Source organism: Zoogloea sp. GW822-FHT05C07 (genome assembly GCF_058800215.1).
This window is the reverse complement of record NZ_CM179510.1, coordinates 5,278,461-5,336,131: the sequence shown is the minus strand read 5'-3', so window position 1 is coordinate 5,336,131 and position 57,671 is coordinate 5,278,461. Positions and strand designations below refer to the sequence as shown.

Here is a 57,671-nt window from a genome sequence, read left to right as displayed (position 1 = left end):
AAGCGCGACACCAGTGCCGCATGCTGAGCCTCGAAGTCACCAAGCGCTGCGAAATCGTTGTTTTGAATGCTTGTCATCAGGTGGGCGAGGGCATCGTCGGTAATCGGATCGACGCCATCATGAGCCACCGTTGCGGGTGGTGGCGTCAGCCAGGGGCTCGCCGCGATGAAGAGATGCTGCACTGCCGTTTCGAGCTGGCGCAAATCCGCTGCGCCCGCCGCCGCGTCGCCGGCCTCGTAAGCCGCTTCAAGACGTGTGGCGAGCTCCGCCACCCTCACCGCCGACAGGTTGCCGGCGCCGCCCCTGAGCTTGTGCATGCGCTGCCGGGCTGCGTCGAGATCCTGCCGGGCGAGCGCCGCACGGACTTCGTCGGCGACATTGGCGAACTCGTCACGCAGCTGCCCGAGGGAAGACAGGAACAGCGCGCGATCTCCGAGCAGACGCCGGCTGGCTGCCGCCGCGTCAATGCCCTCGATGTTGGGAAACGCGGCTGGAGTTTCCACCAGAGCCTTGGGGGCGGGGGGCTTGCCGGCCCCGATAGCCTGGCCCGCCCAGCGCCGGGCCGTCGCCACCAGGGTGTCGAGCTCGAAGGGCTTGGTGAGGAAGTCGTTCATGCCGGCCTGCATGGCCCGCTCCCGTTGGCTCGGCAGGGCGCCGGCGGTTAGCGCGACGATGGGAAGGTCCGTCAGTGCGAGCTCGACCCGGATGGCCCGCGTTGCGTCGATGCCGTTCAGTTCCGGCATCTGGACGTCCATCAGTACCAGGTCGAAGTTGCCCGGCGAAGTCTTGAGCGTATCGATGGCTGCCTGGCCGCTCTCTACAGTCTGGCAACGGGCACCTTCCAGTTCCAGCAGCCGGCGGGCGATGTCGAGATTCACGGGGCTGTCGTCCACCACCAGTACCCGCATGCCCGCCAGCCGGGGGCCTTCGCTTTCGGCGAGCTTTGCCGGCAGGTCCCGGGGGAGCGTGTCGTCTACCTCGAAGGGCACCGTGAACCAGAACTCACTCCCTTCACCCAGGTGGCTGTCGACGCCGATCTGCCCGCCCATCAGCGCCACCAGCCGGCGGCAGATCGCCAGCCCCAGGCCCGTGCCGCCGTAGCGGCGCTGGGTTGATTCGTCGGCTTGTGCGAAGGCCTCGAAGACGCGCTCCAACTGCTCCGGGGCGATGCCGATGCCCGTGTCGCGAACTGCGAAGCGCAAGGTGACCCTGCCCGCCTCTGCCGAAAGCGTTTGCACGGAGACAGCCACACGTCCCTTGGACGTAAACTTGAGCGCATTGCCGGTCAGGTTGTAGAGCACCTGGCTGACCCGCTGGGCGTCGCCGATCAGCGTGGCACCGACTTCCGGCAGTGGTGCCCACTCGAGTGCAATGCCCTTGGCCGCCGCTACCGAGGACAGCACATCGACCAGATTGCTGATTACGTTGTGCAGGACAAAGGGGCTGTGCTCCAGCTCAAAGTGGCCAGCCTCGATCTTGGACAGGTCGAGCACGTCGTTGATCTGCTCCAGCAGGCCGCGCCCGGCGGTTCGCAGATTGCGTACAAGTTGGCGCTGGTCCTCGTTCAGAGGGCTGCGTTCGAGGACCTGTACCGACCCCAGGATGGCGTTGAGGGGCGTGCGGATTTCGTGGCTCATTGTGGCCAGAAAGGCGCTCTTGGCGGCACTGGCCTGCTCGGCGGCCTCCTTGGCAGACAGCAGTTCACGCTGGCGCTCGGACAACTCCGCGGTGCGTGCCTCGACTTCCCGTGCCAGATCCTGGTTGTAGTTGATCAGGCGCTGCCGGCTGTCTTCCAGCGCCGTTTCGGCGGCCTTGCGGGCCGTGATGTCCTCGATTGCGCCGGTCACATAGCTGACGGCACCGCCGGCGTCGAGTACGGTGGATGCGGTGATGTGTACCCAGGCGATCTGTCCGTCTTTGCGGATGAAGCGCTTCTCTGCGTCGTAGAGATGTCCGCCAGCCAGCAGGCGGGCGATCCGTTCGCGGTCTGCCGGCAGATCGTCCGGATGGGTGATGTCCATGGGCCCCATGCCGTTGAGCAGTTCCTTCCGGCTGTAGCCAGTGATCTGGCAGTAGCGTTCGTTGACATCCAGATAGCGGCCACGGGCATCGAGCTGGCCAGCCCCGACCGCCATGTTCTCGAAGAAGCTGCGGAATCGCGCTTCGCTTTCCCGCAATTCCTCTTCGTGTAGCCGTCGTTCCGTGACGTCGAGCACGACACCGCTGATGCGCAGCGGTGCGTGCCCCAGCTCTTCTCGCGATGCGTGGCCGGAAGCCGCCAGCCAGTGCAGCGAACCGTCGGGCCACACGACGCGGTACTCGCAGCGGTAGACCGTGCCGTTCGAGATGGCATCGCCCAGGGCGGCTTGCATGATCTCCCGGTCCTCGGGATGAATGCGGCGGACGAAATCTTCCAGCGGTATGCTGTTGCGGGGCTCGATGCCGAACAGCTCCAGACAGCGGGCCGAAGCGACCACCATGTTGGTCCCTATTTCAAGGCTCCAGGTGCCGAGGTCGGCGCCGGCAATAGCCAGCGTCAGTGCGTTATCCCGTTCGACGACCAGTTCTTCAAGCTGCGTGCGGTGTTCGCGCAGCGCGGCTTGGCTGGCCTGCCGGCGGGTGTTCTCGCGCCACAGAAGCAAGAAAATGGCGAGTAGCGTGAGGATGCCGAAGATGCCGCCTCGGACCAGGGTCGTGAGGGCGTGGCCGGCGGTCTGCTCCTTGGCTTCCTGGCGTTGCCGGAGCAGGCGTTTTTCTTCGTCCAGGATGTCGCTGACAGCCAGCCGGATGTCGTCCATGTGGCCTTCTCGCCAGAAATCCCGCAGGGATGCCTGGCCGGCTTCGTTACCCAGTTTCTGGCGCAGGGCGATGGTGAGGTTCATGCCCGCCAGCTTTTCTGCGAGCGGGATCTCCAGTTCCTGCACCCGCTGTTGCTGGGCTGGATTGTCGACGGTGAGGCGCCGCACCTCGTTGAGGTGGGCGCGCAGATCGGCAAGCGCCGCCCGGTGTGCCGTCAGAAAATGCTCATCGCCGATGCCCGCATATCCCCGCTCGGCCGATTCTGCGGCGAGCAGGCTGGCCATGAACTGCTCCACCTCTAACATGACCTGCCAGGTGTGGTTTTCAAGACGGTCGGCTGCGTCAACACTGCGCAGGCGGTCGGTGACGATCCAGCCGACAATCAACAACGCCGCAATGGCAGTGCCTACCGCAAGCCGAGACAGCCAGCCGAAACCGCCGGAGGGAAGGCGGTCAAGGACGATGCCGAGGGCGAGCAGCACGAAACCGAGCGCCGTGTGTCCAGCCATGTCGCTGTACGGCCCGAGGCGATAGAAGGATTCGACATCGAAGAGATAGCCGAACACGGCCGTCAGTCCGAGAAAGCCTGCCAGCCCGGCGGCGTAGCGGCACAGCCGGTTGCCCAGAGGACTGCGGCCGGCTGCCAGGGCCAGGCCGCTCAGGGTCAGGCACATCGCCGATGCGGCAGACATCCGCCCCGATGTTTCGCCCGTACCGCGACGGAAATCGATGATCACGTTATCCAGCCCCAGGTCGATCGCGAAGATCTCCTGGACACCCAGGGCCAACCCGAGCAGTGCCAGTCCGAGCCCCATTCCGCGGGCAAGCTGCTGAGTGCCTGTGCGGGTAACACAGAACAGGGCGATCCCGGCCAGTATGAAACTCGCCGCGGTGTTGGCCTTCATCGACGCCAGCCCCGGGCTCAGCGAGCGCACGGTGGGGATGTCCGCATACCAACCGGCGAGAACCACGACGCCGAGGAGCGTGACGCATCCGGCAAGAATGCGGATGACGCGGGTGAGCCGGTGTGAGTCGACTGGCTCGACGAAGCTTGCGGTCTGTTGCATCGGCTCGCCCTGACGGAAGAAAACCTTATCTGGCGTACCGCCTTCCGGTTGATCCTCAGGCCGTGGAGCGCTCAGCCGTATCGACCCGCTTCGCGGAGGGCGACAGCAACACCTTGTCCACTCGGTTACGGTCCATGTCCATGACCTCGAAACGCCAGCCGGCGGCTTCGAAATGATCGGTTGGCGCAGGCACCCGGCCCAGCGCATACATCAGGAACCCGCCCAGGGTATGGAAAGAGCGTTCTTCCTCGCCAGGCAGATCGTCGGCGATGTCGAGCCCGGATTTCAGGCGTTCGATGCCCACGTCGCCATCCACCAGCCAGGAGCCGTCTTCCCGCTGCAGCATGTCCCTGTCCTCCGGCGCGTCCGGCACCGACAGCTCGCCGACGATCGCGGCCAGCACGTCGGTGAGGGTGACCAGGCCTTGCACGTCGCCGTACTCGTCGATGATGAGTGCGAACTGCAGTTTGGCCCTCCGGAAGCTCTCCAGCAACTGGGTCGTCGTCACCGATTCGGGCACGAACAGCGGTGGATGCAGCACGGATTCCACATCCGCGACCGAGATGCCGTGGCCCGGCAGCGCTTTCTTTAACAAATCCCCGGTCTGCAGCACGCCAACCACGTGTTCGAGGCCGCCGCGGCACACAACCAGGCGGGAGAACTCGGTATCGACGATACTCTGGCGGATCGTGGCCTCGTCTTCCTCCAGGTCGATGAGCGACATGTCCCGGCGCGGCGTCATGATCGACGAGATGCGCTGTTGGTCCAGGCGCAGCACGTTGGAGACGATCTCCTGCTCGCTTTCGTGAAAGACCCCGGCTTCGGCGCCTTGTTCCATCAGCACCTTGATTTCATCATCGGTGACCGGCGGTTCCTCCTTGCGGCGGGCCCCGACGATGCGCAGGATGGCCGAGCAGGAGCCGGACAGGATCACCACCAGCGGATGGGTGACGCGGGCCAGCAGCAGCATCGGCCGGGCGATCAGCGAAGCGATGCCTTCCGGTGCCAGCAGGGCCAGGCGCTTGGGCACCAGTTCGCCGACCACGACGGAGAAGTAGGTCAGGCCGATTACGGTGATGGTCAGCGCGATACCCTTGGCGTAAGGGGCGAGGAGGGGGATGCCGGCGAACATTGCGGCCAGCGGATCAGCGACTGCGGCTTCGCCGATCGCGCCGTTGAGAATGCCGACCAGCGTGATGCCGACCTGGATGGTGGACAGGAAGCTGGACGGTTCCTGATGCAGGGCAAGGGCCGCTTCGGCCCCCAGGCTGCCGTCGTCGGCGAGGTTTTGCAGGCGCGCCTTGCGGGACGACACCACGGCGATTTCGGACATGGCGAAAACGCCGTTGAGAAGAATGAGCAGCAGGACGAGGACTAAATCCATCAGGTAAGCCGCCCTGCGGGACTGCAGGCGGCTTGTGTGTTGGGACGGCCTGCATTCTAACGGGATGGCCCGCGGTTTGGGCCGTCCTGGTGCTCAGGACGGAGGCGGGCAGGCGCCGCGTGTGACTGAATTCTCTGTAACCTACGTACCGTTGGGTGCATGGTACGGACCAAGGCTGTAAGAAGGATGAAGATACTGATCGTCGAAGACGAGGCGAAGACCGGGAATTACCTCCGGCAAGGGCTGGCCGAGGCGGGCTTTTCCGTCGATCTCGTGCGGGATGGCATGGACGGCGTGCATGCCGGCCTGACCGACGACTATGACCTAGTCGTGCTGGACGTGATGCTGCCCGGTCTCGACGGCTGGCATGTGCTGCAGACCCTGCGCCGCGCTGGCAAGGAGATGCCGGTGCTGTTCTTGACCGCGCGGGACAGCGTGGACGACCGGGTCAAGGGACTGGAGCTGGGCGCCGACGACTATCTGGTCAAGCCCTTCGCCTTCTCCGAATTGCTGGCCCGCGTGCGCACGTTGTTGCGGCGGGGCGTCCGCAGCAAGGAGGCCGATGTGCTGCAGGTGGCCGATCTGGAACTGGACTTGCTGCGCCGCCGGGTGTCCCGTGCCGGCCGGCGCATCGACCTGACCGCCAAGGAGTTTGCGCTGCTCGAACTGCTGCTGCGCCGTCGCGGCGAAGTCCTGCCCCGTTCGCTGATCGCCTCCCAGGTGTGGGACATGAACTTCGACAGTGACACCAATGTGATCGAGGTGGCGGTGCGACGCCTGCGCGCCAAGATCGACGACGATTTCGAGCCCAAGCTGATCCGCACCGTGCGCGGCATGGGTTACGTGCTGGAACAACAGGACGCACCGTGATCCGCCGCCATTCGCTGACCTTCCGGCTGACGCTGCTGTTCGCGCTGGCGTCTACCGCGGTGCTGCTGGTGCTGGGCTTCATCGTCAAGGCTTCCGTCGAGCAGCATTTCCAGGAGCAGGACATGACGCTGCTGGAAGGCAAGCTGGAACTGATCCGCCATGCGCTGGAAAGGGTGCACAGCGCCGATGACCTGGACACGCTGGTGCAGCAAATGGACGATGCGCTGATCGGCCACCACGGGCTGGCCGTCGCGGTGACCGGCACCGACGGCCGCACGCTGTTCGCGACCCGCGACAGTCCGTTTCCGCAGGCGCTGCTGGAACGGGTCGGCAAGCCGGACGCCGGTCAGCCTTTCATGTGGGAGACGGCGGACGGGGTGCCGTTCCGTGGCATCGTCGGCACGCTGCCCAGCGGCATCGCGGGTGCGCAGCCGGAGGTCGTGGCGGTGGCCACGGACATCTCCCATCACCGGCATTTCATGGACGGCTTCCTGCACAGCCTGTGGCTGGTGGTGCTCGGCGGCAGTATCGTGACGGGGCTGCTCGGCTGGGTTGCGGCCCGCCGTGGCCTGGCGCCGCTGCGGGGAATGGGCGCGCTCGCCGCCCAGGTCAGCGCCCGCAGCCTGGACCGGCGCTTGTCGGCGGAGGCCGTGCCCGTCGAGCTGGCGGAACTGGCCGGTTCCCTCAATGCGATGCTGGGCCGGCTGGAGGAGTCCTTCCGGCGCCTGTCGGACTTTTCGTCCGACCTGGCCCACGAACTGCGCACGCCGGTCAGCAACCTGATGACTCAGACCCAGGTGGCCCTGAGCCGGACGCGCACGGCCGACGAGTATCGTGAGGTGCTGGAGTCCAACGCCGAGGAGTTCGAGCGTCTATCGCGGATGATCGGCGACATGCTGTTCCTGGCCAAGGCGGACAACGGTCTGATCGTGCCGGCCCACGAGACCTTCGAGCTGGCCGACGAGGTGGCGGCCTTGTTCGAGTTCTACGGGGCCGTTGCCGACGAACGACACGTGGTGCTACGCCTGCAGGGCAGGGGAACGGCGGGAGGGGACCGCCTGATGCTGCGCCGGGCGCTCGGCAACCTGCTGTCCAACGCGCTGCGCCACACGCCGGACGGCGGGCGCGTGGACGTGAAGATCGCGGCGGAGTCCGGAATGACCCGGCTGGCCGTCGAGAACAGCGGCGAGCCGATCCCGGCCGAGCACCTGCTACGCCTGTTCGACCGTTTTTACCGGGTCGATGCATCCCGACACAATGCCGGGGATGGCGCCGGCCTCGGCCTGGCGATCACGCGTTCGATCATCCAGGCTCACGGCGGAGAGATCCGCGTGCACAGTGCGGCCCAGGGGACTGTCTTCGAGTTCACCCTTCCGCTTGCCTGAGCAGGCCTTCCCGGCGCCGCAAGCGGCTGCGTATTCAAGTCAAAAAGAAAACCTCCGGCAGCACCGGAGGTTTTCTTTTCTTGCTGGCTCAATCAGTGCGCATCCGCAGTATTTATGCTGTGCTGCAGCATCGCACCTGAAATTCATCCGGCATGGCCCGAGTCCTGATGACAGGATTGTGAAAGGTCAAATTAAAAAAATGATATCCGCCGGAAAAGAATTCTGACAAAATCGCGGCCGAAAATTCTATCAGGCCGGCCGGGGAAGGAACAACGTCATTATTTTGAAATGCTTATGATCAAAACCTGAATAGGGCCGACTTTTATGTGGCATGCGCCACATTGGTGCATGTGATTTGTCGCTTTTCGACATCGCGACGTTCGGACTTATTCGCGTCAATGGTCGTGGAGTGACGCATGGTAGCGGCTCTTGTGCGGCGTAAACGCCTATGCCGGCTTACGCAACAATAAGCATTTCGTAATAGTCTTAATTTCCCCTGTTTCATGTGTGATGTCCGCCGCCGGATTGAGAGCGAGCGGTTGCCGAAATAACCGGACGTGCGAGCCGTTCCGTCATGGACCGGCATCTATTCGGACCGAAACGTGCGCAGGGCGCGATTGAGCCCGCCGCCAGAAAGCTGTCCCGATGAAATCATGCGCATGCCGGTTGTGGCTTTTTACACCCGGTTCCTGAGCACTCGAGAACTGCTGCATTTCTTCAAAAAATGCAAAATCCATAATCAAGTTTGTATTTGAACTCTGGAAGAGGAATTGAACATGCTCGGCGCACAGGACGATCGGCCGGATAGCGGAGAGACCGCATCCGAACCCTATTCGCTCACCGAATTGCAGCACGCCTATTGGGTTGGGGAGCAGGAGGTTTACCGGTTTCATACCGTGCCTTTCCTGTATCTCTGCTATTTCAGCGCGGAACTCGATATCCCGCGGCTCGAGGCCGCCCTTGGCACGGTGCTGCGCGCCACGCCGGAGCTGTCCATCGAGTTTCTGCCGGATGCCAGCCAACGCATGGTGGAGCCGCCGGCCGGTGCGATTTCCTTATCGGTGACCGACTGGCGGGATCGTCCGCCCATCAGTGCACTCGAGCTGCAGGAATTCAACAAGCGGCAGATGGAAGAAAAGCTGGAGCTGCTCGGCAAGCACGTCCAGCTGACGGCTTTTCTCGACCGCGTGGCGGAAGGCTATTACCTCAATTTCGCGTTTCGCCTGATTTCCTTCGACGCCTATTCGGTCCGTCTTTTCTTCGACGCCCTGGCCCGGGTGTACAACGGGACAGGGTTGCCGACGCATCCGCGCGCGCCGTTCCCGGAGTTCATCGAGAAGCGCCGCAACGTGAAGGAAAGCGCGGCCTTCGAGCGCTCCTTCAAGTACTGGCAGGACCGTGTCGAGTCCCTGCGCCATGCACCCGAACTGCCGGTGGTAGAGCATGAGCGCATGCCCGAGCGGTCGAGCTTCAAGCGCGTGCGCTTCCTGCTCCCGCCGGAGCGCGTCGCGCACATCAACGCGCAGGCACGCCGGCTGGGCGTTAGTCTGAGCGCGGTGTTCTGCACCGCCTACGCGGACGTCCTGCGCCTGTGGTCGCGCAATCCGTCCTTCGCCATCAACATGCTGATGAGCCACCGGCCGTCGAACGATCCACGCTACCAGCGCGCCTACGGCAATTTCGGCAGCACGCTGCTGCTGGAGGCGGCGGACACACGCGGCAGTTTCCTGGAGCGGGCCAAGGCGCTGCAGATGCAGCTGGCGCGGGACATCCGCCATGCGCGGGTGGCCGGGGTGGACGTGATCCAGGCCATGGGCCGTGTCGGGGCGGGCCTGCCGGTGATGCCGGTGGTGTTCGCCAGCTCGCTGGGGCTCGACATGCCCGAGGACATCCTGCTGCCGAGCGCGGCAGGCTGGGCCAGCTGTGGGGGTGGGCTGCACACGCCGCAGGTGTGGCTCGACTGCCAGGTCTACATGTACGGCGACGAGCTGGTGATGAACTGGGACTACGTCGAAGGCCTGTTCCTGCCCGGCGTCGTCGAGGAGATGTTCGAGACCTTCCAGCGCCACGTCGAGGCCATCATGGCGGCGGAGGTGCCGGAGGAGGCGATGCTGCTGCCGCAGTTGCCGGCAGCAGCACTGCAGGCCCGGGAGACGGCCAACCGTACCGACAAGTTGCTGCCGACCGGGCGCCTGCAGGATTTCTTCGCCGAGGCCTGTACGCGCCACGGCGACCGGCCGGCGATCATCGCCACGGACCGGACCGTCGCATACAAGGACCTGTGGTGCTGGACCACCAATCTGGCGGCACGGCTGCGCGGCGCAGGCGTCGGCCCCAACGACCTGGTGGCGATCGTGTCGCGGCGCAGCTGGCGTCAGGTGGCGGCGACGATGGCGGTGGTGCAGTCCGGCGGTGCCTACCTGCCGATCACCGCCGACCAGCCGGTGGCGCGCAAGGAGTGGCTGATCGCCCGTCCCGGCGTGAAGGTCGTGCTGGTCGAACGCGATCTGGCGGACGGTCTCAAGGTGCCGGCCGGCGTGACGGCGATGCTGCTCGATGAAGTGTTGCCCGATGTGGTGCCAGAGGCTGTCGCCATTGAGTCCGTGCAGCGCGAAGAGGATCTGGCCTACGTGATCTTCACCTCCGGCTCGACCGGGCAGCCGAAGGGCGTCGCCATTGATCACCGGGGCGCCGTGAATACCATCCAGGACGTCATCGACCGCTTCGGCCTCGGTTGTGAAGACCGCCTGATCGGCCTGTCCAGCTTCAACTTCGACCTGTCGGTGTACGACATCTTCGGCGGTCTCGGTGTCGGCGCGGCGCTGGTGCTGCCGCCCCACAGCGAGACGCCCGCGCCGGACGAATGGGCTGCGGCGGTGCGCACCCATGGCGTGACCGTCTGGAACACCGTGCCGGCGTCCCTGGAGATGCTGATCGAGTTCCTCGGGCCGTTGGCCACGAGCGAGCTGCAGTCGCTGCGCCTGGTGATGCTGAGCGGCGACTGGATTCCGGTGACGCTGCCCGAGCGCCTCAAGCACACCGTGCCGGGCGCGACGCTGATCAGCCTGGGCGGCGCGACGGAGGCGTCGATCTGGTCCAACTATTTCCCGGTCGATGGCGTGCCGGCCAACTGGAAGAGCATTCCCTACGGCTGGCCGCTGGCCAACCAGAGCTTCCACGTGCTGAACCGCGACCTGCAGCCGGCGCCGGACTGGGTGCCGGGCGACCTGTACATCGGTGGCATCGGCCTGGCGCGGGAGTATTACGACGACCCGTTGCGTACCGCCGAGAGCTTCATCAATCATCCGCGGACCGGCGAGCGCCTGTACCGCACCGGCGACGTGGGCCGCTACCATGAGGACGGCTGCCTGGAATTCCTCGGCCGCCTGGATGGCCAGGTGAAGATCCGCGGCTTCCGCATCGAACTGGAGGAGATCGATGCGACGCTGGTGCGCTGTCCGGGCATCCGCGCCGCGGCGACGGTGGTTGTCCGCAAGGGCAGCGACAGCCGCTTGGTGGCCTTCTACCAGCCCGCGAGCCCGCGCCTGCCGCCGGCCGACGAGATCCGCGCCCACCTGGCCGCCAGCCTGTCCCCGTACATGGTGCCGTCCCAGTTCATGGGGCTGGATGCGCTGCCGGTGACGGCCAACGGCAAGGTCGATCGCAAGGCGCTGACGGCACTGGCTGAGTCGCTGAGCCACGACGCCGGCCCGCGGCGCATGCCGGAGAGCGCTACGGAGCAGCGTCTGGCGACGCTGTGGTGCCGGCTCCTGGGCGTCGAATCCATCGGGACCGAAGAAGAGTTCTTCGATCTGGGCGGCACCTCGTTGCTGGCGGTTCGCCTGATCAACGCGATCACTGCCGAGTTCGGCCGCAGTCTGCCGCTGGTGTCCCTGCTGCGTCACGGCACCATCGCCGCACAGGCCCTCATGCTCGACAAGGACGCGACCCGCAGCGAGCAGCGCAGTGCGCTGGCCGTGCTGCGGGAAGGGGAGCAGGGCATCCTGGCCGTCGTGCATCCGGTGGGCGGCAACATCCTGTGTTACCGGGAACTCCTCGACATGCTGCCGCCGGGCATGGCGGTGCTCGGCCTGCAATCGCCGGGCGACGGCAGTCCGCGGGAGCTGCCGGGCCTGGCCGCCGGTTACGTGGATGCCTTGTCGGCGTGGACCAAGGGTCGGCGCATCCATCTGCTCGGCTGGTCGATGGGCGGCGTGATTGCCCAGGAGATGGCCCACCAGCTGGAGATGAGCGGACAGGCACCAGTCAGCGTAACGATGATCGACAGCTGGATGGGCGCGCGCCAGGGCGGCGAGCAGCGCCTCGAAGGCGAAGTGCTGATGCGCAACTTCCTGCGTGACCTGATCGGCGGCGAACTGCCGCGCGACTTCGACGCACTGGCGGAGCTGTCCGAGGCGGACCGGCCAGCCTTCGTCGTCCATACCCTGCAGCGCATCGGTGGGGCGGCCGTCTCCGAAGACGAGTTCCGCACGCTGCTCGCCGAGTACCAGGCCAACTACAACGCGCTGGTCAATCACCAGGCCCGCGTGACGGCGACGCCGGTGCGGCTGTACCGGGCCAGCCGCTGCATGGATTTCCCGCTGCTGGCACCCTTCGCCGTTCCGGAAATGGCCAACCTGCAGGTGATCGACTGGGAAGGCGACCACTTCTCGGTGGTCAGCCGCGCCTCCCTGGAACGGATCGTGGTGCAGTCCCTCGGCCTTGCCGACGACGCCCGCTGCGCACAGCCGGAGGGCGGCGACCCGCTGCCGGCCGGCAAACGGGTCTCCGACTCGGACAACTCTCAAATGGAATCGACCCTTCAATGAGCGAACACTTCGATACCCTCGTCATCGGTGGCGGACAAGCCGGGCTGGCGACGAGTTACCACCTTTCCCTCCAGCAGCGTTCGCACCTGGTGTTCGAACGGGGCGATATCCCCGCGCCGGTGTGGCGTGACGATCGCTGGGACTCCTTCACGCTGGTGACGCCCAACTGGGATTTCCGCCTGCCCGGCGCGCCCTATGCGGGCGAGGTGCCGGAAGGCTTCATGCCCCGTGCGGACATCGTCAACACCTTTAAGGATTATGTGGAACGTTTCCAGCTGCCGCTGCGTTGCCAGACCGATGTGACGGCGGTCGAAGCCGATCCGCTCGGCTTCCGCGTAAGCACCGGCGACGGCCGCAGCTACACCGCGCGCAACGTGGTGATGGCCACGGGCCTGTTCCAGTTTCCGCGCCGCCACGGGATGGCTGCCAAGCTGGCGTCGTCGGTCGTGCAGATGCACTCCGGCGCCTACCGCAATCCGGACGCGCTGGCGCCGGGCGGTGTGCTGGTGGTCGGAAGCTCCCAGTCGGGTTGCCAGATCGCAGACGAGCTCAATCGCGCCGGCCGCAAGGTCTTCCTGTGCGTCGGGCCGCACACCCGGGCGCCGCGGCGCTACCGGGGCAAGGACATCTTCGAGTGGATGAAGCTGTCCGGCCTGGCCGACCAGACCGTGGATACGCTCAGCTCGCCGAAGCTGAAGTTCGCGCCGAACCCGATCATGGCCGGCCGGCCCGACGGCAGCATGAACCTGCACCACTTCGCCAGGGCCGGCGTCCGCCTGCTCGGCACGCTGCAGGACATGGACGGGACGGAGATCCGCCTGGCGCCCGATCTGCATGACAACCTGACCGTCGCCGACCGCTTCGAGGCCGGCCTGCTGCGCCAGATCGACCAACTGGTGGCAATGCGCCAGCTCGACCTGCCCGAGGAAAGTCTGCCCGCTGGCGACGAGGGCTTCGCGCAATCCCAGCCGGACCAAGTCGATCTCGCCGCGGAAGGTATCTCCACCGTGATCTGGGCCACCGGCTACGGCTTCGACTTCGGCATGGTGCGCTTCCCTGTCTTCGACGAGGACGGCTATCCGCAGCAGAAGCGCGGCATCACCGCCCAGGAAGGCTTGTATTTCATCGGCCTGCCGTGGCTGCACAACAAGCGCTCCGGCCTGCTCAGCGGGGTCGGCGAGGATGCCGCCTACGTGGCGGAGCACATCCGCGCCCGCGACCTGCAAGAGGAGACCGCGAGTGAGTGAGGCTACCCCGGCTCCGGCCGTTCCGCCCGCGTCCGGTCCGACTCCGAAGTCGGCCAGGAAGGTCAAGCTGATCCTCCTCGTGCTGCTGCTTGCCGCGCTGGCCGTTGCCGGTCGCATGTGGTGGCGCAGCACCTACTTCGAGGAGACCAACAACGCCTACGTGGACGGCCACATCAGCGCGATCGCGCCGCGGGTCGAGGGTGTGGTCACCAAAGTGAAGGTCACCGACAACCAACTGGTGAAGGCCGGCGATGTGCTGGTCGAGCTCGATCCGGCCGACTTTTCGGTGCGTTCGGACAAGATCAAGGCGCAGTTGCAGGAAGTGGAGGGCGAGCTGCTGAAACTCGACGCGCAGATCGAGCAGGGCGAGGCCCACGCCCGCGCGCTGGATGCCCAGTCGGCCCGCAACCTGGCGCAGATCGCGCGCTTCAAGCGCGACGCCGAGCGCCAGATCGCCCTGAACAACAAGGAGATCAAGGCCGTCACCGAGACCGAGCTGAACGCCGCCGTCGCGGCGCGGGACAGCGCCTACGCCGACGAGGCCGCCCAGAAGGAAGAGATCAAGGCCGCCAAGGCCGGCGTGCGGGCGCTGCAGTCCGGCCGCGAGGCGCTGCTGGCGCGCAAGAAGGCGCTGGAGGCGGAAGTGCGCAACGCCGGCCTGCAGCTCGGCTACGCCACCGTCAAGGCGCCGGTCGATGGCCGCATCGGCAACAAGGCGGTCGAGGTGGGCTCCCACGTGGCGGTCGGGCAGCGGCTGTTCGTGATCATCCAGGATGGCGTGTGGATCAACGCCAACTTCAAGGAGACCCAGCTGCACGACCTGGCACCGGGCCAGAAGGTGAAGGTCGCCCTCGACAGCCTGCCGGGGCACGATATCGAAGGGCGGGTGGACAGCTTCGCACCGGCTTCCGGCGCGAAGTTCGCGCTGCTGCCGCCGGACAACGCGACCGGTAACTTCACCAAGATCGTCCAGCGGGTGCCGGTCAAGGTCACCTTCGCGCCGGAGACGCCGAAGGCGCTGCTGGACAAGGTGGTGCCCGGCATGTCTGCGCAGATCGAGATCGACCTGCGCCAGGGGCAGCCCGGGGCGGGCGCCCGATGAGTGCTGCGCAGGTGGCCGGGGCGGATCTGGTTTCCGCCCGGACCTGGCTCGCCATCGGCGCGGCGATCCTCGGCGTCTTCATGGCGGTGCTGGATACGCAGATCACCAACGCGTCGCTGCCGGAAATCCTCGGCTCCCTGTCCGCGTCGATGGAGGAGGGGTCGTGGATGAGCACGACCTACCTGGCGGCCGAGGTCGTGGTGATCCCGTTGACCGGCTTCTTCCTGCGGGTCTTCGGCGCGCGCGCCTACATCCTGGTCAATACGGTCCTGTTCCTGGTGCTGTCCACCCTGTGCGGCTTTGCCTGGAACCTGGAGTCGATGATCGTCTTCCGGGCCCTGCAGGGTTTCTTCGGCGGGGCCTTGATCCCTACTGCGATGACCCTCGTCATCACCCGGCTGCCGCCCGGCAAGCGCCCCATCGCGCTGGCCTGGCTGATGCTGGCCAGCACGCTCGCCCCGACGCTGGGGCCGACGGTCGGCGGCATCCTCACCGAAAGCTACGGCTGGCCGTCGATCTTCTTCATCAACTGGGCACCGGGCATCCTGATGTTCGCGGGTGTCGCCATCGGGCTGGATCCCCAGAAGCACCATCTCGACCTGCTGCGCAAGCTGGACTGGGCGGGCATCGGCGGGATGATCCTGGGCCTCGGTGCGCTGATCGTCTTTCTCGAAGAGGGCAACCGCAAGGACTGGTTCGATTCCGACTTCATCCGCTACATGGCCTTCATGGCCTTCGGCGGCATCACGGTGTGGATCGGCACCCAGCTGCTGCGGGCGGAGCCCTTCGTCAATGTGTGGCTGTTCGGGCGGCGCAACTTCACGGTGTCGTCGGCCGTCGGCGCGGTGGTGGGCATGGGCTTGTACGGTTCGACCTTCGTGCTGCCGCTGTTCCTGGCCCAGATTGCCGGCTACAACTCGCGGCAGATCGGCGAAGTCATCATGTGGATGGGCCTGCCGCAGATCCTGGTCACGCCCTTCGCGGCGGTGTTCGCCAAGAAGTTCGACAACCGCATCATCTGCTCCGTCGGCCTGATGCTGTTCTCGGTGTCCTGCTTCATGAACGCGACGATGACGGCCAGCACGGGCTATGACCAGTTGGTCACGTCGCAGGTGTTCCGCGCTCTCGGCCAGCCGCTGATCATCATCACCCTGTCGAACATCGCGATCCACCGGATCGAGCCCCTCAACCTGTCGTCCGCGTCCAGTCTTTACAACATGAGCCGGGTGCTCGGCGGCGCGGTGGGCACGGCCATCCTGTCCACGGCGATCACGATGCGGGAGCATTTCCATTCGGAGCGGCTGGTCGACTCGGTCACGCTGTTCTCGACCACCACGCGGGAATACCTTGCCGCCTTCACCAAGGTGCACTTCCAGGCCGGCGGCGATGCGGTGTACGCGAGCCATCAGGCCCTCGCCAACCTCAACGGGATCGTGCAGCGGGAAGCCTACGTGATGGCCTTCAACGACAGCTTTTTCATCCTCGGTTGCGTTTTGCTGGCTGCGGTGGGTCTGGTCTGGATGGCCGATCGCATCGTCGCACCGAAGGACAAATAGGAGTGCCCATGAACAAGACACGTCCGCTGATCATCGCGTTGATGTCCCTGCTGGGGGGCTGCGCTGCCCAGGGGAGCTTCACGCCTGCGGCCGAACCGGTGACGCCGCCAAGCTACCGCAACGCACCGGCTGAGGTTCCGAACACGCTGGAGGCCAACTGGTGGCGGATCTACCAGGACCCGGTGCTGAACCACCTGGTCGAGACCGTGCAGGAACGCAACCCGTACACCGAGGTGGCCTTGTTGCGCGTGGCGGAGGCGCAGGCCGGGGTGCAGGCAACGTCCGCCGATCTCCTTCCCAACATGGGCTTCGGCGCCAGCGCCGACAAGAGCCACACTTCCGTCAATACGCCGCTGGGCAAGCTGCTGGGCGGGCGCACCATCGCCGGCAAGACCTACAAGCTGGGCGTCAGCGCCTCCTGGCAGCTCGACCTGTGGGGGCGCGTGGCCCAGGCCGTCGAGGCGGCCAAGGCGCAGGCCGGCGCGGCCGAGGCCGTCAAGCGGCAGATCGCGCTGGTGCTGGCCAGCGAGGTGGCGGTGGCCTACTGGCAGTTCCGTGCGGCAGATGCCGATCACGCGCTGCTCGCCAAAATCCGCGATGAGCGGGCGGAGGCGGTCAGGTTGGGCGCGCTGCGCCTGGAGGCCGGCCTTGGCACCGAGCAGGACTGGCTCGACGCCAGGGTCGAGCTGGCCAAGGTCGAGGCCGAGATGAGCGAGGTCAGCGTAAAGCGGGCGATGGCCGAGCAGGAGCTGGCCACGCTGATGGTCGAGCCGGTCAAGGACTTCCGCGTGTCGCCCGATCCGGCCTACCGCCTGCCGGCGATTCCGCAGGTGGCGCCGGGATTGCCCGCCGTCATCCTCGGACGGCGGCCAGACCTGATGGAGTCCGCGCAGAACATCCGCGCCTTGCTGGCGATGGAGCGTGTCGCGGAGACCGCCTTCTACCCGTCGATCAGCCTTACCGGCGCCTATGGTTTCGCGTCGTCCCAGCTGAAGAGTGCGGTCAATCACAGCTCCCGGGAGTTCTCCATCGGGCCGCTGGCGCTGTACCTGCCGCTGTTCGACGCCGGCCGCAACCAGGCCAATCTCGACGCGGCCCGGTCCCGTTACCGGCAGGCGGTGGATGTACACCAGGTCAGTGTGCTGATCGCGTTGCGCGAGGTGGACGACGCGCTGGTGCAGGTGGAGGCGGCCAATGAGCAGATGCGCACCCTCGGCGTGTCGCTGGCGGCCAGCCAGCGGGCATCGGCAGTGGCCAAGGCACGCTTCGAACATGGCCAGAACACCTATCAGAAGGTCGCGTCGGCACGGGCCGGCGCGCTGGCCGTCGAGCGCAACCTGATGCGCAGCCAGACCGAAGGGCTGCTGGCCACGGTCCGCCTGGTCGCCGCGCTGGGTGGCGGCTGGGAAGGCGTCGATGGCGTGAAGGGAAAGGACGGCGCGAAGCCGGCCGGGGACGTGGTGGCCCGTTCCGAGTGACGGTGTGCGGGAGCCCGCGGGGCAGATGCGCGAGGGGGCGCTGCCTGGCCGCGGGGCGGAGAGTAGGATCTCTGCTCTGATGCCTTGACGCGCGGAGCCACGGGCTGCCATCGGGCGGTGCGCCGGCACGACCGAAATCGATGAAGCGAATCCATCTCCTCTCCGGGGCCGGTGTGGCCGCCACTTTGCTGGCGGCGCTGCTCTTCGGCGCGGCGACGCCGCTGGCCAAGGCCCTGCTCGAATGTGTCGCGCCGTTCCAGCTGGCCGGTCTTTTCTATCTGGGCGCCGGACTGGGGCTCACCGCCCTGCGCTGGCTGCGTGGTGCCGGGCGGGTGCGCCTGGAGCGGGCCGACGTCGGTTGGCTGGCCGCTGCGATCCTGGCGGGTGGCGTGGTGGGGCCGGTTCTGCTGATGTTTGGCCTCAGCCGCATGCCGGCATCCGGCGCAGCATTGCTGCTCAATGCGGAAAGCGTCTTCACGGCGCTGCTGGCGTGGATCGTCTTCAGGGAAGGTGTGGACCGTCGAGTCGCCGTGGGCATGCTGGCCATCGTGCTCGGCATCGGCGCGCTGGGCTGGCCCGCCGAGGCGCGCTTCGCCGGCCTGTGGCCGACGCTGGCGGTGCTGGGCGCCTGCCTGGCCTGGGGGCTGGACAACAACTTCACCCGCAAGCTGGCCCTGGCCGATGCCCAGTGGCTGGCGGCGGCCAAGGGTTTGGTGGCAGGCAGCGTGAATCTCTCACTGGGCCTGCTCGTCTCGACGGACCTGCCGCCCCCGTCCACGCTGGCCGCGGCGCTGGGGATTGGCTTCGTGTCCTACGGCCTCAGCCTGTCGCTGTTCATCGTCGGGCTACGTCATCTGGGGACGGCGCGGGCCGGCGCCTACTTCTCGGTGGCTCCGTTCTTTGGCGCCGTGCTGGCCGTGGTCGGTGGCGAACCGCTGACGGCCCGGCTGGTGCTCGCCGGCCTGTGCATCGGCATCGGCGTCTGGCTGCACCTGACCGAGCGTCACAGCCACGAACATCGCCACGCGCCGCTGGCCCATTCCCACGAGCACGTGCACGATGCCCATCACCAGCACGAACATCCCTTCCCGTGGGACCCGACCGTGCCGCACACCCACTGGCACCAGCATGGGCCGCTGATCCACACCCATCCCCATTTCCCCGACGCTCACCATCAGGACCACAGGCATTAGGTGACTTGGGTCGATGACGGCCGCGCTTCAGCGCAGTGCCGAAGCTGACATCGCTGCGCCAGTCCCCATGCTTACCCTCGATCGCCCACACAGGGCATTCGCCAGGACACTGGTCGGGAATACTTCACAGCCCCTCGTTTGTGGATGACTTAGAGTACAAATCAAGAATAATTATAAAAATAATAAAAATGATATCTGGAGGCATTTATGGCTGGTGTGATGGCAAGCTGGTTGCCGGGAAGGGGCAGAGCCGCGCTGATCCTGTTGCTCATCGTCCTGCTCACCAGTGCCTCCTGGATCACCGCGTCGCTGGTCACGGACCGCATGATGGAGGTGGCTTACCGGCAGCAGCTCCAGCTGGCCCAGCAGCAGCTCGACAGCCTGGACGACGGCATCGAGGATGCGCTGTCGTCCCTCGCGGGCATCCCGGCGGTCCTCGGAGTGGATGGATTCATTGGTACCGAGCTCGTGCGCCAGGGGCTTCGCAAGGAGGAGTCGGCCCTGCCCATGGACGAGCGCAGGCGGCGTTGGGAGCGCGATCCTTTCCTTCAGCGTGTTGGCAAGCGGCTTGATTTTGCGGCGACGAACCTGAAGGCCGATGCGCTGTGGGTGCTGAATGCGCGGGGCGACTGTGTGGCGTCGAGCAATTTCGACAAGGCCGTCAGTTTTGTGGGGCCCAATTACTCGGACCGCGCCTATTTCCGCGACGCCATGGAAGGCCGGCAGGGCCGGCAATACGTGGTCGGCAAGCTGAGCCGGGTTCCCGGCCTGTATTTCTCCTCGCCGGTCACCGTTGATGGCAGCGTCGTCGGAGCGATTGTCGCCAAGCGGGACCTGACCCGCCTGGAGGGCTGGACGCGCTACATCGATGCCTTCATCACCGATGCCCACGGCGTGGTGGTGCTGGCGCGAAACAAATCCCTGGAGTTCCGGACCCTGCCAGGCGTCGACCTGGCGCCGATGCCTGAGCGCGAGCGGCGGGATATCTACTCGCGGACGGTCTTCAAGCCCCTCGCACTCACGCGCTTCGACGCGAAGACCTTTCCGCAACTGGTGCTGCTGGACGGCGAGCGGGCGATCCCCTATCTGTTTCTCAGCGCAAAGGAGGCCAGCAGCGGATTCACCGTGCATCTGCTGCAGCCGGTACCCGAACTGAGGCGACTCGAGACCCAGCGCGAATCCCTGTTCGCGCTGCTGGCGGTGTCCGCCAATCTGCTGGTGGTGACGGCGATTTCCGTGGCGCTCTACTTCTCGTCCCTGAGGAGGGCGCGCCAGGAGGCGCTGCGGGTCAATCAGGAACTGGAAGAGCTGGTGATCCGGCGGACTGCCGAACTCCGGCAGGCGAAGGACATGGCGGAGGCGGCCAACGAGGCGAAGAGCCATTTCATCGCCAACATGAGCCATGAGATCCGCACGCCGATGAATGCCATCATCGGTCTGTCCGGCATCCTGCGGCGGCGTCACGAAGACGATGAGGCTTCGGACAAGCTCGGCAAGATTGAGGCGGCCGGCAAGCACTTGCTGTGCATCATCAACGACATCCTCGACCTTTCGAAGATCGAGGCCGGCAAGCTGGTGTTGTCGGACGAGCGCTTCGATGTCCGCATGGTGGCGCCCACCGCCATTGCCATGCAGGCCGAACTTGCACGAAGCAAGAACATTTGTCTGCTGGCCGAAGCGGACCCGCTGCCTGAGATTGTCGTTGGCGACCGGACGCGCTTGATCCAGGCCTTGCTGAACCTGGTCAGCAACGCGGTCAAGTTCACGGCCTCGGGTTCCGTCACGGTGCGGACGTTGCTGGAAGGGGAGGACGCGACGGGGATGCGGATCCGCTTCGAGGTGAGCGACACGGGGATCGGCGTTGCCCCGGCCAAGCTGGCGACCCTGTTCAGCCCCTTCAGCCAGGCTGACAACTCCATATCCCGGCGTTACGGCGGCACCGGCCTGGGGCTCGCCATCACCAAGCGGCTGGCCCACTTGATGGGCGGCGACGCCGGGGCGGAAAGCCGGCTGGGCGTGGGCAGTACCTTTTGGTTCACAGCGAGCCTCGCCAAGCCCGTGGCGGACTGTCCCACGCCGATGCTGCGTGTGCCGGAGAACGCGGCGGAGTGTCTGCGCAGCCGGTTCGCCGGCAGTCGGGTGCTGCTGGTCGAGGACGAGCCGGTCAATCAGCTCGTCGCCGAGGAGAATCTGCAGGATCTCGGGCTGAGCGTGGATATCGCCCAGGATGGGGTAGAAGCGCTGGAGATGCTGGCGCGGGCCTCGCCGGGCACCTACACGCTGATCCTGATGGACATGCAGATGCCGCGCATGGACGGTCTCGCGGCGACCCGCGCGCTCAGGCAGCTGCCGGCCTTCCAGAGCATTCCGGTGATAGCGATGACCGCGAATGCCTTCTTGGAGGACCGGGAGCGCTGTCTCGCAGCCGGGATGAGCGATTTTCTGGCCAAGCCCGTCGATCCGGAGCTGATGAGCGGCGTGCTGCTCCAGTGGCTGGGCCGTGAACGGGCACGCCGGAAGCAGGACGGGTGGGCGTCCTGAGCGCCCCGGCCATCCTGTGCCGTAGCTCGGCGCTCTTCAAAGGACCGCCGGCTGCAGCAGCAGGGGCGATGACGGCGGCAAGTTGCCATGTGAACGCGCCGTGGCGAGGCTTCACGGCTGGCGACAGGCCGGGTAATGTTCGCCCCGATGAGCAGACACGGGCGGGCAATCATTGGCCAATGAGGAGTTGAATCTGCCGTCGCCGGCGGTGCCGGCCGCCGTGTTTGCATGGCTGCTGGCGGCCGCCTTGCTGGCCGTCGCGTCGTGCCTCCGCGCGGAGGAGGCGCCGCTGCGCTATTTCCCGGCCGGGCCGATCTACGAATACCGCTGGAAGCTCCTCGAGCTGGCGCTGGCCCACGCGACGCCAGCCGGTACGCCGGCAGTCCCGATCACCCCTTACCCGGAGGAGGTCACCCAGAACCGCGGCGTAGCCCTGCTGCAGGCCGGTGCGATCGACGTGGTGGCCCTCGGCACCAATGCCGAGCGGGAGGCGCAGATGCGGCCGATCCGCATCGATATCCTGCGCGGCATCGTCGGCTACCGGCTGCTGGTCATCCGTGCTGGCGAGCAGCCACGGATCGCCAGCATGGACGACCGGGCGTTGCGCGAGCACCTCGTCTTCGGCCTCAACAGCCAGTGGGCGGATCTCCCCATTCTGCGTGCCAATGGTTTCACGGTGGTGACCTCGACCCGTTACGAGAATCTTTTCGGCATGCTGGCCGCCGGGCGTTTCGACGCTTTCACGCGAGGCCTCAACGAGGCTGCCCGGGAACTCGACGAGCGCCGCGCGAAATACCCCCAGCTTGCCGTCGAGCAGACCCATGCGCTGTATTTTCCGTACCCGGTCTATTTCTGGGTGCGCAACGGCAACCAGGCCCTCGCCGAGCGCATCGAGCACGGGCTGCAGCGGGCATTGGCCGATGGCAGCTTCCGTGCCTTGTTCGAGACTTACCACGCGGCGGAAATCACCCGGCTTGCCCGCGAGCGGCGGCACGTGATCCGTCTCGCCAATCCCATCCTGGGGAGCCGTATCGAGGAGCCCGACCCGCGCTGGTGGTGGCGCGACGATGAATCAACCCCGGCGGGGCACTGAACGATGCCGGTGACCCAGACCCTCGCCAAGCGCCTGCTCCGCACGATGTTGCCGGGCTACCTGTTCATCGCGCTGACGATGACTGCGGTCCAGCTGGGCATCCAGTACGTCAGCATCAGCAGCAGCATCGACGACGACCTGGCCTCCCTGGCGCGGACCGTCGAGCCGGGGGTGACCAACGCGGTGTGGGAGCTCGACGACGCGCAGCTCGCGTCCATCGCCCGGGGTGTCCGGCAGAACGCCATCGTCACCGGTATCCGGGTCGAGTCGGAGGAAGGCCGGCAACTGGTCGAGGACGGTGACGTGCCGACGCCCGCCGAGGCCGCCGGGCGGACCTTGCCGAAGCGCTTCAAGAGCACGACGCTGCAGCTCGTCTACCAGACCAAGGGCGTGGCGCCGCGCCGGATCGGCACGCTCAGCATGTACTCGAACCGGGACGTGGTCCTCGGCCGGGTGAAGTACGGTTTCGGCGTCGTGCTGCTCGACTCGGTGCTGTTCACCTTCGGCTTGTGGCTGATCTTCCAGTGGACCATCCGCTTCCGCCTGTCGAAGGCGGTCACCCGCGTCGCCAGGGCGCTCGGCCGCCGGCGAGCCCACCCGAATGGCGCACCCGAGGGTCACATCGACTACCCCTACCGGGACGAGCTGGGCGAGCTGGTGAATGCCTTCAACGACAGCCGCGCGCGCCTCTTCGATTCCCTGCGCGAGCGCGACACCCTCAACCGCAATCTCGAGGCGATCGTCGAGTCGCGGACGGCCGAGCTCACCAAGGCCAAGGAGGAAGCCGAGGAGGCCACCCGCGCCAAGTCGGAGTTCCTGTCCAACATGAGCCACGAGATCAGGACGCCGATGAACGCCGTCCTCGGCATGCTCTACCTGGCGCAGCAGGCGGAGCTGACGCCGGACCTGCGCAGCAAGCTCGGCAAGGCGCAGGGCGCGGCCCGTTCGCTGCTCGACATCATCAACGACATCCTCGATTTCTCGAAGATCGAGGCCGGCAAGCTGGAGGTGGAGGCGGTGGAGTTCAGCGTCGATGGGGTGCTCGAACAGCTCACCGACGCCATTGGCTACGAGGCGGCCCGCAAGGGCATCGAGTTCCTGATCCGTTACGACCCGGCGATTCCCGCCCGCCTGCTGGGCGATCCGCTGCGCCTTGGGCAGATCCTGCTCAATCTATGCGGCAATGCGGTGAAGTTCACCGAAGAGGGCGAGGTGGAGCTGGCCCTGCGTGCGCTCAACATCCGTGACGACGAGCTCAACCTGCAGGTGTGCGTGCGCGATTCGGGTATCGGCATGTCGGAGGAGGCCCAGGCGCGGCTGTTCGAGGAATTCTCCCAGGCCGACCAGTCCACCACGCGGCGCTTCGGCGGCACCGGCCTGGGGCTGGCCATCAGCCGGCGCCTGGTGGAGCTGATGGGCGGGCGGATCTGGGTCGAGGAGTCCCGCCCCGGCAAGGGCACATCGATCTGCTTCACTGTGCGTCTGCAGGTGGCTACGCAGGCGGGCGCTGCCGCGCAGCCGCTGGCGGAAAGGGTGGGGCCGCTGCTCAAGGGTACGCGGGCGCTGATCGTCGAGGACAACCACGCGTCGCGGGAGATCCTCACCGAAATGCTGCGTTTCCTTCACGTGGAGGCGCACGCTGTCGGCAACGGCCTCGACGCGCTGGCCGCATTGCGCAAACCGGGCGACCAGCCCTACGACCTGGTCCTGATGGACTGGCACCTGCCCGGCGTACACGGCGACGAGGTCGCCCGGCTGATCGGCAGCGACCCGGCCATCCCGCTCCGGCCCAGGATTGTGATGGTTACCTCTTACGGGCGCGACGACGTCATGCAGCTGGCAGAGAGGGCAGGGGTGGCAGGCTTCCTGGTCAAGCCGGTATCTCCGTCCATGCTGCTCGACACGCTGCTGTCGGTGCTTGGCCGGGGCTACCTCTTGCCCGACCCGGACACGCCGCCCGCCGCAACGCCGAGGCTGGGTGGGGCTGGCCGTCTGGCTGGCGCGCGCGTGCTGCTGGTGGAAGACAACGATATCAACCGGGAATTCGTCTCCGAGCTGCTGCGCAGTGAACGGGTCGAGGTGGATGAAGCGCACAACGGCCAGGAGGCCGTGGACAAGGTGCGCTGCCACGACTACGACACGGTGCTGATGGACATCCAGATGCCGGTCATGGACGGGCTCGAAGCCACCGGCCGGATACGCGCGCTCGCCGCGGAGCCCGACGGCGAACGCTTCGCCGCGCTCCCCATCGTGGCCATGACGGCGTTGGCGATGGAGCAGGATGCGGCCCGTTGCCTGGCCGCCGGCATGAACGACCACATCGCCAAGCCGATCGAACCGGAGCGGCTGTTCGAAGTCCTGTTCGCCTGCGTGTCCCCCAGGCTGGCGCAGCGCGGCACCCTTCGGGTGGCAGGGGCGGAGGCGGCTGAGGTCTGTCCGCCGGACTTGCTGGCGCTCACCTGTTTCGATGCCCGCGAGGGCATCCGCCGCATCGGCGGTCGGCCGGAGGCCTATCGGCGGCAACTGAAGCGTTTCCGTGAGCACTACAGCAACGCGCTGACGGAGCTGCGCCGCCTGCTCCGGGATCGCGGGCTCGTCGCGGCGGAGGCGTATTGCCATGCGCTGCGCGGCGTGATCGGCAACATCGGTGCCGGCGCACTCTACGCGCAGCTGGTCGCCATCGACGAAACCCTGCGTGATGGCGTGGCGCCCGACGAGGCGATGCTGCTCAGGGCGGAGGGCCAGCTCGTCGAGGCCATCGGCGAGATCGACGCGCTGACGTCCGTCGGCAGCCGCTTCATCCAGGGCGCGGCACGGCCCTTGACGCAGACGGCGATCCGCGCCTTGCTTGAACGACTGGCCTATGCGCTGGAGTACGATCTGGGGGCTGTGGAAGGTCTGCTCGGAGAACTGCGCGCCGGCACTGCAGATATGCCGCTGGCGGCCGATATCGAGGCATTGGCGGCCGAGGTGGATGTTTTCGATCTCGATGCGGCACGACACAGACTGGGCGAACTGAAGGCCGCAGAGCGGCTGCATAGATAGAAAAAGATGAGTCAGCAGACAAACAGCAATAGACCTGTGGAAAAGCGCCCGCGCGTGTTGATCGTGGATGATGTCCACGAAAACCTGCATGTATTGGTCGGCATCCTGCGCGACGAGTACGCCATCTCCGCCGCGACCGGCGGCGAAAAGGCCCTTGTGCTGGCCCACCGTCACCCGCAGCCCGACCTGATCCTGCTCGACGTGCGGATGCCCGGCATGGACGGCTACGAGGTGCTCTCCACGCTTAAGGCAGACCCGGCCACGACGGATATCCCGGTGATCTTCGTCTCGGCCCTGTCAGACCCGGAGGACGAGGCACGCGGGCTGGCTATGGGCGCTGCGGACTTCGTCACCAAGCCGGTCAGCCCGGATCTCCTCAAGGCGCGCGTGCGCAACCAGCTCGAACTGAAGCGCTACCGTACAGAGCCGCTGCCGGTGGACATCATGTCCCACGCCGACGACCGCCAGAGGGCGATCCTGATCGTGGACGACGTGCCCGAGCACATCCACGAACTGCTCGAGGCACTGAAGAGCGAGTACCGCATCCTGGTGGCCTGCAACGGCAGCCAGGCGCTGGAAATCGTGGAAGGCGCGGCGCCGCCCGACCTGGTCCTGCTCGACGTGGTCATGCCCGACATGGACGGCTACGAGGTGTGCCGGCGCATCAAGGCGAGCGCGGCCGGCAGCCGCATCCCGGTCATCTTCGTGACGGTAGTCGGCGAAACCCGCGACAAGGTGAAGGGCTTTGAACTGGGCGCCGCCGACTACATCACCAAGCCCATCGACATCGACGAGGTGCGTGCGCGCATCCGCACCCACCTGGAGCTGGCGCGCCTGCGGCATGTGCTGGAAGACGTGGTCAGCCAGCGCACGGCCATGCTGCGGATCAGCGAGGAACGTTACCGCCACCTGGCCCATCGCGACGCGCTCACCGGCCTGTCCAACCGGATGCTGTTCGCCGAGCAACTGGCCCACGCCATCCTGTCGGCGGAGCGGAGTGCAACGCCCTTCGCGCTGTTCTTCATTGACCTGGACAACTTCACGAGCATCAACGAGAGCCTCGGCCACGGCCTTGGCGACCAGGTGCTGCTGGAAGTTGCCAACCGCCTGCGCCTGCTGTTCCCCGACAACGACGCGATTGCCCGTATCGGCAGCGACGAGTTCAACGTGGTGATGGACATGGCCGTCTGCCACGCGCCGGTGGACCTCACCGCCCAGCGCGTGATCGACGCGCTGGCCAGCCCGTTCCAGCTGAACGGCGACAGCGTGTATGTGGGCGCCAGCCTCGGCATCGCCCTCTATCCCAGCGACGGCACCACCGCCGAGGCCCTGCAGAGCAATGCCGATGCCGCCTTGCACCAGGCCAAGGCCCAGGGCAGGGGAAGCCTGCGCTTCTTCTCGCCGGAGATGACCAACCGTGCCCGCCAGCGCCTGACACTGGAGGCCGAGCTGCGCCGCGCGCTCGACAAGGGCGAATTCCGCCTGCACTACCAGCCGCAGATTGACCTCGCCGACAACCGCCTCATCGGCCTTGAAGCGCTGGTGCGCTGGGAACATCCGGTGCGCGGCACCGTCTCGCCCGCCGAGTTCATTCCCCTCGCCGAAGAGAACGGCCTCATCGTCCGCCTCGGCGACTGGGTGCTGGACGAAGCCTGTCGGCAGATCCGCGCCTGGTGCGACAGCGGACAGGCGCCGCGCCGCACGGCGGTCAACGTCTCGGCGGTGCAACTGAGTCGCGGACGCCTGGTGGAGTCCGTCAAAGGCGCGCTGGAGCGCAGCGGCATTGCCCCGCAGCAGTTGGAGCTGGAAATCACCGAGAGCTTCGTGATGGCCAATGAAGACGAGGCCTTCAACACTCTCGCCGAGATCAAGGCCCTTGGCGTGCGGCTCTCCATCGATGACTTCGGCACCGGCTATTCGTCTCTCGCGCGGCTGCAGCGGCTGCAGGTCCATAAGCTCAAGATCGACATGTCCTTCGTGCGGGACATGACCACCAACAGCGGCAACGCCTCCATCGTCAAATCCATCATCGCCCTTGGCCACGGATTGGGTCTCGAAGTCATTGCCGAAGGTGTCGAGAGCGCAGCCCACGCCAACCGCCTGCGTGCGTTGCGTTGTGACGCGGCGCAAGGCTACTGGTTCAGCCGCCCGCTGGTTGCCGCCGACGTGCCGGCCTTCATGGCCAGCCATCAGGCCTCGCGCGTCCTCGCCGAGCCCGAGGCGCAGTGCGCGCTGTTGATCGTCAACCGTGACTCCAGCGCCTTGTCGGCCATCCGCCGTGCGCTGCGCCGCGAGAACCGCCATACGCTCACCGCCAGCAGTGGCGAAGAAGCATGGGCGCTGCTCGCCAAACACCAGATCGGCGTGGTGATCGCCGATCAACATGCCCTCGGCCCGGGCGGCGCCGACCTGCTCCCGCAATTGCGGCAGTCCTACCCGGAGGTGGTGTGCATTGCCCTGACGGCCATCGAAGACGAAGAAGCCGCCCGCCAGGCCATCGCGCGTGGCGATATCTTCCGTTTCCTCGCCAAACCCTGGTCGGACACCGAACTGCTGCAGGTGGTCCGGGATGCGTTCCGGGCGTGTGCCGGCCGCGGATCGGAGGAGGGCAGCAACACCGCACGCTGATTTGTGTACGGCCATCCACCCCTGGCATCAACTTTGCGCCATAAGTTCGAGGCTATTTCAAATAGTCATAAGAAATGTCTAGTTATGGAGCAGCGCCGCTGAAATCCATAACACCTTTCGAAATGGCGTTGTACAGGGGCGTGTCAAAGGGGAAAGTATGGCCATCAAGTTCAAATCGATTCAGCATCGTATTTCTGCGGTTGCCGGGGCGTGTCTGGTTGTCTCGGTGATATCCACAGTGGGTTTCGGCGTGTATTCGTCGCGCGACACCCAGCAACTCGTCAGCGAACGGGTCAGCGGGCTGGTGAAGGAGAACACGCTCGCCAGCCTTAAAGGGGTTGCCGGAACACAGGCTGGCATCATTCAGGCAAAGTTCGATGTGGCGCTGGATGCGGCGCGGACCATGGCCCATGTCTTCGAACTGGGAAAAAAAGAAAATGGTTTGAGCCTGGGGCGTAACCAGATCAATGCCGTGCTGTTGAACGTGCTGAAGAACAATCCGGATTTCAACGGCACGTATTCCTGCTGGGAGCCGAATGCACTGGACGGCCACGATGAGCAGTTCCGTACCGGTCAGGGCGGCAATAACGAAAGAACCGGGCGTTTCACGCCCTATTGGAATCGGGACGCCAAGGGCAATATCGCCGTTCAGCCGCTGGTCGAATACGACACGATGGACAAGCATCCGAATGGGGTCCTGAAAGGCGGTTGGTATATCGGCCCGCGGGACACCAATACGGAAAGCGTGCTCGATCCCTTTCCGTATATCGTCCAGGGTACCCAGGTCTGGCTGACCACGCTGTCGGTGCCGATCATGGTCAATGGCAAGTTCGTCGGCGTGGCGGGAACCGACTACAACCTGAACTTCGTGCAGGAATTGTCCCAGCAGGCTGACCACGGCTTGTTCGGCGGCAAGGGCGAAGTGCTGATCGTCAGCAACATGGGCCTGATCGTCGCCGATAGCGAAAAGCCCGAGATGATCGGCAAGCCCTTGCAGGAGCTGTTGCCCGGTAAGGACATCACGGCGGTGGTGGCGGATATCAAGGCCGGCAAAGCCGATGCGCGCCTCGATGAGAGCACGGGCCTGATCACGGCCATGGCGCCGATCCAGCTCGGACGGACCGGCAAGCCGTGGGCGGTGTTGATCAGGGTCAGCAAGGATGTGGTGCTGGCGGAGGCCTACGCGCTGGACAACAGCCTGGCAGCGCAGGCCACCGCGTATACGGGCTGGCAGGTGTTGGTCGGCCTGCTGGCGGCGGTGGGCGGCACGACCTTCCTGTGGTTCGCCGCGGCTTCCTTGGCCCGCCCGGTGCGTGAGGCCGAGCAGTTGGCCAATACCATCCGCCAGGGCGACTTTTCCAGCCGCGTCGAGAGCCGTTCCGACGACGAGGTTGGCCGTCTGGGCGTGGCTCTCAACGATATGGCGGCTCGTTTGCAGGCCCGCGCCGATATTGCCGAACGGATCTCCCAGGGCGATCTGAATCTCCGGATCGACCTTGCCTCCGACCGGGACCAGCTGGGCATGGCGCTGCAGCGGATGCTGGACAACCTGAACGATGTCGTCGGGCAATTGCAGAACGGGGCCCGGGAAATCACCGCCAATGCCGAGCAGGTTTCGGATCTCAGCAATGAACTGTCGACGGGCGCCGCCCGCTCCGCGTCGTCGGTGACCGAGATTGGCGCCGCGATGCAACAGCTGACCTCCACGACGCGGGGCAACGCTGAAAATGCAGGCCAGGCGGACGGCCTGTCCAAGGCGGCGCAGACTTCGGCGGTGAGTGCCAGCACGCACATGGGCGAAATGATCTCGGCAATGGACGAAATCGAACAGGCCGGCGTCAGTATCAACGAGATCATCCGCGTCATTGACGAGATCACGACGCAGACCAACCTGCTGGCGCTGAACGCGGCCATCGAAGCGGCCCGCGCCGGAGAACACGGGCGCGGCTTTGCGGTTGTTGCCGACGAGGTGCGCAACCTGGCGACGCGCAGCGCGGAAGCGGCCAAGAGAGCCTCCAGCCTGATTTCCGGCTCCGCCGAAAAAACCCGTCGTGGCGCCGCCATCGCCGACACGACGGCCACGGCGCTGGGTGAGATCGTCGATGCGACGACCCAGGTTTCCAACCTGCTGTCTGAAATCGCCCGGGCCTCGCAGGAGCAGGCTTCCGGCTTCTCCGAAGTGTCGATCGGCCTCGGCGAGATCGACCGCGTGACCAACCGCAACAGCGGCGATGCCGAAACCTGTTCCCGGTCGTCGGTGGTGCTGCGCCAACAGGCGACGAACCTGGTTGGTTTGGTCGGACGTTTCCGCATCCGGGGCTAGTCAGTCGCGTAGCGCGTCGCCGGAGACGCGCGTTTCGGGCGGAAGGCTGCAGGGGGGCCTTCCGTCCAGGCCTTATGCCCGTTCTGGTTTTGCCAAATTTGGCAAAGTCAAGTAATTGCTTCATTTTCGTCGGCTTCCAATCGGCACAACATCTGATCCCAACAAAAACACTGTGTTGGGGGGCCTTCGTTGTCTGCCGCTACGCTTTCGACTCACTCATTGACGCAGATCCAGCCGACCGAGTATCTGGCGGTCCCGGTGCTGTTGAATCTGCGTGCATCACTCCAGCTCCCCCTCGCGCCGGATTTCCTGGATGGACCTGTTGCCTGGGTTCCATGTGGAGTCAGCCTGCCCGTTGTGCAGTCGCTGCCACCGCTCCCGGAAGGCGAAACGGCCTGTGTCATCGCGCTCTATGAGCGGGGTGCCATGGAAGAAGCCCAGGGAGAACTGCAGCAAGGTCTGCCGCTTACGCCGGCGTGGCTGCGTGCGGCCTTGCGGCGTGGCGAATGGGATGACGCCATCGCGGTCGGCCCCACGCTGCCCCTTGACGCTGCCCAGCTGGCCGGTCAGTTCATGCACGCCGTCGCATCGGGGCACGACGATGCTGTCCATCTGGCCAGGGCGCTGCCCCCGGAGGCGGTGGACGTTGCAGAGCGTGTCGCACGGCGTTTCCGTGCGGAAGTCCAGGTCCTGGCGCTGATTGGCGACGAAGCGGCGGAGACAAGCGCGCAGACACCCGAGTCCGGTATCGGAGCCTGGTCCGACAGGCATTGCGAGACTGTCATCCCGACCCTCTCGGGCGGCGCCTGGGCGCCGGCAGTGAACATCTTCCTGAAATGTCTCTGAGGTACGCTGCTTGATCAAACGCGTAAATGGTGTCCATCCTGCAAGTCTTTTCCGTCTCAGTTCCCTGCCTTGAGCGACCCGCTCGCCCGGCGCACGCCTACGATGCGTTCGAAGCCGCGCAGCGTGCCGTCAGCCAATTGCCGACCCCCGCGCCCGTGGTGGTCTCGTGCCGCTGTCACGCGGCAGCCAGGGAATTGCCGGCCTATGTGCGTGGCGGGGCGCTTGGGGCGGCGTCGGGATACGCCTTCCAGGCAAAGTCCGTGGCGTTCCATTTTCTGGCTGGGGAGCGTGACGGCGTGGCGTGCGTCGAAGTCCTTATCCCGGGGCAGCGCAGCATCTCGGTGAGCTACCGCATCAGCGCCGAGGGCGTCGTCGCAGGCCTGACGACGGAAGGGGCCACGCAACTGCTGCTGCATGTAAAGGGCAAGACCAGTGTCCAGGATTTCTCGGAGCATCTGGCAACGATGGTTGAACGCGCCTTCACCGCAGGCGACCTCATGCTGGCCAGGGCGGCCAGCGCCCCGCGCAGCGAAGCCGCACCGGCTTCCGTTACCCACACTCAGGATGTGTACGCCGGGATGATTCCTGGCTGAGCACGCCTGAGTCTTCACACCTCGCTGCCGGCCCTTTTGTCCACCCGGTACTGCAGCTGACCACGCCGCAGCTTGAGCAGGCGAGCCGCTGCGGACAGGTTTCCGTCGGTGCGGCGCAGGGCCCCGGCGATCGCCAGGGATTCGATTTCTTCAAGTGCTATGTTCGCGTCCAGAATCCGTTCGATGGCCTGGTGGACCGAAAGGGACGCTTCCGGGCCGGATTGTGGAAGTGTGGTGCTTGCCGACGGGGAGGGCAGTGGGGCGGTCTCGGGCACCTGCTCGCCGCCGGAGAATAGATGCTCCACGTCGATGCTCCCGTTGTTCTCTGTGAGGATCACCGCGCGTTCGATGATGTTCTCCAGTTCGCGGATGTTGCCCGGCCAGTGGTAGGCCCACAGCTTTTCGCCGGCACTCTGGGTGAGGCCGGCGATGATCTTTCCAAACCGGGCCGAATAGCGTTTGACGAAGGTATCCACCAGCAGCGGAATGTCCTCACGGCGTTCCCGCAGCGGGGGAATCTTGACCGGGAATACGTTCAGCCGAAAAAAGAGGTCTTCGCGGAATCTGCCGGCTTCCACTTCGCTACGCAGATCGCGGTTGGTCGCGGCGATGATGCGCACGTCGATCCGGCGGACCTGCGTGTCGCCGACGCGTTCGAGTTCGCCCTCCTGAATTACGCGCAGCAATTTCCCCTGCGCATGCAGGGGCAGGCTGCTGATCTCGTCGAGAAACAGCGTTCCGCCGCTCGCCCGCTCGAAGCGCCCCGGGCGTGAGACGGTGGCGCCGGTGAACGCGCCTTTTTCCACGCCGAACAGTTCAGCCTCCACCAGCTCCTGGGGAATCGCTGCGCAGTTGATGGAGATGAAGGGGTTTTCCGCTCTCGGGCCGAGGACGTGCAGTGCCTTCGAGAAGCGTTCCTTGCCGACGCCGCTCTCGCCCGTCAGCAGGACGGTAGCGTCGGTCGGGGCGACGCGTTTTATCAGGTAGGCCACCTCGTTGAAGCTGTGCGATGCACCGATCAGATCGGGCAGTTGCTGGGGAGCCTCCTTCTGCGGGTTCGGGGAAGCAGGCTGTGCGCTGCGCCGCCTGGGGGTTGAGATGAAGTGCTCGACCTGCAGGAAGCTCAGGTGGGATTCCGCGTCTTCACATTCTTCCAGGGGTTGGCCCACGACCCGGCAGCGGGCGTGGCCCATCGCCACGCACTCGACCTCGCGCCACAGGATCGGACGCCCCATCAGCGCCGTTGTAAAACCCGTCGCGTAGCCGACCATCATCCAGCACGCGGGAGCGCCGCTGATACCGAATTGAGCGCGGTGGATCTCGGCCTCCCAGGACGATTCCCAGTAGTAATCGCTCCAGAAATCCCCGGTTTCCTGGTTGAACTGGACCCGATCGACGGCCTGGTTCCGCACGAAGCCTTCCATCTCCCGCAGGCGGGTGCCGTAGGCGAGGGTCCTTTCCATCTGCCCGTCCTCCGCGGCGTGCAGGCGGCGCGCATCTTCTGCGCCTTGTTGGTAGCCCAGGCGGGTGAACAGCTCACGGGTGTTCTCGCCACCGAGGCGCTCCATCAATTCCCGTCGCAAGGCAGCCAGGGTGAAGCCGTGGATCAGCAGCATGCGCTGATCCAGGACCAGGATCTGCCCGCTGTCCGGGTCGAACTTGACGTGCCTGGAGATCTCCTTGTCATCGATCTCGTGGGGAATGAAGCGCAGGTGGGCCGCTGCTCGATGGGGCATGTAACGGAGTCTCCGATTTTCCGAAAACAGGGAATTTCTGTTTTGCGAAATTAGATATTTTTGTTTTCAACAAAAACGATTCTAGCCTCACATCGGCGTGAAAGTAAAAAATATCTATCAATCAATAAATTAAAGTGATTTTCATGCTGTGGCATGGGGTTTGCGAAGTGAGAGGCAAGAGCCCGAAGTGGCCTACGTACTTTCATCCCAAAGGAGACCCCGGCTGTGTTGAGTCCTCAACCCATGCTTGCTGTGCGCGTGCTCGAAATGCGCGAAGCCGCAGTTGATGTTCTGAGTCTTGTTCTGACGTCCGTAGATGGTGGATCGCTGCCGCCTTATTCCGCAGGGGCGCACATTGACATCACGCTGCCCAACGGCATGGTCCGTCAATATTCCCTTTGCCGGGCCGATGCCGGATCCGGCAGCTATGAAGTGGCCATTCTTCGCGATCCGGCGGGGCGGGGCGGATCGGCGTGTGCGCACCGGGACATCAAGCCCGGGGATACGCTGGGCATCAGCCACCCGCGCAATCTGTTTCCGCTGGTGCCCGCGCCCGTTTCTATCCTGTTTGCGGGTGGTATCGGCATCACCCCGATCCTCGCGATGGCGGAGGAGTTGCACCGCCAGGGCCGCGACTTCGAGCTCCACTACTGCGCCCGCAGCCCCGAGCGTGCCGCGTACCGGGCATTCCTGGCGCAGGCCCCTTGGTCCGGACGAGTCCGCGGCTATTACGACAGCGAGCCGGATCAAGTCCGCTTCGATGCCCGGCAGATTCTCTCCGGGCGTGACGACGGAGCGCATCTGTATGTCTGCGGCCCGGAGGGCTACATCCGCCACGTCCGCGATGCGGCCAACCAGGTGGGCTGGGGGGATGCGCGGGTCCATTTCGAACATTTCTCGGCATCCGCCGCGCCGCTGACGGACAGCGGCGAGTTCGAGCTCGTCCTGGCCCGTCGCGGCATCACGGTCCGGGTCGGCGCGCAGACGACGGCCGCGCAGGCGCTGCTAGATCACGGCGTCGATGTGCCCCTGTCCTGCGAGCAGGGCATCTGCGGGTCCTGCGTGCTGCCGGTTCTGGATGGCATTCCGGACCATCGGGACGTCTTCCTCAGCGCAGCCGAACGGGACGGCAACCGCTGCTTCACCCCGTGCTGCTCGCGCGCACGCACGTCGAGCCTGCTCATCGATTTGTAAACGTGGCGGCCCCATCGCCACATGTCATTACCGGGCCTCTCGCCCGGGATTCACACCTGGAGAAAAAAATGGAGACAACACGAAGCGTCACGTATCTCAAGAACGCGTGGTATGTAGCGGCCCTGTCATCGGAGGTCGGGCCGGAAGACCTGTTTGCCCGCAAGCTCCTGAATACCCCCGTAGTGATTTACCGTACGCAGGGTGGAAGCCCGGTGGCGCTGCTTGATCGCTGCCCCCATCGCTTCGTGCCGCTCAGCATGGGCGTGCGCAGTGGTGACGACGTGGTCTGCAAATACCACGGCCTGAAGTTCGATTGCAGCGGCGCCTGCAATCGCAATCCCCACGGCAACGGCCATATCCCCCGTGCGGCGAGGGTTCGCACCTTTCCGTTGAGCGAGCGTTACGGCTTCATCTGGATCTGGATGGGCGACGAGCCGGCCGACGAATCCAAGCTGCCGGATGTCGGCCCGCTGACCGAAGGGCATCTCAACGGGGTGGGTTACACCTACATGCACCGGAAGACGTATTACGAGCTGATCACGGACAACGTGATGGATCTCAGCCACGTCGATCACCTGCACGGAGAGATCATTTCGACCCGCGGGCAACTCACGCCCCAGGTGCCGCAGATCAAGGAGACGAACAGCACGGTTTCCACCCGCTGGGAATGGGAGCAGACCCCGCCGATCTTCATCCTGAATCAGTTCCTGCCCGAGCCGATGGTCGAAGCGCGACATTTCGTCGAGGTGGTGTTTATGGCGCCGTCCACCGTCCAGTTGCAGATCGGTGCCACCCAGGACGACGGGGCGCTGGATCTCGAGCATTGCGTCGGGCAGTACGACCTGCACACCACGACGCCGGAAACGGACGGCACGACTCATTACTTCTTTGCGACCCGGAGAAACCACCTCGTCGAGGACGCCGAGTACAACGCCGCCAAGATCAAGGGCATGCACGACGCCTTCGTGGATGAGGACGGCCCCTATGTCGATGCGCAGCACGTGGCGATCGGCAACGCCGATCTGATGAGCCTGAACCCGGTTCTGCTCACCAGCGATGTGGGGGCGGTACGGGCCCGCCGGATCTTGCGCAGCGTGATCGCCGATGAGGTTGCGGACCTCGACGGGGGCACGTCCAGCTCCCAGGCTCTTGAGCACGCCTGAGTGGGGAGGAAAATCATGAGAATGAAGCTCATGGCAAGGGCGGTCGCCTGTGCCTCCGCGGGCATGGCCCTGTCCGGCCCGGCATTGTCCTTCAACGTCGAGACGGACTCCCCGGACCTGGCCATTTCCTGGGACAACACATTCAAATACAGCACGGCCTGGCGCGTGCGCAGCGTCAATTCGAGCGTTGCCCCGGCGGGCACTGCCGGATTGACGCCGCAGGTCAACACCAACGACGGTGACCGCAATTTCGGTCGAGGCCTGATCTCGAACCGGGTCGATATCCTCACCGAACTGGGGGTGCGCTATAAGCGGGATAGCGGTTTCCGGATCAGCGCGGCGGGGTGGTACGACGACGTTTATCAACACCACAACGACCGTAGCGCCGCCGATGCCCCCGGCCTGAACCAGACCGGGCCCTACGACGAATTCAACAAGCACACCCAAATCGCCCAGGGACGCAACGCCGAATTGCTGGACGCCTTCGTCTATACGAAGAAATCCCTGGGGGAAATGAACCTCAACCTCAAGGCGGGCCGTTTCACGCAGCTTTACGGGGAGAGCCTTTTCTTCGGCAACAACGCCATCGCCGGCGCCCAGACACCGCTGGACCTCGCCCGCGCGCTGTCGGTGCCTAACTCCCAGTTCAAGGAGGTGGCCCGGCCGGTCGGCCAGGTCTCGGTGCAGCTCCAGATCACGCCCGACGTGATCTTTGGCGCCTACGTCCAGCCGGAATGGCGCAAGTCGCGGCTGCCGGCGGCGGGCAGTTATTTCAGCTTTGCCGACTTCGTGGATGATGGCGGAGAAATCCTCTACACCCCGTACGGACCGGCCAAGCGCGGGAAGGACATCGAGCCCGGCAATTCGGGGCAGGGCGGCATGCAGCTTCGCTTCAAGGCCGGCGACAGCGAGTACGGGCTCTACGCGGCGACCTTCCACGAGAAGCTGCCCCAGTTCTATGCCCGTTTCAATGCCGGGCCCGGCGGCGTAGTGCCGCAGGATTACGTCATGGTCTATGGGCGCAACATCCGCACGGTGGGGGGGAGCTTCAGCACCCTCGTCGGCGAGACCAACGTCGCGGGGGAAATGTCGTACCGGACCAATATGCCGCTCGTTGCAGCGGGCAGCTTTGTCTTTCCGATCAACGATCCCGCTGCGGATGGCGACCGGAATGCCCGTTTCCCCAAGGGCGATACGCTGCATCTGAATCTGTCGGCCATCAGCGTGCTGGGCGCCAATGCCTTGTGGGACGGAGCGTCATTTGTCGGCGAATTCGCCTTCAACCGCCGACTGCGCGTCACCGATAACCCGGAGGCGCTTGATCCCAACGCGACGCGGGATGCGGGGGCCTTGCAGTTCGTCTTCACGCCGGAGTATTTCCAGGTCCTGCCCGAAACGGATCTGCAATTGCCGGTCGGCGTGAGTTACGGCCTGTGGGGGCGCTCGTCGGTCAATGGCGTGTTGTTCCCGGCGGAGCATGGCGGCAGCGTGAGCGTCGGCGCCAAGGCGGTGTACCAGAAGGCCTGGCAGCTGGGGCTCAACTACACCCATTACGTGGGCTCCGCGGGCTCCGTTGCGACGGCTACCGGTCTCAATTCCTATCAGAACTTCCATGGCGACCGCGATTTCGTGTCGCTGTCGGTTCAGCGCAGCTTCTGAACCCATTCCCGCCAAACAAGGAATCCCAACATGAAGAGCAAAACAATGATCTGTCTGGCCGTAGCCAGCACACTGTTCCCGTTTCAATTGGCCGTAGCCTCCGTTTCGGCAGACGAGGCGTCCCAGCTAAAGACGGTCCTGACCCCCCTCGGCGGCGAGAAGGCCGGCAACAAGGATGGCAGCATCCCCGCCTGGAACGGGGGCGGGAGCAGCAAAGTCAGCGGATCCCGGGTTGGCGACATTCCGGTCAATCTGTTTCCGGGAGAAAAGCCCACCGTACAGATCTCGGCGTCGAACATGGCCCAGTACGCGGGCAAGCTCTCCGAAGGCACCATGGCGCTGCTGAAGAAATACCCGGACAGCTATCACGTCAATGTCTTCCCGACCCACCGGACGGCCGTCGCGCCGCAGTACGTCTATGACGGAACGGCCCGGAATGCCACCGGCTGCAAGACCGTGGACGCCGGAATGTCGGTGGAAGGTTGCTTCGGCGGCATTCCGTTTCCGATCCCCAAAACCGGCATCGAGGTGGTCTGGAACTACATCCTCCGCATCGAACCCGAGTCCGTCGAATTCGGCTCCAAGAACATCGTCGGAACCTCGAACGGCGCGCGGACGATGGCGACGCGCACCGACAACTTCTTCCAGCATCCCTATTACTACAAGGACGGATCGGCCAAGAGCTGGACCGGGGAGTATTTCCTGCAGCGCTTCAACACCACCGCGCCCCCGTTCAAGGCCGGCGAATCCCTGGTCCTGCGCGACAGCATCAACGCCAAGCTCCCGCGCCAGGCCTGGCAGTATCTCGTCGGGCAACGTCGCGTGCGCCGGGCGCCAACGGTGGCCTACGACACGCCTGATTTCGTGTCGTCGGGCGCCAATTACTTCGACGAGGTCATGGGCTTTATGGGGCATCCGGACCGTTTCGAGTGGAAGCTGGTTGGCAAGCGGGAAATGTATATCCCGTACAACAACAATGAACTGGTGACGGCGAAGGAATCCGAAGCCTTCGACAAGTTCCACCTCAACTCGAACAAGCTCCGGTGGGAACTGCACCGCGTCTGGGAAGTGGAAGCCACGGTCGTCTCCGGCAAGCGCCATGCGGTGCCCAAGCGCAAGTACTACTTCGACGAGGACACCTGGCTGCTGGTGCTCATGGATGGCTACGACTCGGAGGGCAAGTTGTGGCGAACTTCCGTGGTTCCCACCTTCTTCGTGCCTGCCGTGCCGGCGGTGCTGGCCAAGCCGGTGACCATCTACAACCTCCAGGCGGGGACGATGAGCACGGTGCAGGGCTTGTTCCAGGATGAAACCTACAAGGTGGTGTCCCGCAAGAACGAGTCCTTCTTTACCGGCGATGCTGCTGCTGCGGATGCCGATCGATAGCGTGTATTGAACCTTGTCCGGCTGGGGCACGGGGCTTTAGGCCCGTGCCCCAGCCGGCTCTACGGCAGCTGGAAACTACGCGAGCCATTTCAGCAGCGCGCCGTAGAGCTTGTCGGGGGCTACGGGTTTCGAGACGAAGTCATTCATCCCCGCCGCCATGCACCGCGCCTCATCATCGCTGAATGCATTGGCGGTCATGGCGACAATGGGGATCTCCCTGCCGCTTTCGAGCTGGCGGATGACCTTTGTCGCGGTGACCCCATCCATCCTGGGCATCTGCATGTCCATCAGGGCCAAGGCGTATGTCCCTGGCTGGGCATCACGAATCTTCGCGACGGCAATCTCGCCATCTTCAGCAAAGTCGCACACCAGGCCGATCTCTTCGAGCATTGCCTGGGCGACCATCTGGTTCACCTCGTTATCCTCGACCAGTAATATCCGCGTGCCGGCATAGCACTCCCGCAATTGCTCGGCCATTGCAGTCTCCGAAGTCGCTACGGATGCGGGGCTGTCGCCGTCCGTCTTGAGCAGGCGCACGGTAAGCCAGAAAGTACTGCCTTCACCCACAACGCTGTTCACGCCGGCGTCCCCGCCCATCAATTGGGCCAGCCGCCGGGTGATCGCCAGGCCAAGGCCTGTGCCGCCAAAGCTGCGGACCGTGGATGCGTCGGCCTGCTCAAACGGCGTAAACAACCGGTTCATCGTCTCCCGGGAGATTCCGATGCCCGTATCGATGACTTCGAAACGGAGCACGACGCTGTCAGCGTCCTCGTGTTCCTGGAGGGTGCGCACGGTGACGGAACCCGTCCTGGTGAACTTGATGGCATTGCCGACGAGGTTGAGCAGCGCCTGAGTCAGGCGAGTCGAGTCCCCCAGCAATCGCGGCGGCAGGCTCTCCACCTCGGTTTTGAGCTGGAGCCCTTTGGCGCTGGCCGCCTCGGCGACCATGGAGCACACATTGAAGGGCAGGACGCGGACATCCAGTTCGTCTTCCGACAGCTCGAGCTTGCCGGCCTCGATCTTCGAGAAGTCGAGAATGTCATTGATGATCGACAGCAGATGTCTGGCCGAAGCCTTGCTGTTGTTGAGCCAGTCGAGCTGTTTCGGATCGGTGGCGCGGTGCGTCGCCAACTCGATCATGCCCATGATGCCATTCATAGGGGTCCGCAGCTCATGACTCATGTTGGCGAGAAAGGCGCTCTTGGAACGATTGGCGGCCTCGGCCGCTTCGGCGCGATTGGCGAGGTCCAGCTGCATCGCCCCGATCTTGATGGCCATGCCGTTGAACGACCGGGCCAGATCGGAGAACTCATCGGTACCGCTATCCTCGATCCGATATTCCAGATCCCCTTCGGCGATCTTCTGCGCACCGTCGTGCAAGGGCAGCAGGCGGTTCCGCAAGAGTTTGCTCAGATAAAGGGTGATCAGGATCGAGCCGATGCCGAGCGTGAAGGCAAACAGGATCACCGTGATGGACAAGCGTCGGTAGGTCGCTTCGACACGGTCGTCCGCGGCGTTCTGCAGCGCCAGAGCTGCGTTCTGCTGACCATTGGCCTTCATCAACAGCTGGCTGTACAGCCGCCGGTCGAGCTCCTCGAGGATGAGCTTGTTGGCACCCGGGGCTTTCATGGATTCGGTGTTCTGCACGATCCGGTCGAACAGCTGTGTTGCGTCGTCCGCATTCCTGCGCAATTGCGCCAGAAGCCGCTTCTCCTTGTCCCGCGCAAATTTCTCGGTCGCCTCGTCCAGCAATTCGTTGGCGATCCGCTTCTTCTTTTCCCATGAGGCCCGCAGGTGTTCCTCGCGGAACAGGAAGTACTGGTCTCGAAACGTGGCCCGCTGGAAATAGTTGTCGCTGATCGTATTGGCCAGCCTCGCATTGCTCTTGGCAAAATTGAACTCGCGAAATGCACCAACGAGAATTCCGCCCAACGCCAGCAGCGCCACTGCCACAAGGGCCGAGAGGATCCTTAATTTGGCAGAAACGCTCATGGGGCCCTACTTGTGGATCAGAACTGCATCCGGCTTCACCGCCAGGAGCCCGTCCAGATAGACGTAGCTCGCATAGTCCGGCATGTCCGATTGTTCGGTGAGCTTGTTCTTCAGCGCCCACCGGGTTTCATCTTCCAGGGTCAGCAGCAGCGTCTGGTCGAGGACGACCTTGTAATTGAAGGCGTCCCAGACCTCCCGAACCAGCTGCGTGTCGATCTTTGCCGCTGCGGCGATGATGTTCTGTGCGTCCGTCGGGTATTTCTCGACAAACTCTTCGGCCTTGATCAGCGCGCGGAGGAAGCGTTGGACCGCTTCGGCGTGCTGGCCGACGAAGTCCTGCTTGGCCGCGATATTGAAAGTCTCGGTGTAGATCTGCCGGTCATAGAACACCACGCCGTTGGTGCCCAACTGATGCTTGATCTGGGTGAGGGGATAATTCCATGTCGAAACCGCATCGACCTGCCGGCTCAGTATGGCCTGCTGCATTTCATCGGGTTTCAGCGCCACGGCCCGTATGTCACCTTTGCCCAGGCCTTTGGCGGTGAGCATCGAGTCGAGGAAAAATTCGGAGGTGGTGCCGGCGGTGTAACCGATGCGTTTCCCCTTCATGTCTTCCGCCGTCTTGATGCCGGCGTCCATGTTGGCGACGATGGCGTTGTTGAGGGTGCTCGACTCGATATTGGCAAGGACGAAAATCCTGGCGCCGCTGAGGATGCTGAACATCACCGGTGTTTCCGCCACGGTGGCGATATCGGCTTGTCCATCCAGAACCGACTGCAGCGCCGCCTTGCCATGGCTATGTTGCAGCAACTGCACATCCAGACCTTCTTCAGCGAAATAGCGCCGTGCGGCCGCCACGTGGATCAACGTGCTTTGCGGTTGATAGGTGTAGGCAACCCTTATCTCCTGGGGCGCTTCCTTCGTCGTGCGGGGCAGATTCGACGGCGTGGAGTTGTCACAGCCCGCAATGATCAGCATGGCAGTGATGGCCAACAGTGCTTTCCACATGGCATCCCCTTTTTTTGGAACGCAAGCGTCTACATGCATCCTGCGTTATCACGGAGCGTCTCATCCCAAGATGGGCGGTCGCTATGAAATGCTGCACTGCTTTAGCCTGGACCCGCATATCTCATGTTCCAATTGGGCGGCAGAACCGTGCAGGCCCGGACCTACCGGGCTAAACTTCTTCTGCATTCAGGTAATCACCTTGGCGACACGCATCGCTGCGGCCGGCGCTCCCCGTGCCGTGACGCTCTGACTGGCGCGCCATTTCCCCACTTCAGTGAAAGGAATAATCATGGGTCTGTTCGATCAAGTCGTAGGAGCCGTCATGTCTGGCCAAACTGCTGAAGGCGCCGCCAATCCCTTGCTCTCCAGCATCATGCAACTCGTCAACGATCCGCAGACCGGCGGCTTGGCCGGCCTGGTCCAGGCCTTCCAGAATGGCGGCCTCGGTGAAATCGCCAAGTCCTGGGTATCGACGGGCCAGAACCTGCCGGTCTCCGCCGAACAGATCCAGAGCGTGCTAGGCAGCAGCGGGTTGCTGCAGAACCTTGCCAGCCAGCTCGGCCTCAGCAGCGAGCAGGTTTCCGGTCATCTCGCCGAATTGCTCCCGCAGGTGGTGGACAAGCTGACGCCCAACGGCGCCATTCCCGAGAGCAACGACCTGGTGGCGCAGGGCCTTGACCTGCTGAAGGGCAAGCTCTTCGGCTGACCGCCTGCATGAGCCGCGGCACCGGTCGTGATGGCGGTGCCGCGGATTTTCTGCTCAACGCCGGGTTATGTACCTTTGCCCTCGGCGGGCAAACTGAATGAGTTCTCAAGCATCCGCAATTCGGGTTGGTGTAGAACCGCCAGACGCTCCAGCACCTTTTCCCCCTCGGGCAGGAGATGAATCTCCACCTGACGCCGGTCCTCCTGGTTGATGCGTCGCTGGATCAGACCCAGCTTCTCGCAGCGATCCAGCAGGGCCACAACGCCGTGGTGCTTGGCTTGCAGCTTTTCGGCGAGTTCTCCGACGCTGGCCCAGTCTTTTCCCCGCATGGCCTTCACGTGCAAGAGCAGCTGATACTGCAGGGACGTCAGGCCTTCCGCATGGCAGATATCCTCACTGAATCGCAAAAAACGGCGCAATTGGTGGCGGACATGGGATAGCCGCCGGTAGTCCTCTTGGGAGAGCGTGGCCGGAAGGTCGGAGGTGCTTTCCGATGAGGGCGAATTCGTGGGGTTGCGGGGATCCAAATTCGGCATTCGTATCGTGTGCAGCTGAGTGAATCCCCGGATTCTAAAACGCCGCCGCCTAGGATTTCACATGATCCGCGGCGCCCATTGGAACCGGGTCGTCCCCCAGGAGCCGCCGTAAATCCCCGCTCCACCAAAGATCGAAACACCACGCGAGAAATGCCAGCAGCGCGGCGACCACCAGCCAGAATCCGGCGTTGATCTGTTCGTCGGCCAGATACACGGCGCACAGACGGGTTGGCGCGTCCTGATAAAGCAGGCCGACGACAGCTGCCATCCAGCACCAGTTGCCTAGAAAGAATGCCTGCACGATGCGACCGGCCAGCGGCCACGAGTATCGGAATGCGGCGCCGGCGGCGAGCAGCGAGCCGAACTTGGCCGCCTCCGCCCAAGGCAGGAGACGCGCGGCATCGATGGCACGGGGAATCATCCAGAACGACGTTGCCAACACGCCGAGCAATAGCCCGGTGAGGCCGTAGGCATTCCACGCTTGGAGAGGCGACGCTCGCGCTGGTCCACGGCCGCCAGCCAGCAACCATCCCGTGGTGGTGATCAGCGGCAACTGGACAAGCATGTGCCGCGTCATATGGCTCTCGAACCAGCCGCGCACCACGGGCATCATCAGGAGCAGCAGCAGGCCAAGGGCGATAAGGACACCACGGGGGTTCTTCATGAGCCGGCCCGCACTTCCGTCGCTTTGACCGCCTCAATCCTCGCAAGCGCCTCCGCCAGCGCTGCGGCCGGATTGGCGAGATCCATGATCCGTACCAGGCGGCCACGTTGGTCCACTACGTGTATTGCCGCATTGTGCTCAAAACCGCCCAGCCCATCGGGGATGACGACAATCCCGAAGTTGCCGAGCAGCTTTGGCAGCTCCGCGGAATTGGCGAGTGCCGCGAATTGCCACACGGCGCCGTCGGCACGCTGGTGGCGCGCATAGGCGGCAAGCTCGGCTGGCGTGTCGTGCTCAGGATCGAAGCTGATGCTGAGCAGGCGGACACGGTGCTGCAAGCCGCGTGCACGGATCTCGGTCTGCAATTGCTGGAACTCGCTTCCGAGCGCGCGGCATACCGTTTCGCAACGGGTGTAGACGAAGTCGAGAAGGGTCACGCGGTCCGGATCGCTCAGCGACATAGGCCTGCCGTCCGTGCCCAGCACATCCAGAACGGGCAACTGAACCGGAGCCTCCGAAACTTCAAGCCGACGCGCGTCTTCACTGGTGAAGGCGCGCAGCCCATCGGTGGTCAGCACGAGGGCGGAGCCGCCGGCCAGCGCAACACACAGCAAGGCGAGCAGCGTCCGCATCTCGTCCCGTCCCGACTTCCGGCTAGCGGAATTGCGCCAGTTCGTCGCCACCCGTCCAGGGCTTGCTGCGCGCCTTGGTGGCGTCGCGCTCGGTCGCGACCGTGGTCGAGTTGATGGGGCTAGCCGTATTGCCCCACTGTTTCCGGACGTAGCTCGTCACCGCAGCGATTTCGGCGTCGTTGAGCTTCTCGCCGAAATTCGGCATCGTACCCTGATAGTTCGCGCCTTTCACCGTGATCGGACCATCGATGCCGTGCAGCAGGATTTGCACGATCAGGCGCTCCTTTCCCGTCGCCCATTCCGACCCGGCCAACGGGGGGAATACGCCAGGAATCCCTTGCCCGGTGGCCTGGTGACAGGCCGCACACTGCGCCGAAAAGATCTGCGCGCCGTCCACTGCCGCACCAGGTGCGGCCGCTACGGTGGCGGAAAGGTCCGAGAGAGTGCGCCGGTCGCCAAATTGCGGCGGAGTACGTGGATTCGCAGTCGCAATGTAATAAATGGCCCAGCCCAGCAAAATGGCGACCAAGCCCAGCAGGAGCACGGGAATCGGCGTCGACGACTCGTGGGGTTCGGGGTTTTCGCGCAAATGGGCGTCATGAATGGCCTGCCCACGCTTTGAATGTAAGGTCATGGCTCTGAATTCCTATTTAGCCTGTGCGGCGTCTGGAATGGGGTAGGTGTGGTCAAGCGACAGGAGGTACTTGGCCAGCCTGATGGCCTCAGGCTTGGCGACGATCACGCCCTTGGCCGGCGCGAACGCCGGGGGAAGCGTCACCACCTTGTCTCCCGCCGCGGCCTGCGCCTTCAATTCGAACAGGTACGGGAAGCCCGGCATGATGCTGTTCGGAGTGTACGCCCGGGGCTGGTACAGGTGGCCGAGTTGCCAGTCGATGCTCGGCTGGCGGGCGCCGATGTTGAACAGATCGGGGCCTGTACGCATGGTGCCCAGCAGGTGGGGCTTGTCGTAGTAGTAATCGCCCGGCACGGGGGTTCTGCCCCAGCCGCGCTTGGCATCCGGAGCCTGGCTGGCATCGCGCGGTTGCTGGGAATGGCAGTACACGCAGCCTTCGCTGATGTATTGCTGACGCCCCAGAGCTTCTTCCGGGCTGTAATCCTTGAGCTTTTCGGGAGGCCGGACCGACTGCAGCTGGAAATAGGGCAGGACGACCAGGGCGCTGGCGGAAACGGCGAGGGTGACCAGGGCGCCGGAGATGAGCTTGAATTCGTTTTCCATGATTCAGGCCGCAAAAGGGTTGCCGAGAATGACGGAGCCGGTACGTTTGGGGCCATAACGCAAGGCCATGGCCGCGAAATGGAAGGCAAACACCAGATGGCCGGCCGTCATCAGCGCGCCGCCGACTGAACGCGCTTCCAGATAGGGCAGGGTCACCGTTACCGAATCCATGAACGGACGCGTGGCATCGAGCATGGCGAGACCTTGCAGGACGCCGCCTATGGTCAGGCCGACGAAGTAGATCGCGAAGCCGACAACGACCAGCCAGAAGTGCCATTCAATCAGGCGCGGATACGGCCACTCCCAGGCCATGATGCGCGGCATCACGAAGTAGATCGCGCCGAACATCACCATCGTCACGAATCCGTAGAGCCCCAGGTGGGCATGGGCAACGGTGAAGTGCGTGAAATGCGTGATGGTGTTGATGCTGCGCAGTGCTTCAAAGGAGCCCTGGACCGAACTGAGCGTGTACATCAGGCCCCCTAGTGCAATGAAGCGCAGCGTCGGGGAATGGGGAATGGCGGCCAGAACGCCACGGAGCGTCAGGAACTGATTCGTCGTGAAGGCCAGCACCGGCACGATCATCATCACGCTCTGGACGATCGACAGCGTCACCATCCATTCCGGCACCGGGCCGCCGATCAGGTGGTGGCCGCCGACCTGGCCGTAAAAGAAGGCCAGCGCCCAGAAGCCAAGCAACGAAAGGTTGTAGGACTGGATGGGGCGGCCGAGCACCTTCGGCAAAAAGTAATAGGTGGTCGCCAGGGCCATCGGCGTATAGAAAAGCCCCAGCACGTTGTGGCCAAACCACCAGTTCATCGTGGCCTGTTCAACCCCGAAATGAAGCCCAGGGAACTTGGCGACGACGAACAGGATGGGGAACCAGAAAAGGGCCGCGCCCATGTACCAGATCGACACGTACAGGTGCTTCTCGGTGCGCCGGTGCAGGGTCAGGATCAGCGGCAGCCCGATCATCGCGCCGCCGGCCACGATGAACAGGCCCAGTTGCCAGGGGATCTCGAGCCACTCCATGCCGTCGTTGATGCCATTGCCGATACAGACCAGGCCGGCGATCAAGGCCGCGTTCCACAACACGGCCCCGAGCATGGCATAGCGCCCTCCGGCCAGCTTCGTCTTGAGGAGGCGCGGCAGCATCCAGATAGCGATGCCGAATGAAGCCATGGGCGCCCAACCGTAGGCGACCACATTGAGGTGCAGCGTCCGGATTCGACCGAAGGTCAGCCACGGCGTATTGGTCAGCCAGTCCGGGTTGTGCAGCTTGAGCGAGCTGGTCAGCCCCGCAAACGAGGCCAGCACCAACCAGACGACGGCGCAGCACAGAAAGATGAAAGCCGGTTTGGCGCTCGAGCGATCCGCTTCAAGCCGGGCGCGGAGGGCGCCCTGATCCGGCTGTGTGTTGTCGGCACCACCATGGGCCACCACGCGTTGCAGGGCCGAGATGCCTGCCCGCGTGGCGCCCGGATCCTCGACATGGCCAATTTCCCCGGCAGCGAAGATCGTGCGGGCGCCTTTGGCGTTGCGCTCGAACAGATTCCTGCGCAAGGACCAGATGAAAACGAACAATCCTGTGACTGACAGGATGAATGAAGAAAGCAAGATAGTGACGGTATCCATGGCTCTTCCGTTGGGGTTCGGGGGTGACGACTCGCGGAGCTTTGGCTCCTGCTGATAGTTATTTGCGTGCTGCCAGCGGTGAAGAGCGTCGCCTCTACGGCCTGCATGGATAGAGAGATGCCTTCGCGCTGCCGATAATTAGATCATAACGTGATATAAATACAACCGCGCTGGCCATGTGGGTAAGGTGCAACCGGGTGAGCGGGAACCTGATCTCTTTAGCTGCCGCTCATGGTGCAACAGAGCCAATTCCACGCCGAACCCGCAGGGCGCTGGAGCCTCGGAAGTTCAGACCCGCAGCTGGGAGTGTCGGAATTTTTGTGGCTGAGGCCTGACGGCCGGGGCGGTCACAGAGGTGATGCGCGACTTCAAAAAGGTGGGCATAAGCGCCGCTGCTTCCGTTCGTTGCCTTTCCGACGGAAGTGCGGCGGGGGACCTACATCAACATCACAGCCAACCGTGGGTGATGAACTCCATCACCGGATAGACCCGGTTCTCCAGCGGACGTGCGTGCACCGCCTCGACGATGCGCGCCACGCCGCTGGCGTACGGCGTATCGCCATAGACGCGCGTTTCCATCTGTACGCTGCAGGCGCCATCCTCGATGCGGATGCGGTGGAAGGCGTGGCGGGCGAGCTGGTTTTCCGGGATGTGCAGCGTGTCGTGCTGGACGGACGGCTTGCGGACTGACTGGATCTCCTCCTGTGCCAGCCCGAGCGCATGGGCCATGCTTACCGCCGTGCCCGGTACTGACGTCTTGGACGCCTGATGGGATTCCACCAATTCGATCTTGTAGCCCCGGAACAGCGGCCCGGACGCCTCCAGCATGGCCATGAACTTGAGCATCAGGATGTTCGTATTGGGGCACAACACCACCGGAAAGGCGAACTCGCCATCCTCGACGGCCGACCCGGTGGACAGCTCGATGAGCGGCGATGCCGTCTCCTCGCAAAACGTACCCACCGCCGCCAGCTCCCGTCCCGACCCCGCGTGGACCACGATGGCCTGCCCATCGCCCGCCGCCCGTTCTTCCCACGAAACGACCTGATACCGCGTGTCCAGCTCCAGCGAGCCGAGCAGCTCCTTCGCCAGCTTGCCGGCCCCTACGATGATGACTTGCATGACTACCGCTTGAGATTGAAAGCGGGGGATTGTGAGGGAAGGGCGCGAGCTTGTGTTGGAGGGATTCGGGGGCTTGCCGATGTCTTCTACTGGTCCGCGGTGGTGGATGCGGAAGGTGTCACCTTGTCGCGCTCGATCTCGCGCATGGGGTAGACCTCTTTCACATAGAAGTAAAAGAACGCCACCGACAGCGCCAGCACCAGCAGGCCTACGATCTGCGACGTCATCTCCATGCCGGCGGGTCCGATCTTGATGGTCGAGTTCGTCGTTGTGGGTGGGGCAGATTCTTCGCCGGCGGACTCGGCGGACTCGGCGGCCTGCGCCTGCACGGCCTGTGCATTGGCCCTTTCCGCCTTTTTGGCACGCGTCCGCCCCGTGTAGTCGCGCTTGAACTGCAGGTAGGTGATCCACAGCCCGAAAGCGACGATACCCATCACGATGCAGAACAGGAGTTGCGTGGAGAACAGGTGCCACTCCCAGCCGCGCCTCTCGTAGTCTCGTTGCCACCGGATGTGGGCGGCCTGGTCCTCCTGGTCCAGTTCCACCAGGGTCGTAGGCATTGTCTGTGTGCTCGTTTCCTGAGCCCCGACCTCGTATTTCTTTGCAGTGCCACTGACGTCGACAACCACCCCCCAGGTGGTTGTCGGGTTGCCGAGCAGTACCGAGCACAGGCAGGCAGCGGCAAGCATTCGCATCGCCACCGACATGCTCATGCCCCTCCCGTAACCTGGGCCAGCAGGTCCAGGTAGTAATACAGCTCCTTGTACGGGCAGTCCTTCGGAATGCCTGCCTCGAAAGGTGCAAGGTCGGCGGCGTTGTTCCTGCGGATCAGGTCCGTGAGCACCTTGCGCAATGCCCGCAATTCTTGCGGCGTACCGGCATAGTTGCTTCGGCACGCATCACCGGAGGCTAGGCCCGGCGGCGTCGGCAAGGTTTGCTGCATGATTTTCGTCGGGGTGCACCCCAAGCTTCCCAGATTCCCGATCACGGTCATCTGTTGCTCGGGCGACAGGGTGACACCCCTGAACACATCGGCCTTGAAAGCCTCATGCTTTTCGACTGTCAACTTGCTGGCATCGATGGACTTATATATCCGCAACTCCGCCGCCCTTGGCGGCGTCTGCTGCTGTGCCTGTGCCGCAGATATGCCGACCACACCGATGGTCGCGCACAACATGGCCTTGCACCGGGTTGCCAGGGGCCAACGCCGCACCTTGCACGAGTTCATGGCAACCTCCCCCAGGACGCTCATGCATTTCTTATAGTGGAACCATGTTGCCTGCGCAAGGCTTGCGCCCTGACGCGGAGGGTGCCGGTGTGGTCGCCAATCAATAACGCGCCAAGACCGCGCCGGACTGTATTTTTATTCAATACTCTGCCACTATACGGCCCCCCGATTTTCCCTTGCGGGAAATGCACGTCGTCGAGCAATGGCTTCAAACAAAGCGCATCACGCCACAGGCTGGGCCGCAGCGGTCATCGCGGCGGCAGCGGTCGCCCACGCCGGCGCGGGTGGCCCTTATCAGATGTGGAGCGCGTTGAGCTTTGTGATGGGCTTTATCGGCAGCACCGCGCCTGATTGGTTGGAAGTGGCCTGGTGGTCCAGGTCGCGCCGTTTATGGATCACCCACCGGACCCTGACGCATTGGGGCCTGGCCTGGATCGCGCTCCTTTTCTATTCCTATGAGCAACTCGGCAAAAGCACGCCGGCGCCGCTGGGCGTGGGTTTTGCCATCGGCGGGCTGATGCATTTGCTGGCGGACTGGCCCAACCCCCTCGGCGTGCCGTGGCTGTGTTGCCGTCATTCCCTCAATTGGTGGAAGAGCGGGCGCTGCGACCTGCTCGTCGTTGCCGCGTCGTGGATCGGTGCCTTTGCCTGCGCGGATTACGTCTGGTTCCACGGGATTCACTGTGCGTGGATCATGGAGTGCGTGCGCTCGGCAGCTCGATAGCCGCGCAGGTGGAGGCTGCCAAGTGCCCTTCGCGGCAAAGCTGAGCGTCAGCCGCGCCGTGCCGCTTCGATTGCCGCGATGTCGATCTTGCCCATCTGCATCATCGCCTCGAAAGCCCGCTTGGCCGCCGCCCGATCCGGATCGGCAATCGCGGCCGTGAGGGCGCGCGGCGTGATCTGCCACGACAGGCCCCACTTGTCCTTGCACCAGCCGCAGGCGCTTTCCTGGCCGCCGTTGCCGATGATCGCATTCCACAAGCGATCCGTTTCGGCCTGGTCGTCGGTCGCCACCTGGAAAGAGAAAGCCTCGCTATGCCGAAACTCCGGCCCACCGTTCAGACCAATGCACGGAACGCTCATCACCGTGAACTCGACCACCAGTACGTCGCCCTCCGCGCCCGAAGGATAGTCGCCGGGCGCACGATGGATCGCGCCCACCGCACTGTCCGGAAACGTCGAGGCATAGAACCGGGCGGCTTCTTCCGCGGCGCCGTTGAACCAGAGGCAAATCGTGTTCTTGCTGACCATTTTCATTCTCCTACGGGCAATGAGGGCGGGCTTGAACCATGGACGCAGCCCGCAGCCTTGGGCAAGTTTCCTTCCTAAAGGTTGCGGCTTCACGTTGCTCAAACGACCTCGATGATTCGCCCCGTTCGCGCAGCCTGGAGAATCGCATCGGTCACGCGAAGGTTCTGCAGTCCGTCGTAGGCACTGACCAAGGGTTTGCACCGGCCAAGGATCACGTCGCCGAAATGGTCGATTTGCCGGGCCAGCGAGTCGATAACCAAGGGGTGAGCCAATCCCAGTTGTCGCTGTCCGGGACATTGCGTGTCTGCAGCAGCCTGCGCCTCGGGCGGAACTTTATCTCCCCCATTCTTGCGCGCCTGCGAGAATTGCATCCCGGACTGAATATCTGGGTTGAACTGATGGACCGCCGGGCCGATCTGGTGGAAGAAGGTTTCGATATCGATATCCGCATGGGCGAAGTTACCGAACCGAACTTGATCGCGCACCGCGTGGCAGAAAGCCAGCGTGTGCTGGTTGCTGCGCCCGCTTACCTCCAGAAGCGCGGGATGCCCAAATCCCTCGCAGATCTGGCCGGCCACGATTGCCTCCTTTATCGGGAAAGACACCAGACCTTTGGAATATGGCGAATGTCGGGGAGGTCGGGAGAAGAGTCCGTCAAAGTCACCGGACCGATGGGCTCGAATCACAGCGATGTGGTCTGCAACATGGCGCGTGAAGGACGCGGCATCATCCTGCTTGCCGCGTGGGATGCGGCTGAAGACCTGCGCAGCGGTCGTCTGCTAAGAGTGCTGCCTGAATACACCCAGAAGGCAGACATCTGGGCAGTTACGACCACGCGGTCGGAGCGTTCGGCCAAGATCAGGATCTGCACGGAGTATCTGGTGAGCCAGCTCCGTGAAGGGCCTTATGCGCTGGATCTTGAGGTGTTTTAGGCCAATGCTTGAAGGATTGGCCATATATGGCGTTCAGCTTTTTGAAAAATTGAGGACTGGGGTTCGACTTCTCCGCGCATCGTCGCAGTGCCCTGGGGTTCAGGTAATCCTGCGACGACAGGTAGGGATTGGTCGTTCCCCAGGGGCCGCAAACCTGCTAATGGCGAGATTTGGTGTCGTTGGCGGTTCCCCAGGCTAGGTCGGCAAGCTTTCCTGCTTCAATCGGCTGAGAGGATTTTTGTGCGATCGTGCGCCACTGCGCAGGATAAGGCTGGATCCCTTCCGCCGCTCCTCCCCAGAAACTCGCCTTGATGCCAAGCACAACGGTGCCGCCCTGGACCTGCGGTGGAGGAACCAACTGCGCGGCAGTGATGAGTTTGTTCGCAAGAGGCGTTGGCAAAGGAGGTTCCAGGGCAAGCCAAACTTTCGACTTTTGTCCAGGCCGAATTCCGATGACGATATGCCCGCCGGCAGGGGAGGTTGGGGAATGCGATTTCACGTTTTCCCCAAGCGTATTGCTGAGCAGGGAAATGTAGTCTGCCAATCCCTTCGGGTCCGGTATGCGTTGGGATAGAACGAAATCGGGCTGCAGCATCGTGACGCCGAGCATTCGGTAACTCTCCGCAACCAGGGCCTTGCCAGTAGGCGATCCGGTCTTGTGTTCAAGCCCAAGCCTGTCGAGATCGTCAAGACTCATGATCGGCGAGTACATGAGGTCGGATCGGTCGGTTGAGCGGGACCACCCGAATCGCATCTCGCCGATGGCGCGTTTCGTCATTTTCAATAAGCGGGTCGATGCGCGCTCGGTCAGCATGGCCTGATCCTTGTTGTACTCAAGGAGCCGTGCCAATGAAATAACCGAACTGTTCAAGCCCGTGTTATGGGATGAAAACTGGAAGCGGAAATTTGCCGATCGCGAATTGATATCCCGGAGGGTCAGGAATATCCGATAGGTGTTTGGCGATGCTTCTGGAAGCGAGGCTGACGCAGAAGCGCCCAGTGACAGGATATCCTCCACGACGTATTGATTGGTACCGGGGAGCGTGGTCAGGTTGAGCGGGGGTAGTTGGAGGGACGCCTTGACGCGGATATTGAAGTCTTGTTGAAGCCGCTTGGCCAGCAACGAGGCAAGATCCTCCGGGAAGTCGTCGAGGGGAATAAGGTAAACCGACACTGTATCGAGCGGGCTTTGCGGCGTATTGGATTGGCTGAACCGTTTCATGTCGATCAGTTCAATCGCAGACATTTTCTGGAAGACTGGCGAATAAGTCTCCCAAAGCGCACTGGTGGTGCCGGATATCGAGACGATTGCGAGATCCAGGTTGTCGTTACCCCAAAACATGGAGTACATGACCCGGTACGGTCCTTCCATGGTTTCCAGACAGATTCGGGTAAATAGCCCCTGAATACTTTCGCCACAGGTGGAGACAATCTTTTCGGCCGATTTATTTTTTGATTCTGCAACGTTGAGAATGAATTCTTTGGCGCTCTTGCCCGTAACGGCTTTTACACCGATGAATGCTTGAATCTTGACGCCGGTCGTATATGGCCCGCCGGTGCGCGAATCTTCCTTTGAGATGGTCCAGGTATAGCTGGCCCCCTCATGACGCTCCGAGTAGAACCAGTCGACCGGACGCATTATCTTGCCGCCGGTGGGCTCCAGGATCTGTGTTACGTATTGAGCCGGCTGATCCGCTGCAGCGTACGTCGGCAAGCCCGCAGAAATAATCAGCGCGAGCAGAAATAAAAAGAGCTTCACGGGTTCTCCTCAATCTTTCCGGCAGGGACGATGGTTCATCTCTTTGGGGGTATATTCAGCATTCAGCCAGACTTTCAAGCTAATGGTGCCGAGCAGCTTCCCATGAATCGGTCTCACCGTGCATGTGATTGTCATTTGGTGGGTTGAATATACCAAATAACTCTTAAAAAATGATAATGAAAATATGTTTATTCTGAGGTCAGCTGAGCTGAAGCATGGCCATCTCATGTGGAGGACATCCTGTCCGGAGAGGCGATCTGCAACTGTCATAATTGATGTCGTCGGCGTTCCGGCTCATATCTCGCCCCTCGCACCTGAACCCACGAAGCTCCACCGGGAACTCTCGACGCTTCGAGCATCGTGAGTTCATCTTTGCGTTAAACCGGTTCAAGTTTGAGTTGAACCAGCTCAGCCCCGACTTGAACCGGTTCAACTCCGGGCATCAAATGTTCATGTCCCAGCTCCGAAGGTTCAGATCCGGGGGGCACGAGTTCAAATCGTGGCTTCGACAGTTCAAGTTCACGCATCTCGAACTCAGCGCCGCGGAGCTGAAGTTCAAGTCCGGCGAGCAAAGGTTCAAATCGCAGGGGAGCTGGTTCTATGCAGTGGGGGCGGTGCGGCCCGCGAAGGGCGATAGGTGCTTCTCCGCGCTGGACGTCCTGATGTCCGCTGCCGAAGGGTGGGGCTCGCCGCCTCAGCCCCGTGGTGTCGACAGCCAGCGGAGTACGGTGGCGAACAGGACGGTGGGTTCGACGGGTTTGCCGAGGTGGTCGTTCATGCCGGCCTCGAGGCAGCGCTGGCGGTCTTCGTCGAAGGCGTTGGCGGTCATGGCGAGGATCGGGGTCGTTGCGTGATCGGCCAGGCTGCGGATCGTGCGGGTGGCGTCGAGGCCGTTCAGGCGCGGCATCTGCATGTCCATGAGGATCAGCGCGTAGGGGGTCTGGGCTGCCATGGCCACGGCCTGTTCGCCGTCAGCGGCCACGTCGACGCAGAGGCCGGCTTCTTCCAGCATCTCGCGGGCGACTTCCTGGGTGACGGGTTCGTCTTCCACCAGCAGCACGCGGGCACCGGCGTGTTTGGCGCGTATCTGCGCTTCGGCGTCGTGGGGCTGCGTTGCGGTCGCTTCGTCGTCGCCGGCAAGCCTGTCGAGGGGCAGCGTGAGCCAGAAGGTGCTGCCTTCGCCCGGCTCGCTGTCCACGCCGAGCTGTCCGCCCATCAGGTGGGCGAGCCGCCGGCTGATGGCCAGTCCGAGGCCGGTGCCGCCGTACTTGCGGGTCATCGAGCCGTCGGCCTGCTCGAAGGCGTTGAAGAGGCGCTCGTGGTCCTGCGGGGCGATGCCGATACCGGTGTCGGTGACCGAGAAACGCAGCTGGGCGCGTTCCGCCGTTTCTTCGATGCAGCGCACGCTGATGGTGACGGTGCCCTGTTCGGTGAACTTGATCGCATTGCTGGCCAGGTTGAGGAGGATCTGGCCGATGCGCAGCGGGTCGCCCTGGCAGCGCAGCTCGCCGACCGGCGGCGGCATGTCGATGCGGACCTGCAGGCCCTTGTCCTTGGCCTGGCGGCCGATCAGCGACACCAGGTTGCCGACCACGTCGTGCACCGCGAAGGGCGTGTGTTCCAGCACCAGGCGGTCCGCTTCGATCTTCGAGAGGTCGAGGATGTCGTTGATGACCTGCAGCAGGTGCCGGGAGGCCTGGCCGATCTTCTCCAGGCGGTCGCGCATGCGCGGCGTGCCGGCGTCGCGCAGGGCGAGGCTGGTCATGCCGAGGATGGCATTCATCGGCGTGCGCAGCTCGTGGCTCATGTTGGCGAGGAACATGCTCTTGGCACGGCTCGCCGCTTCGGCGGCTTTCCTCTGGTCGCGGGTGCGCAGGGTTTCGATGCCGAAGCCGAGGTTGCGCGCCAGCTCTTCGAGCAGCACGACCTCGTCGGGGTTGAACACATCCCGGTCGGCGGCGTACAGGGTCAGCGCGCCGATGGACTGGCGGGTGACGCACAGGGGCAGGGCGATGCTGGAGCGGAAGCCGACGGCCTTGGCGTATTCGCGCCAGGGCGTCATGAGCGGGTTGATCCTGACGTGCTGGACGACCTGGGTGGTGCCGGTGCGTACGGCGGTGCCGGTGGGGCCGCGCCCGGTGGCGAGCTCTTCGTTCCACGATACGCGGATGTTCGACAGGTATTCGTCGGCCTGCCGGCCGAAGCGGGCCACCGGGCGCACGCTGCAGTCCGCGTCATCCTCGCCGAAGCCGACCCAGGCCATCTGGTAGCCGCCGGTCTCGACGATCTGGCGGCACACGTCGGACAGCAGCTGGGTTTCGTCTTCCGAGGAGAACAGGGCCAGGTTGCAGTCGCTCAGCAGGCGCAGCGCCCGATTGAGCCGAAGCTGTTCGCGAACCGAATCGGTACGCTCAGCGCTGAGCCGGAGCAAGTGGTCCTGGGTGTCGGCGAGCCGGTCGAGAACGCTGCCCTCGGCCCCTTCCACGTGGGGAATGGGGGCGGACTGGTCGTTCCGGCCGAGGTCGGCGATGGCGGTGTAGATGTCGAGCACCGATCCGCCCAGAATCTTCTTCTGGCGGCGATGGATGTTGTAGGCCAGCGCAACGAGCAGCGCAAACATCAGCCCGAAGGCGGAGCGGATATGCACGGCCTGGGCCTCGGCAGCGTGCACGTCTTCGAGCGTACGCTGGTCCATCATGCTTTCGAATTCGCCGATGGGCGCCATGATGCCGGCCTTGGCGCGGTGGTAGGCGGCATCGTGCAGCATGAGGATGGCCTGCTCGCGTTGAGCCGCCAGCTTCGGGCCGCCGGCCTCGACGAGGGCCATGGCTGCGAATTCGGTGCGCGTCAGCGCGTCGGAGTTGGCCTTGGCTTCGCTCAGCTTGGCGAATTCCTCCGCGGTGAAGCCGGCCCGCTGCATGAGTAGCAGTAGCGGTAGTGCGGCATCGGTGGGGCGAGGGCGGCGATCGTCGGTGAGGACCAGGTCCCAGTAGATGTGCTGGTAGTCCGCCGGACGGGCGCGGCGGCCGTCGCGGATGTCGAGGATTTCCTGGTAGTGGGCCTTGTACAGTGGATCGCCGGTGACGATGTAGGTCCGCACCATGCGCGTCAGGTCATCGGACGACTGGCGCAGTTCCTCGGCGAGCAGGAAGGACTGGTGGCGCAGTTCGTTGGCGCGGTCGATCTGCTTTTCGGCGTGCACATAGACCAGGAAGGTCATCACCATCGCGACGAACAGGCCGAGCGTCAGCCAGATGTGGCTGGAAAACCTGGGCAGGGCGCCTTGGGCTGACGGCATACGGATGGCGGCGTGGGCGATGGATCGGGCTGGGCAAGCGGGAAACCATTATCACCGAAATGGGTATGCGCATACCTTGCTGAAGTGTGTCCGATCGCACACCGGGCGGCACGAGTCGTCGGTCGTTGCTTTTGCTCTCCAGCCCGCCGTCACTGCGCCGCATTGATCTGGAAACGGTTGCGGTAGGCGCCGGGGCTCATGCCGATGCGTTGCCGGAAAAGGCGCGAGAAGGAGCTGGTGTCGGTGTAGCCGACTTCGCCAGCGATGAGGTCCACGCTCAGGTTGCCGGTTTCGAGCAGGGCGCGGGCGGCTTCGAGGCGGAGATCCTGCAGGTAGGCCAGCGGTGTTTGCTGCAGGGCGGCCTTGAAGCGCCGGATCAGCGTACGGTCGCTGACCGCCAGCGCGGCGGCCAGCTCCGAGATGCGGAGCTCCTGCGTCATGTGGCGCTGCAGCCACTGCTGGGCGCGTTCCACCAGCGCATCGGCGTGGGGCCGCTCGGCCAGCAGCGGCAGGTAGGGCACCTGGCTGGTCTGGCTGACGTCGATCAGCATGCT

At 64.1% G+C, this 57,671-nt stretch carries 40 protein-coding genes (2 of these 40 cut by a window edge); 22 read left to right on the top strand and 18 right to left on the bottom strand.

Features of this window, described 5'->3' with window-relative positions; all coding sequences use genetic code 11:
• Together AC3QL2_RS24380 and AC3QL2_RS24375 are read right to left on the bottom strand one after the other, a co-directional pair.
• A protein-coding gene (locus AC3QL2_RS24380) for a PAS domain-containing protein (RefSeq protein WP_493234826.1) crosses the window boundary here: on the bottom strand, positions 1-3,866 show its 5' portion. The gene continues 97 nt to the left of window position 1, outside the view; only the first 3,866 of its 3,963 coding nucleotides appear in the window; the start codon lies at positions 3,864-3,866; the stop codon falls past the left edge of the window.
• Between the two features lie 55 nt (positions 3,867-3,921).
• Positions 3,922-5,250, bottom strand: a complete 1,329-nt coding sequence (locus AC3QL2_RS24375; protein ID WP_493234828.1) for a hemolysin family protein — start codon at positions 5,248-5,250, stop codon at positions 3,922-3,924.
• 186 nt (positions 5,251-5,436) lie between these two features.
• Between AC3QL2_RS24375 and AC3QL2_RS24370 the strand changes: the two genes are divergently transcribed.
• The 15 genes from AC3QL2_RS24370 (at position 5,437) to AC3QL2_RS24300 (ending at position 31,979) form a co-directional block, all read left to right on the top strand.
• Positions 5,437-6,120: a heavy metal response regulator transcription factor gene (locus tag AC3QL2_RS24370; protein ID WP_493234830.1), complete on the top strand. Its 684-nt coding sequence runs from the start codon at positions 5,437-5,439 to the stop codon at positions 6,118-6,120.
• Positions 6,117-7,505 carry a heavy metal sensor histidine kinase gene (locus AC3QL2_RS24365; protein ID WP_493234832.1) on the top strand — a complete coding sequence of 463 codons (1,389 nt, stop codon included), beginning with the start codon at positions 6,117-6,119 and terminating at the stop codon, positions 7,503-7,505. Before AC3QL2_RS24370 ends, AC3QL2_RS24365 begins: the two co-directional genes overlap by 4 nt.
• Positions 7,506-8,281: 776 nt before the next feature.
• Positions 8,282-12,334, top strand: coding sequence for a non-ribosomal peptide synthetase (locus tag AC3QL2_RS24360; RefSeq protein WP_493234834.1), 4,053 nt, complete (start codon positions 8,282-8,284; stop codon positions 12,332-12,334).
• A complete protein-coding gene (locus AC3QL2_RS24355) occupies positions 12,331-13,581 on the top strand; it encodes an NAD(P)-binding domain-containing protein (protein ID WP_493234836.1) in 1,251 nt (416 codons plus the stop codon). Before AC3QL2_RS24360 ends, AC3QL2_RS24355 begins: the two co-directional genes overlap by 4 nt.
• The gene (locus AC3QL2_RS24350; protein ID WP_493234837.1) at positions 13,574-14,683 is read left to right on the top strand and encodes an HlyD family secretion protein; all 1,110 of its coding nucleotides are present in this window, start codon (positions 13,574-13,576) and stop codon (positions 14,681-14,683) included. Before AC3QL2_RS24355 ends, AC3QL2_RS24350 begins: the two co-directional genes overlap by 8 nt.
• A complete protein-coding gene (locus AC3QL2_RS24345; RefSeq protein WP_493234838.1) occupies positions 14,680-16,239 on the top strand; it encodes a DHA2 family efflux MFS transporter permease subunit in 1,560 nt (519 codons plus the stop codon). The genes AC3QL2_RS24350 and AC3QL2_RS24345 overlap by 4 nt, the downstream gene beginning before the upstream one ends.
• A gap of 8 nt (positions 16,240-16,247) precedes the next feature.
• Complete coding sequence (locus AC3QL2_RS24340; RefSeq protein WP_493234839.1) at positions 16,248-17,717, top strand: efflux transporter outer membrane subunit; 1,470 nt, start codon at positions 16,248-16,250, stop codon at positions 17,715-17,717.
• A gap of 140 nt (positions 17,718-17,857) precedes the next feature.
• Positions 17,858-18,910, top strand: a complete 1,053-nt coding sequence (locus tag AC3QL2_RS24335; RefSeq protein WP_493234840.1) for a DMT family transporter — start codon at positions 17,858-17,860, stop codon at positions 18,908-18,910.
• Between the two features lie 264 nt (positions 18,911-19,174).
• Positions 19,175-21,451, top strand: a complete 2,277-nt coding sequence (locus AC3QL2_RS24330) for an ATP-binding protein (RefSeq protein WP_493234841.1) — start codon at positions 19,175-19,177, stop codon at positions 21,449-21,451.
• Between the two features lie 187 nt (positions 21,452-21,638).
• Positions 21,639-22,544 (top strand): substrate-binding periplasmic protein, encoded by a 906-nt coding sequence (locus AC3QL2_RS24325; protein ID WP_493234842.1) that lies wholly within the window; start codon positions 21,639-21,641, stop codon positions 22,542-22,544.
• A gap of 3 nt (positions 22,545-22,547) precedes the next feature.
• A complete protein-coding gene (locus tag AC3QL2_RS24320) occupies positions 22,548-25,589 on the top strand; it encodes a response regulator (RefSeq protein WP_493234844.1) in 3,042 nt (1,013 codons plus the stop codon).
• Positions 25,590-25,595: 6 nt separating this feature from the next.
• Complete coding sequence (locus tag AC3QL2_RS24315; RefSeq protein WP_493234846.1) at positions 25,596-28,217, top strand: EAL domain-containing protein; 2,622 nt, start codon at positions 25,596-25,598, stop codon at positions 28,215-28,217.
• Between the two features lie 226 nt (positions 28,218-28,443).
• Complete coding sequence (locus tag AC3QL2_RS24310) at positions 28,444-30,540, top strand: methyl-accepting chemotaxis protein (protein WP_493234847.1); 2,097 nt, start codon at positions 28,444-28,446, stop codon at positions 30,538-30,540.
• A gap of 219 nt (positions 30,541-30,759) precedes the next feature.
• Positions 30,760-31,386: a hypothetical protein gene (locus AC3QL2_RS24305; protein WP_493234849.1), complete on the top strand. Its 627-nt coding sequence runs from the start codon at positions 30,760-30,762 to the stop codon at positions 31,384-31,386.
• Between the two features lie 26 nt (positions 31,387-31,412).
• Positions 31,413-31,979, top strand: coding sequence for a hypothetical protein (locus AC3QL2_RS24300; protein ID WP_493234851.1), 567 nt, complete (start codon positions 31,413-31,415; stop codon positions 31,977-31,979).
• A gap of 14 nt (positions 31,980-31,993) precedes the next feature.
• On the opposite strand, the gene AC3QL2_RS24295 is transcribed toward AC3QL2_RS24300, so the two are convergent.
• On the bottom strand, positions 31,994-33,715 hold the full coding sequence (locus AC3QL2_RS24295) for a sigma 54-interacting transcriptional regulator (protein WP_493234852.1): 1,722 nt from the start codon (positions 33,713-33,715) through the stop codon (positions 31,994-31,996).
• Positions 33,716-33,958: 243 nt separating this feature from the next.
• Here AC3QL2_RS24295 and AC3QL2_RS24290 point away from each other — a divergent pair, with 243 nt between their 5' ends.
• The 4 genes from AC3QL2_RS24290 (at position 33,959) to AC3QL2_RS24275 (ending at position 39,117) form a co-directional block, all read left to right on the top strand.
• Entirely contained in the window at positions 33,959-34,909 is a 951-nt protein-coding gene (locus AC3QL2_RS24290; RefSeq protein ID WP_493234854.1) for a PDR/VanB family oxidoreductase, read from the top strand.
• A gap of 68 nt (positions 34,910-34,977) precedes the next feature.
• Entirely contained in the window at positions 34,978-36,072 is a 1,095-nt protein-coding gene (locus AC3QL2_RS24285) for a Rieske 2Fe-2S domain-containing protein (RefSeq protein ID WP_493234855.1), read from the top strand.
• A 21-nt stretch (positions 36,073-36,093) separates the two neighbouring features.
• Positions 36,094-37,731, top strand: coding sequence for a DUF1302 domain-containing protein (locus AC3QL2_RS24280; RefSeq protein WP_493235001.1), 1,638 nt, complete (start codon positions 36,094-36,096; stop codon positions 37,729-37,731).
• A gap of 30 nt (positions 37,732-37,761) precedes the next feature.
• Positions 37,762-39,117 carry a DUF1329 domain-containing protein gene (locus AC3QL2_RS24275; protein WP_493234857.1) on the top strand — a complete coding sequence of 452 codons (1,356 nt, stop codon included), beginning with the start codon at positions 37,762-37,764 and terminating at the stop codon, positions 39,115-39,117.
• A 75-nt stretch (positions 39,118-39,192) separates the two neighbouring features.
• On the opposite strand, the gene AC3QL2_RS24270 is transcribed toward AC3QL2_RS24275, so the two are convergent.
• The gene (locus tag AC3QL2_RS24270) at positions 39,193-41,109 is read right to left on the bottom strand and encodes a hybrid sensor histidine kinase/response regulator (protein ID WP_493234859.1); all 1,917 of its coding nucleotides are present in this window, start codon (positions 41,107-41,109) and stop codon (positions 39,193-39,195) included.
• Between the two features lie 6 nt (positions 41,110-41,115).
• Positions 41,116-42,102, bottom strand: coding sequence for an ABC transporter substrate-binding protein (locus AC3QL2_RS24265; RefSeq protein ID WP_493234861.1), 987 nt, complete (start codon positions 42,100-42,102; stop codon positions 41,116-41,118).
• A gap of 337 nt (positions 42,103-42,439) precedes the next feature.
• Here AC3QL2_RS24265 and AC3QL2_RS24260 point away from each other — a divergent pair, with 337 nt between their 5' ends.
• Positions 42,440-42,823, top strand: coding sequence for a YidB family protein (locus AC3QL2_RS24260; protein ID WP_493240318.1), 384 nt, complete (start codon positions 42,440-42,442; stop codon positions 42,821-42,823).
• A gap of 65 nt (positions 42,824-42,888) precedes the next feature.
• Here AC3QL2_RS24260 and AC3QL2_RS24255 read toward each other — a convergent pair whose 3' ends face one another.
• The 9 genes from AC3QL2_RS24255 to AC3QL2_RS24215 all read right to left on the bottom strand — a co-directional run bounded on the left by AC3QL2_RS24255 (position 42,889) and on the right by AC3QL2_RS24215 (position 49,877).
• Entirely contained in the window at positions 42,889-43,350 is a 462-nt protein-coding gene (locus AC3QL2_RS24255) for a MarR family winged helix-turn-helix transcriptional regulator (protein WP_493234864.1), read from the bottom strand.
• Between the two features lie 58 nt (positions 43,351-43,408).
• Positions 43,409-44,023, bottom strand: coding sequence for a hypothetical protein (locus AC3QL2_RS24250; RefSeq protein ID WP_493234866.1), 615 nt, complete (start codon positions 44,021-44,023; stop codon positions 43,409-43,411).
• Positions 44,020-44,655 (bottom strand): SCO family protein, encoded by a 636-nt coding sequence (locus AC3QL2_RS24245; RefSeq protein WP_493234867.1) that lies wholly within the window; start codon positions 44,653-44,655, stop codon positions 44,020-44,022. Before AC3QL2_RS24245 ends, AC3QL2_RS24250 begins: the two co-directional genes overlap by 4 nt.
• Positions 44,656-44,677: 22 nt before the next feature.
• Positions 44,678-45,289, bottom strand: coding sequence for a c-type cytochrome (locus tag AC3QL2_RS24240; protein ID WP_493234868.1), 612 nt, complete (start codon positions 45,287-45,289; stop codon positions 44,678-44,680).
• A gap of 12 nt (positions 45,290-45,301) precedes the next feature.
• Positions 45,302-45,892: a cbb3-type cytochrome c oxidase subunit II gene (locus AC3QL2_RS24235; RefSeq protein WP_493234869.1), complete on the bottom strand. Its 591-nt coding sequence runs from the start codon at positions 45,890-45,892 to the stop codon at positions 45,302-45,304.
• A gap of 3 nt (positions 45,893-45,895) precedes the next feature.
• Positions 45,896-47,527, bottom strand: coding sequence for a cbb3-type cytochrome c oxidase subunit I (locus AC3QL2_RS24230; RefSeq protein ID WP_493234871.1), 1,632 nt, complete (start codon positions 47,525-47,527; stop codon positions 45,896-45,898).
• 447 nt (positions 47,528-47,974) lie between these two features.
• Positions 47,975-48,649 (bottom strand): dihydrodipicolinate reductase, encoded by a 675-nt coding sequence (locus tag AC3QL2_RS24225; protein WP_493234872.1) that lies wholly within the window; start codon positions 48,647-48,649, stop codon positions 47,975-47,977.
• Positions 48,650-48,735: 86 nt separating this feature from the next.
• The gene (locus AC3QL2_RS24220; RefSeq protein ID WP_493234873.1) at positions 48,736-49,362 is read right to left on the bottom strand and encodes a hypothetical protein; all 627 of its coding nucleotides are present in this window, start codon (positions 49,360-49,362) and stop codon (positions 48,736-48,738) included.
• Positions 49,359-49,877 (bottom strand): hypothetical protein, encoded by a 519-nt coding sequence (locus AC3QL2_RS24215; RefSeq protein ID WP_493234875.1) that lies wholly within the window; start codon positions 49,875-49,877, stop codon positions 49,359-49,361. Before AC3QL2_RS24215 ends, AC3QL2_RS24220 begins: the two co-directional genes overlap by 4 nt.
• Before the next feature lie 202 nt (positions 49,878-50,079).
• On the opposite strand from AC3QL2_RS24215, the gene AC3QL2_RS24210 reads away from it, so the two are divergent.
• The gene (locus tag AC3QL2_RS24210; RefSeq protein WP_493234877.1) at positions 50,080-50,601 is read left to right on the top strand and encodes a metal-dependent hydrolase; all 522 of its coding nucleotides are present in this window, start codon (positions 50,080-50,082) and stop codon (positions 50,599-50,601) included.
• A gap of 47 nt (positions 50,602-50,648) precedes the next feature.
• On the opposite strand, the gene AC3QL2_RS24205 is transcribed toward AC3QL2_RS24210, so the two are convergent.
• The gene (locus AC3QL2_RS24205) at positions 50,649-51,128 is read right to left on the bottom strand and encodes a VOC family protein (RefSeq protein WP_493234879.1); all 480 of its coding nucleotides are present in this window, start codon (positions 51,126-51,128) and stop codon (positions 50,649-50,651) included.
• Positions 51,129-51,166: 38 nt separating this feature from the next.
• Between AC3QL2_RS24205 and AC3QL2_RS24200 the strand changes: the two genes are divergently transcribed.
• Positions 51,167-52,060, top strand: a complete 894-nt coding sequence (locus AC3QL2_RS24200) for a LysR substrate-binding domain-containing protein (RefSeq protein ID WP_493234880.1) — start codon at positions 51,167-51,169, stop codon at positions 52,058-52,060.
• Between the two features lie 157 nt (positions 52,061-52,217).
• On the opposite strand, the gene AC3QL2_RS24195 is transcribed toward AC3QL2_RS24200, so the two are convergent.
• The 3 genes from AC3QL2_RS24195 to AC3QL2_RS24185 form a co-directional block, all read right to left on the bottom strand.
• Entirely contained in the window at positions 52,218-53,819 is a 1,602-nt protein-coding gene (locus tag AC3QL2_RS24195; RefSeq protein ID WP_493234882.1) for a hypothetical protein, read from the bottom strand.
• 694 nt (positions 53,820-54,513) lie between these two features.
• A complete protein-coding gene (locus tag AC3QL2_RS24190) occupies positions 54,514-57,117 on the bottom strand; it encodes a hybrid sensor histidine kinase/response regulator (protein WP_493234883.1) in 2,604 nt (867 codons plus the stop codon).
• A 149-nt stretch (positions 57,118-57,266) separates the two neighbouring features.
• Positions 57,267-57,671, bottom strand: partial view of a GlxA family transcriptional regulator gene (locus AC3QL2_RS24185; RefSeq protein WP_493234884.1) — the 3' end only. The gene runs 588 nt beyond the window's last position; only the last 405 of its 993 coding nucleotides appear in the window; its start codon lies beyond the right edge, outside the window; it ends in the stop codon at positions 57,267-57,269.

Bases quoted from the DNA above. Each gene is read 5' to 3' on its own strand.
- AC3QL2_RS24375 (WP_493234828.1), bottom strand. From the start codon at position 5,250: ATGGATTTAGTCCTCGTCCTGCTGCTCATTCTTCTCAACGGCGTTTTC.
- AC3QL2_RS24370 (WP_493234830.1), top strand. From the start codon at position 5,437: ATGAAGATACTGATCGTCGAAGACGAGGCGAAGACCGGGAATTACCTC.
- AC3QL2_RS24360 (WP_493234834.1), top strand. From the start codon at position 8,282: ATGCTCGGCGCACAGGACGATCGGCCGGATAGCGGAGAGACCGCATCC.
- AC3QL2_RS24355 (WP_493234836.1), top strand. From the start codon at position 12,331: ATGAGCGAACACTTCGATACCCTCGTCATCGGTGGCGGACAAGCCGGG.
- AC3QL2_RS24345 (WP_493234838.1), top strand. From the start codon at position 14,680: ATGAGTGCTGCGCAGGTGGCCGGGGCGGATCTGGTTTCCGCCCGGACC.
- AC3QL2_RS24340 (WP_493234839.1), top strand. From the start codon at position 16,248: ATGAACAAGACACGTCCGCTGATCATCGCGTTGATGTCCCTGCTGGGG.
- AC3QL2_RS24335 (WP_493234840.1), top strand. From the start codon at position 17,858: ATGAAGCGAATCCATCTCCTCTCCGGGGCCGGTGTGGCCGCCACTTTG.
- AC3QL2_RS24320 (WP_493234844.1), top strand. From the start codon at position 22,548: ATGCCGGTGACCCAGACCCTCGCCAAGCGCCTGCTCCGCACGATGTTG.
- AC3QL2_RS24315 (WP_493234846.1), top strand. From the start codon at position 25,596: ATGAGTCAGCAGACAAACAGCAATAGACCTGTGGAAAAGCGCCCGCGC.
- AC3QL2_RS24300 (WP_493234851.1), top strand. From the start codon at position 31,413: ATGGTGTCCATCCTGCAAGTCTTTTCCGTCTCAGTTCCCTGCCTTGAG.
- AC3QL2_RS24295 (WP_493234852.1), bottom strand. From the start codon at position 33,715: ATGCCCCATCGAGCAGCGGCCCACCTGCGCTTCATTCCCCACGAGATC.
- AC3QL2_RS24290 (WP_493234854.1), top strand. From the start codon at position 33,959: ATGCTTGCTGTGCGCGTGCTCGAAATGCGCGAAGCCGCAGTTGATGTT.
- AC3QL2_RS24285 (WP_493234855.1), top strand. From the start codon at position 34,978: ATGGAGACAACACGAAGCGTCACGTATCTCAAGAACGCGTGGTATGTA.
- AC3QL2_RS24280 (WP_493235001.1), top strand. From the start codon at position 36,094: ATGAAGCTCATGGCAAGGGCGGTCGCCTGTGCCTCCGCGGGCATGGCC.
- AC3QL2_RS24275 (WP_493234857.1), top strand. From the start codon at position 37,762: ATGAAGAGCAAAACAATGATCTGTCTGGCCGTAGCCAGCACACTGTTC.
- AC3QL2_RS24270 (WP_493234859.1), bottom strand. From the start codon at position 41,109: ATGAGCGTTTCTGCCAAATTAAGGATCCTCTCGGCCCTTGTGGCAGTG.
- AC3QL2_RS24260 (WP_493240318.1), top strand. From the start codon at position 42,440: ATGTCTGGCCAAACTGCTGAAGGCGCCGCCAATCCCTTGCTCTCCAGC.
- AC3QL2_RS24250 (WP_493234866.1), bottom strand. From the start codon at position 44,023: ATGAAGAACCCCCGTGGTGTCCTTATCGCCCTTGGCCTGCTGCTGCTC.
- AC3QL2_RS24245 (WP_493234867.1), bottom strand. From the start codon at position 44,655: ATGCGGACGCTGCTCGCCTTGCTGTGTGTTGCGCTGGCCGGCGGCTCC.
- AC3QL2_RS24240 (WP_493234868.1), bottom strand. From the start codon at position 45,289: ATGACCTTACATTCAAAGCGTGGGCAGGCCATTCATGACGCCCATTTG.
- AC3QL2_RS24235 (WP_493234869.1), bottom strand. From the start codon at position 45,892: ATGGAAAACGAATTCAAGCTCATCTCCGGCGCCCTGGTCACCCTCGCC.
- AC3QL2_RS24230 (WP_493234871.1), bottom strand. From the start codon at position 47,527: ATGGATACCGTCACTATCTTGCTTTCTTCATTCATCCTGTCAGTCACA.
- AC3QL2_RS24225 (WP_493234872.1), bottom strand. From the start codon at position 48,649: ATGCAAGTCATCATCGTAGGGGCCGGCAAGCTGGCGAAGGAGCTGCTC.
- AC3QL2_RS24220 (WP_493234873.1), bottom strand. From the start codon at position 49,362: ATGAGCATGTCGGTGGCGATGCGAATGCTTGCCGCTGCCTGCCTGTGC.
- AC3QL2_RS24215 (WP_493234875.1), bottom strand. From the start codon at position 49,877: ATGAACTCGTGCAAGGTGCGGCGTTGGCCCCTGGCAACCCGGTGCAAG.
- AC3QL2_RS24210 (WP_493234877.1), top strand. From the start codon at position 50,080: ATGGCTTCAAACAAAGCGCATCACGCCACAGGCTGGGCCGCAGCGGTC.
- AC3QL2_RS24205 (WP_493234879.1), bottom strand. From the start codon at position 51,128: ATGGTCAGCAAGAACACGATTTGCCTCTGGTTCAACGGCGCCGCGGAA.
- AC3QL2_RS24200 (WP_493234880.1), top strand. From the start codon at position 51,167: ATGGACGCAGCCCGCAGCCTTGGGCAAGTTTCCTTCCTAAAGGTTGCG.
- AC3QL2_RS24190 (WP_493234883.1), bottom strand. From the start codon at position 57,117: ATGCCGTCAGCCCAAGGCGCCCTGCCCAGGTTTTCCAGCCACATCTGG.